Here is a 57,104-nt window from a genome sequence, read left to right as displayed (position 1 = left end):
AACGATGCCTTCCTGTTCGAGTTCCTCTGTAATGACTGTATTGAGGGCAACGGTGATATTGTAGCCTGATGCGGATGCAAAGCCTAGTTTTCCTTGTTTTTCAACGATCCATTCCTCGGGGTACAAATGGATCACTTCGTTGGAAATGACAATCTAACTGATTCACAGCGGCATGCTTGGGAGCTGCATCAGGCACATAGTGATCCATCGTGGCGTACAGCGAATAAAAAGCGTGGACGTTGTGAATCGTATCGATTACTTTGAATTTGGCTTCTGCTACGATTTGTTTGGAAAACCGTTTGCTGTTCCAAGGCGCACTGTTGGAGAGGAGGGCCCAGCGAAAGGCGTCAGCTCCATACTCGTCGATGATCTCCCAAGGATCGATGACATTGCCTTTGCTTTTAGACATTTTCTGGCCATTTTCGTCCAATTCGTGACCTGTTGAAATAACAGCCTTGTAGGGAGATTTTCCCGTAAAAAGGGTAGAAACAGTCAATAGACTAAAAAACCAACCGCGCGTTTGATCGATTCCTTCAGAGATTATGTCTGCAGGAAACTGATCCTCGAACTGTTGCTTGTCGCCAAAAGGGTAGTGGTACTGGGCAAAAGGCATCGAACCGCTGTCAAACCACACATCAATGATTTCAGGTGTTCTTTCCATCACGCCACCGCAGGAGCAACGTAATTTGACTTCGTCCACATACGGTTTGTGCAGCTCAAGGTTGCCAGAGAGTGGCACAATAGACCTTTCACGCAACTCCCGATGACATCCAGGTGCACACTCGACGCCGGTTGAACGTCATCTTCGTTTGTTCGGACAAAGTGAAATCGTATTTCAGGATGATCGTGATCAACCAAGCGACGAAGGCTGTGTAAGCCAATTTCCCAGCAATACGAGCTACTGAATTCACGTATCTCACGCTCCCATACAAGACTCGGATAAGAAGAATGATGCCCTCCTCATCGTTGTGTCATATATATTAACGATAGATGTAATAATAAGTAACAAGATGGAACGGGCAAACTTAGTTTGATTAATATTTTTCAATGGTGAACCGGAGGCTCTGATGATCCGATCCTTTCTCGATCAGATTTTTTTAAGGATTTAAAAACCAACCGATACGATAAGTCGATAAAACCGAATACTTCATTATCGGGAATGCTTCCATCCATCATCACAGTGTTCCAATGGCGTTTATTGAGATGATAACCAGGAATGACGGCGGTGTACTGAAGTCGCAGTATTTCAGCGAGTTCAGGCTCGGACTTCAAGCTGAGCTGTAGTGTGCCATTCTTCTCGTGAAGCAAAGCAAACATTTTTCCGCCTACTTTATAGACGTGAATGTCGTCGCCGAATGGAAAATCTTCTGTTGCTTCTCTTTGATTTAGGCAATAGGTGCGAATTTGTACCAGGTTCATGATTCTCCCCCTAATTGAGTACGACTCATGCAAATAGTCCCTTTCCCATAATATGGGGGAGGAAGCGCCCTTTTTCAACCCTAACCTTTGGAATTGTGAAAGAATTGAATCAGTGCCTAACGAGCTTGGAGGTCACCTGATACCATATTCCAGGAGACCTCCAATGTTTTATTCTTTTCTTCTGCATCAAAACGGCAACGCCAGAACGGGAGGGTTATCGCCTTCCGTGATATTCGATATTCATATCGATGGAACGGAGCTCATCCTTGGCTTTTTCCACCAAGTGTTGATAATCTCTCACCACTTCTGTGAGTGCGGTTACGGATTCCTGATAATCTGGCTCGTTGCAAATGCCATCTATTGCTCGATGCAAGTGAAACATCTTGTCTTCAGTTCTGCGGATAAAATCCAGCCATTCCATTCCGTTCATGTGTGCGCCCCCTTTCCAGTCATAGCCTTTACCTGTTCAGGGAAATTATGCGGATGGAAGAGGGGATTGGCACAATTGATTACGTGAATGTCGTCAGAAGATTAAGCTTGTTTCGTGCAATGCTTCGTGATAACATACCTCACATCACGGTTTGTTGTCCGGTTGGCACCTAGAAACTTCCGCATAGAGCTGGCAATGAATTCACCAGAGGTGCACGATGCAAATATTGACAAAGTTGAATAGGTTTTTAGAAAGAATCATGCCACTCCTGACACCAGGCAGTGTCGTCATTGGTGTGCTGTCTGCCGAAACCCTGCAAGCCTATGCGTTTCTCAGTGCATGGGTGTTTGCGTTTATGACGTTCTCAGGGAGTTTGGGGGCGAGCTTCCGTGACTTTGCCCGTGTCCTGGCTCGTCCGTTACCGCTGATTGTCAATTTGGTGATCCTGCACGCGTTGATGCCTGTGCTGGCTTGGGTGACGGCAAGCTTGTTCTTTCCGAATGAGCTGGATATCGTCACCGGGTTCATTCTGGCTGCCGTCATTCCGACAGGAGTATCGAGTCTTCTGTGGACATCCATCTATATGGGGAACATGGCCCTGACGTTGTCCATTATCCTAATTGATACCGTGTTATCACCATTGGTGGTGCCATTGGGCCTTTCACTCATTCTTGGAGCCGCTGTGCAAATGGAGCTCGGCGAGATGATGAAAGGGCTACTGCTGATGATCGTCCTTCCTTCACTTGCTGGCATTGCCCTGAACCAGCTTACAAAAGGACGTGTCAAAACGACACTGGCGCCTTGTCTAGCGCCGTTCTCAAAGCTGAGCATGGGAGTTATCGTCGCGATCAACAGCTCGGTTGTTGCGCCGTACATTTCCCAGATCGATGGCAGACTTATCGGGATGGCCGCTCTCGTGCTGTTTTTATCGGTGTTAAGCTATCTGACAGGGTGGGTGGTTGCCAGGATTTTCGGATGGAAGCGCGATGTCATTGTCACGCTTACGTTTAACAGCGGAATGCGCAACATCGGAGCGGGAACAGTTATCGCCATCGCTTATTTTCCTCCGCTTGTGGCATTGCCGGTCGTCCTAGCTACTTTGTTTCAGCAGTCCCTTGCCGCATTCTTTGGTCTTTTCTTGCGTATGGTTGAAAAGGAAGACAAGCATGTGCGTTCTGAAGAGCAACTTCCGGATGCCATAGGAAAATAAAAGGAATGTGTGTAGTTGTAATCGTTGATCATTCTTTTATGTAATATAATGTTACGTGATATGGGTGAATAAGCCAAAAAAGATTTGACAATTTAAGTGTTTATGTTAGTATATATTACATAGCATGCATTCTCTCCACTTCCTATTTTTTTGACCCAGAAATGGGTCCTTTTTTTTTTAGGTGGAAGAGTATGGCTTCCCATCCCGTTGAAATAGCTTGCTTACCATCGCATAGAGGCGAGCGGGCAGATTCGGAAAGACAAACTTGTATTCATCTGACCCGCTTTTGAGCAATGCTACAGGCTTCTCAATTTGGTATGGAATTTTCATCAGATCCAGAATGGTTTTGTACTCATCAACATTAGATTTCTCAACCGTATAGTAAAAGGATTTAGACTGCATTAGGACACCACGCTCCTTCAGTATGTAGTGTAGCATAAGCAGTGCTCAGCTCCTAACATTACATAACGATTATTATGTAACCTTTTCCATCGGGAGAATGGATGACCTACGCTTATCATGTTACAGATAGACAGAAGGGCTTGGCATGACAGAAAAAGACTGGCAAAATAGAGAACGGAAGAAATGCACGAAACCTTGAAATTCGGGGGCCCATATGAAAATAGCGCTGCACCAGATTGCTTATCAGATCGGGATTCATCCAACTGAAATGGCGAAGCTTGTCTATGAAGGGGAGATAACCGGAGAAGTTCCAGGAAATAATCCTCAGGCAAAAGATGCGTGGGTCGATCTGCATTCGCTGCGCAATTTTATTCAATGGAGAAATGATCAGGGACGGATGGAAGAAATGGCGTACGGGAAGGCTATTCGTCACATTGATAAGTGGTTGTCTCGTAAACAAAGTCTGTAGCTGAAAAAAGGGAGAGTATATCAATGAACATCATTTATTGCTTGGTTCCAAAAAGGTATTGGGAGCAGTGGGCTGGACGAGATCACTATCTTCCTCGGGATTATGAGCAGGAAGGATTTATTCACGCCACCAAGGGAGATGAGCTTTTGGAGGTCGTGGCAAACCGCGTGTACAAGGCATTTACTGACGAACTTCTGGTATTGGTTGTCGATGAGGCCAAAACGACTTCTCCAATCAAGTACGAGCAGGCAAAGGACGGCCTCTTGTATCCGCATATTTACGGACCTTTAAACCAGGATGCCATTATGGATATCAAAAAGATGGAACGCAACAGCGACCATTGGACACAGGGATCGTCCATCCGCTAGATCAAGGCTTACCAATTGTACAATTCAAGCAGCTCCAGCACCTCTTGACGCTTTGCAGGCGGCAATTGATCTAGACGACGCAGCAAAAGTCCTATCCGTTTTCGCTGCTCTTCCTCGATTTCGGGATGTTTATTTCCTTTAATCCATTGACGTTTTAATTTCACGGACTCCGTTTCTGCAATGATTTTCAACAGCTTTCGCTCTAATAAATCTAGGGATGCCATACGAGAAACCTTCTTTTCGAAAAGATACGTACCAACAACGCCATTATAGCACGAGCCATACATAAAGGAACTTGCAATGGCGCACAATGGTAGTGGTAAATGACCAAATCTTGACGATAAAGGAGTGTTAATCAAATGGCAAAACCAGATGACCGCTCGGACAACGCAGCAAAATTGCGCGAAATGGCACAAAATACAGAGGAGAGAATTCAGGAGTCCCAGGATTACCTCAGTGAACATGCTGATGAGATTTCAGCCAAGGAAAAGAGCGATATCGAGGCAAAAAATCAGCGCCGTGAAGAAAGCGTGGAAGCATTTCGAGCGGAAATCGAGGATGAATCCTAACCAATACAAGAAGCGAAGCGCCTGTTGCTCTGTATGCGACAGGCGTTTTTTTGGGAAAACTTGCCCTAATGCGGCTGATATGCGCATTTCACAACAGGAGTCGCTCCGAATTGACGAAAAAAGTGCAACAAAACATGATTTGTTCCAGGAAACATGGTAATCTGTTTAAGGAACAAATTCATATATAGAGGAGAAAGACCATGAAACGACCAGAAGATACACGCGTCGTTGTCGGCATGTCCGGCGGCGTTGACTCCTCCGTGACGGCTTACCTGCTGAAACAACAGGGATATGACGTCATCGGCATCTTTATGAAAAACTGGGATGATACCGATGAATTCGGCCATTGCACGGCGGAAGATGACTTTCAGGATGTCCGACGCGTCTGTGAACAAATCGATATTCCGTACTACACGGTTAACTTTGAAAAAGAGTACATGGATAAAGTATTCCAGTACTTTTTGGATGAATATAAACGGGGTCGTACGCCCAATCCAGATGTCATGTGCAACCGCGAGATCAAGTTCGGTGAGCTGCTTGCCAAGGTCATGGATCTGGGGGCCGATTATATCGCGACCGGCCACTATGCACAGGTAAAGCATATCGATGGCGAGTACAAGCTGTTGCGCGGCGTGGACAACAACAAGGATCAGACGTATTTTCTCAACGTTCTTGGTCAGGAGCAATTGTCCAAAACCATGTTTCCGATCGGGCATATGCCCAAGCCGCAAGTACGTGAAATTGCCGAGAAGGCAGGGCTGGCAACAGCGAAGAAGAAAGACAGTACGGGTATTTGCTTTATCGGGGAACGAAATTTCCGCGAATTTCTGCAAAACTACCTTCCTGCCAAAAAAGGAAACATTGAAACGGTCGATGGGCTTGTGATCGGGCATCACGATGGTTTGATGTATTACACGCTAGGTCAACGCCAAGGATTGGGCATTGGCGGAGGACATGGCACGAGTGGAGAGCCTTGGTTTGTCGTGGACAAGGATTTGGAACGTAATGTTCTGATTGTTGGTGAAGGCTCCAACCATCCTAGACTGTATTCAACCAGTCTGATGGCCACCGAAGTAAATTGGGTGAGCCATTCAAAACCACAGGAATCATTCCGTTGTACAGCCAAATTCCGCTACCGTCAACCGGATCAGGGTGTCACCGTGAACCTGTTAGGTGACAACCAGGTCGAAGTGGTTTTTGACCAGCCTCAAAAAGCGGTAACGCCTGGACAGGCAGTGGTTTTCTATGATGGTGAAGTGTGTTTGGGTGGTGGAACAATCGACAAAGTAACCTTGATGGGAAAAGAGAAATAGGTTGTAGGGGGATCTTTTTCATGGAAGCAACGAAAAAATCAAAGGTGATTATTCTCTCCTTCTTGATAGGTGCGATTTGTATGGGAGTCATCGCCTACATCGGCATGTCGTATGGCGGTCGCGCACACATGACCAATATTGAAGCGAAGATCCTCGAGCGCGGAGGGGCCCTGGTAGCTGGAAGTGTAATGGCTGTGCCGAAAGATGAGAGTCCCTTTGAAAAAAGCGGCAAGGGAAACACCATCTTTCGAATCAAATACACGAAGGACGGAAATGAGCATCTCGCTTGGTATCGTTCCAAAAATCAGTCCTCCATCATTTCCGAACCAGAGGAATGGATTTTTCCTGAATAGATAGAGGAAATCAATAGGGAGAGTGAATGCAAGTCATGACCCAGTTAACCGGACTTCGTGATCTCGCAGAATTGATTGTTCGTATTGAACCGCGTGCGAAGGAAGCTTCTCTCTCGATCCTGGCGCACGAGAACAAAGAAGAAATAACCAGCCTGCTGGTCGATGGACTCGGTATGAAAGTCCCTGTTCAGCACAGTTCAGGGGAGTACGCCAATCATCTGGCTGTTTTGCGCGCTGGTTCCAACAAATATACGTTTGCACAGGATTGGCGTGAGGTATATGTCAGTGAGATCAACTATTGCGCCTGTCGAATTCCACCAGGTGCTCACGGCTTACTGGTCCATCATATCGATTATCCGGGCGTCATTTACGACGTGTCTCAAATTCTCGCCAATCATCACATCAATATTTCCAAGCTGAATGTATCACGCGAGCAAAAGGGAAAAAATGCGCTCCTCGTCTCGGTAACCGATGAAGAAATTACCGCTTCTGTGGTGCGGGAAATCGAGCAATTACCTCAAATCACTAAGGTGATTTCGTTGCAATAAGAGATGTGCCGTCCGTTTTTCGGGCGGCTTTTCTTTCGAGAGATCTATCGATTGGGTATTTAGTAAGTGGGAAAACAGCTTGACTACCACGATATATTGATGTAATGTAAGTCATAACAACTACATATTGATGCGTATAGGTGTCTAACCGTCTATCGATGGTAGACTTAATAGGGAAGCTCGGTGAGAATCCGGCGCGGTCCCGCCACTGTAAACAGAGAGTTACGCTTTGAAATGGCCACTGATCCATGGATTGGGAAGGTAAAGCGTTACGATGATCTGTAAGCCAGGAGACCTGCCTTAACGTAAACACTATGGAACCTACGGGAGATAGGGAAGTGTTGGAACGCTCGGTCACCCGTGAGGTATTGTGTCCTAGGGAATGGATATGCGTATTCGACTTTCTTCGTCAGTCGGATACGCTTTTTTTATGGCTAAACCAGTGTTTTCAGGAAGGAAGAGATCATTGATACTCGCATTTGATTCCAAAACGGGCAATGTACGCCGATTTGTCAACAAACTGAATCTGGATATGCCCACTGTGCAAATTCAAGAGGATCTGTTGCTGGAAGAACCGTTTATCCTGGTCACCTACACGACGGGATTCGGACAGGTGCCCGATAAAGTACAAACGTTTCTCAAGCAGAATCACTCATGGATGCGGGGAGTAGCAGCCAGCGGCAATCGGAACTGGGGGACGAGCTTCGCCAAAAGTGCGGACACGATCTCTTCTGCCTATCACGTACCATTGTTAGCGAAATTCGAACTGTCCGGAACGATGCATGATCTGGAACTATTTAAAAGCGGGGTGGCATCCATTGCGACACATTGAACTCAATAACCAGCTGATGCAGCGCGGTGAGGATGGTTTTTACCTGTTGGATAAGGACCAGGAGGCAGTGCAGTTATTCATGGAAGAGGTGCAAGCCAAAACCATGACATTCTCAAGCATCCTGGAGCGGATGAACTATCTAATCGAACATGACTACTATGAAAACGTCTATGAAACCTACACGAAGGAGCAAGTCGAAGAAGTCATTCGGCTCGCGCATGATTTCAAATTCCAATTCGCTTCTTATATGGCCATCTCCAAATTTTACAAGGATTATGCCTTGAAAACGGACGACAAGAAATCCTATCTGGAGCAGTACCCGGACCGCGTAGCGATTGTGGCCCTCTCCCTGGCTCAAGGAGATTTTGATCTGGCCAAACGGCTGACCGTGTCGATGATGGACCAGCGTTTGCAGCCAGCGACGCCTACCTTTTTAAATGCCGGCAAAAGCCGCCGTGGTGAGATGGTCTCCTGTTTTCTCTTGGAGATGGATGATTCGCTGAACTCGATCAATTACATATTGGGCACCTGCATGCAGCTTTCCAAAATCGGTGGCGGAGTAGCAGTCAATCTTTCCAAGCTGCGCGGACGCGGGGAACCGATCAAAGGAGTAGAGGGCGCAGCTAAAGGCATTATGCCTGTGCTAAAGCTGTTGGAGGATGCTTTTTCTTACGCAGACCAGATGGGGCAGCGCAAGGGCTCTGGAGCAGCGTATTACAACATATTTGGCTGGGATATCAACGAGTTTCTGGATTGCAAAAAAATTAACGCCGATGAAAAATCACGAATCAAGACGCTGGCAATCGGGCTGATCGTACCGAACATCTTTTACAAGCTGGCAGAGGAAAACAAACCATTGACCGTCTTTGCTCCGTACTCCGTCTACAAGGAATACGGACAACATCTGGACGATCTCGATCTGGATGAGATGTATGAAGAGCTGTTAGCCAACGAGCGCGTGCAAAAGCAAACCTTGATGAGCGCACGGGAGATGCTGACCAAGATTGCCATGATCCAGTTGGAGTCGGGCTATCCCTACATCATGAACAAGACCAATGCGAACAAGGATCACGCATTAAAAGACCTGGGCTCCGTGAAAATGTCCAACCTTTGTACGGAAATCTTTCAATTGCAGGAGACCTCGACCATTGCAAACTATGGAGAGACAGACATCATCCGACGGGACATCAGCTGCAATTTGGCCTCTCTGAACATTGGCAATGTCATGGAACGCAAGATGATCCGGGAGTCAGTGCACGAAGGGATCGAAGCGATCACATCCGTAAGCGACATGACCCGAGTGGAAAACGCTCCGGGTGTACAAAAAGCCAATCGGGAGCTTCATTCTGTCGGGCTGGGAGCCATGAATCTGAACGGTTTTTTGGCCAGAAACAAGATCGCATATGAAAGCGAAGAAGCCAAGGATTTTGTCCGCACCTTTTTTATGATGATGAACTATTATTCTCTGGAAAAGAGCATGGAGATTGCCAGGAAAAAGGGAACTACCTTCCTCGGATTTGAGCATTCTGAGTATGCAAAGGGTACGTATTTTGAAAAGTACCTCAATATCGACTACCATCCGCGTACAGAGAAAGGTAAGCAGCTCTTTGCCGATATGTACTTGCCGTCGACGGAAGATTGGGCAAAGCTCAAAACGAACGTGCAGACATATGGCTTGTACCATGCCTACCGACTCGCAATCGCACCTACGCAAAGCATCTCGTATATCCAAAACGCCACTTCCAGCGTGATGCCGATCGTGGAGCATATCGAGACGCGTACGTATGCTAATTCGACGACCTACTACCCGATGCCGTATCTTTCGCAGGAGAATTATTTCTATTACAAGTCGGCGTATATGATTGATCCATTCAAGGTCATTGACCTGATCGCGGAAATTCAGGAGCACGTGGATCAAGGCATTTCGACCATCCTGCACGTAAACAGTAACATTTCGACCAGAGAGCTGGCTCGCTACTATATCTACGCAGCGAAAAAAGGATTGAAATCACTCTATTACACGCGAACCAAGCACTTGACTGTAGAAGAGTGCATCAGCTGCGCGGTCTAAATCAAGCAAAAAAGAGGGAAGCCGGATGAAAGCTGTCAATTGGAACAGGCCCGATGACGATTTTACAATGACCTTTTGGAACCAGAACATCATGCAGTTCTGGACCGATGATGAAATCCCGCTGTCTGACGATAAAATGTCCTGGATTGAGCTTTCTCAAGCAGAGCGGGAAACCTATAAAAAAGTGCTGGGTGGACTCACTTTGCTCGATACCGTTCAGGGCGGAATTGGCATGCCCAAAATTATGGAGCATGTGGACGGCTTGCAGCGAAAAGCCGTATTGGGCTTCATGGGGATGATGGAGCAGATTCACGCCAAATCCTATAGCAGTATTTTCACGACACTCGCTGCCACAGAAGAAATCGATAACATTTTTAAATGGGTGGAAAGCAACTCGCATCTGCAGACCAAGGCTTCGATTATTTCTCACTACTATCAAAACATCGAGACGCCAAAAGACCTGTATTTGGCGATGGTCGCTTCTGTTTTCCTGGAAAGCTACCTGTTTTACAGCGGCTTTTTCTATCCTTTGTTCCTCGCTGGTCAGGGAAAAATGACGAGCAGTGGCGAAATTATCGATCTGATCGTCCGTGACGAGAGCATCCACGGCCTTTATGTAGGCGTACTCGCTCAAGAAGTGTATCAGCAGCTAAGCGACTCGGAGCAGGTGGCGGTCAGGGAAGAACTGTTTTCCTTGCTGGACAAGCTGCATCAAAACGAAGTGGCGTATACGGAATCCTTATATACGGCAATCGGTCTGAGTGAGGACGTTCTCGCTTACGTGCGCTACAATGCAAACAAAGCCTTGATGAATCTGGGGCTCGATCCGCTTTTTCCTGAGGAAGAAGTAAACCCAATCGTACTGAATGGGATCAGAACGCATACCAAGCAGCATGATTTCTTCTCTAAAAAAGGCAACGGCTACGTCCGTACGATTCATGTCGAGCCGCTGACAGACGACGATTTTCGTTTTGATTTCTAAAGAGTCGATTGCCTTGGATGAAGCAGGAAAGCCGAGAATCGAGTATGGTTTGAATACCGGAATCAATTTGCAAAAAAGCTGCAAGTCGGTGAAAATGTGATTGGAAAGCTGTTGACGGGAATGGTAGAAAATCTGAATATGTTCTTTATCGAGACAGAAAAGGGCCTCGTTCCCTATTTCGAATCCGATTTTCTATCACCAGAAGAGCTGCAACAAAGAGGTGAGCAATCTCTTGCTTCGTTGCGCTCCGAATATGTGCGCTGTGCGGTTCATGCGATGGCGGAACAAATTCGAGCAAATGGTAACGATGTGACCGTCACCGAGTAGAGTCACCTTTCTCAAACCTCGTTTGTACTCACCATGAATGCTGCAAACAAAACCCTGCGCATAGCAGTAGATCAGGATGGTCAAGTCGAGGAACAGGTAGAAGGAGTGACAGGACGTTCTTGTGTTGATTTTACAGCAAATGTGGAAAGCAAGCTGACGACAAACAATGCGATGCAACGGGTTTGGACGCATGAATACGATGCGATGGTTGAAGACCAGCAAATCCAAATCCTGCGACTCGGGTAAAAATTCGTCGGGTAAAGGGACAGGAGCGATTTGCTTGGAAGAGCTGAACATGACAGAAGTGGAGCGACGATGTGCTGGAAAGCAAACCTTCGCCCTCTTTGTCTATACCCCGATGTGCGGGACGTGCAAGCTGGCAGAAAGGATGCTGGAGGTGACCCATGAGGCCCTACCAACAGCTCCGCTCTACAAGATTAATTTGAATACCGCGGCACCTTTGGCAGAGAAATGGCAAATTACCAGCGTGCCTGCCCTCATTATTTTCAACAGAGGTGAAATCCAGGAAACGCATTACGCGATGCAATCGGTTGGCTTTCTCTTTGAAGTGCTGCAACCTTTGATCTAGACAAACACCTATTTCCTTCGTGATGAATACAAGAAAGAGAGAAAGAAAGCGAAGGAGGAGGCGTATGCAGATTCATGTAGTCGAGCAAGGCCAGACAGTGCGGAGCATCGCTGAGACATACGGGTCGACGGCAGATGAAATCGTGAAAGCGAATGAACTGCCTGACCCGAACAACCTTGTCGTCGGACAGGCGCTGGTGATACCCATTGTCGGCAGTTTTTACTGGGTTAAACCCGGGGATACCCTGTACACCATCGGTCAACGCTATCAGATCAGTGCTGCCGAGCTAGCTCGTGTGAACGGAATTTCACAGTATCGGCCACTTAACGTAGGTCAGCGCCTGTATATTCCCCCTCGGCCCAGACGAGCAGCGGATTTTGTTGCTTACGCAGAGCCCAGGCGTACCGTCAGCCCTGCCCTGGAAGAGGATGTCCGCAAGGCTGCCCCTCATTTGACGTACTTGGCTCCCTTTAGTTTTCGCATTAATCGGGATGGCACCTTGACGCGGCCGGCGCTCAACAATTTTGCCGCAATCAGCAAAGAAAACCAGGTTGTCATGATGCTGGTTGTGACCAATTTGGAGGGCGGTCAATTCAGTACGGAATTGGGTAGCCTCGTCTTGAATGATATGGAGATTCAAAATAAGCTGCTGGACAATATCATTGCCACCGCACAAGAATTAGGATTTAGGGACATTCATTTTGATATGGAGGCACTTCCTGCTGAAGACCGGAATGCCTATGCGCAGTTCCTAAGGCGTGCGAAGGCACGGGCAAATGAAATCGGACTAATGATTTCGGTTGCTGTCGCGCCCAAAACACGGGCTGATCAACCTGGGAAGTGGTATTCCGCGCATGACTATCGCCAAATTGGAGCCATCGCTGACTTCGTCGTGATCATGACCTATGAGTGGGGGTATAGTGGCGGTCCTCCAATGGCTGTATCGCCGATTGGACCTGTTCGTAGAGTATTGGAGTATGCGATCACTGAAATGCCTGCAGATAAAATTATGATGGGACAAAATTTGTACGGCTATGACTGGACTCTGCCGTATGAACCCGGTACGACAGCAAAAGCATTAAGCGCACAAGCGGCCGTCGCACTCGCAGCCGAGCAAAAAGTTGCGATTCAATACGATTATCAGTCTCAGGCTCCATTTTTCGAGTACACAGACGATCAAGGGCGACGTCATCAGGTCTGGTTTGAGGATGCACGCTCCATTCAGGCGAAGTTTAACCTAGTTAAACAATTAGGACTGCGTGGAGTCAGCTACTGGAAGCTTGGCTTGCCATTTCCGCAAAATTGGCTGTTGATTGAATCCAACTTTCGCGTTCGAAAGAGAGCGTGACTACAGGGCGTACAATCCCAAAGGTTTGTACGCCTTTTTTTCATGGAAGTAATCGTGGTATGATGCTAAAAAGACAGCCATTTTGGCCGTCCAAAAGACAGCCATTTTGGCCGTCCAAAAGACAGCCATTTTGGCCGTCCAATGACTGCCTTTCATGGCAGCGAAATAGGAGGAACGCAGGCATGGGAGAATGCAGATTGAATCACAGTGTTGAGGATGTACAGAACAAATTGGCGGAGCAAGCCCCTTTCTTACCTGGGGATCGTGCAGCACAGCTTTCCGCATTGCTGGAGACTGACTTGTCCCAGGAACAGCTGAACGAACTGTTTCATTTGTTGAAAAAATACGACCTCGCATCAGCGGAAGAGCGCTTAAACCGTGATGAGCAAATGGCCTCTTTTCTGGGGTAAAGCTGAGATGACAATGGTTCAGTCGATTTTTTTACGACCGCTAAAGCCATCATGCAGCCCATGATAGTGATGGACAGTGGTTTCACCCTCACGCCAGCACAGCAGGACTTCTTCACCGTTCATAATGGCGGGGAAATCCACGAGACCAACATCGATATCCTTTACCTGAATCCCCTGGGTAGCTAGCTGCTTGATGCGCATTTGCGCTTCTATCTCCATGAACTCCAATCGGCATTCCAGCGTAAAGAGTTCATCACTTTCTTGCGATGCATGTATCTTTTTGGCTGTTTCACGTTCTTGATAGGTTTTATAGAACTGACGCTTCAGATCTTTCAAAAAGGAGATTTCATCCTTTACATACGGCAAACATTGATTCGCCTCTTCAAGTGTAAAATACTTTTTTGTCAACATATCCGCCCCCCTCCCTTGTATTATAAGCATAATCGTTGGAGGGAGAAAATGGCTGGAGCACATATTGTTTTTTTGCGACCAGCGGCAAGGAGTCAAGATGAAAGATAGGTTGTATTACCAAGACGTCTATCAGCAATCGTTCACCGCATCCATCACCCAAAGAGGCTCAGAAGCGGATGGCACACCTTACGTGGTGCTTAGCCAAACGGCGTTCTATCCTACAGGTGGCGGACAGCCGGGGGATCATGGAACACTTGGGCATATCCAAGTACTGGATGTAGAGGAGACAGAGGGTGAAATCCACCATCGACTCTCCGAACAGTTGCCTGAAGAATGGGATCAAGTCCAAGGGCAAATCGATTGGAATAGACGCTTTGACCATATGCAGCAGCATGCGGGCCAACATATTTTATCCGCAGCCTTTATCGAAGTAGCTCAGGCAGAGACACTGGCTTTTCATATGGGAACCGAGCGCGTCACGATCGATGTGCGACTGGACGCGCTGCACGAAGAGTTGTGGCAGCAGGTCGAACGACGTGCCAATGAGATCATCCTGGAAAATCGCCCGATTATCGCCCGTTTTGTCGATGAGGAAGAATTGGCGAAATTGCCCCTGCACAAACAGCCAACCGTTACGGAGAATATACGCTTGGTGATCATACCCGAGTTCGATTACAATCCTTGCGGCGGGACCCATCCTTCACGTACGGGCGAAGTAGGGCTGATCAAAATCCTGGGTTGGGAACGGCATCGCGGCAACATTCGATTGGAATTTTTGTGTGGCTGGCGCGCTATGCGGGATTACACCCAGAAGCAGCGAAGATTGAACGAAGCTGCTCGTTTGCTAGGCACCAACGAAGCTGATTTGGTGACACAGGTAGACCGTCTGCTGTCCGAACGCGATTCGTTGAAACAAACCCTGTTGGAAAAAGAACGACTGCTGCTTGAAGAGGAAGTTCGTCAAGCGATTGTGCATGCTGTTCCATTGGGTCACTATCGCTTGATTCAAAAAGTATTTGCCGATCGTACGATCCAGCAGCTCCAACAGTTTGCTCATCAAGTAAATGCTCAGGCAGCTGATGTTCTAACGCTCCTGGCGGCTACTGGTGAAAAACAGCAGCTTGTTTTTGCTCGGGGCCAGGATGTGCCCGTTGCCATGAACGAGTTGATGAAGGAAACATTGCCTCTCATAACAGGAAAAGGCGGAGGCAGTCCGGCGATCGCACAGGGTGGCGGCCAGTCGAACCTTCCCGCCGAAGAAGTGCTTGCTCATGCGAGGCAGAAGCTGGAGAGCATATTGAGCGGTGAATAAGCAAAAATAGGAGGTTAAACGATGAATTGGAATCCTGGCGATATTGTTCGCGTTCCTTACAAAACAGGAGAGTATATTGCGGAAGTTCTGGAAAATCAAGACAACAAGCTGTTGGTGAAGGTCTTGGCCGTGACGAAGTTCCCAACACAGGGCGATTTGCACACATCCTATGAAGTGGATGTGCCTTTATTTCATCAACGTCCAGCGCTTTCTCATCTGGAGAAGTTCTATGTGGCTGGCCCATCCGTCATTCGCTATAATGCTGCAATCCCGGATTACAAGGAATCGGTGCGTATTGCACTGGAGAGAGAGATGGAAAAGCTGAAAAAAATGTCCGCGTGGGCAGAGCGCTGTCTGGTCGAACTGGAAGTCATACACAAGGAAACCTTTACAAATTCAAAATAGCGTGATACTGTATAGGCGAAAGTGAAAGTACACAATCACATAGTTCTTTACCAAGCGGGGGCCGAGCATCGTTGGCTGAGATTGTAACGAGTGTGTTACTGACCGTTGAACCTGACCTGGGTCATGCCAGCGGAGGAAGAGGTAGACGAAATCGTTGTTGCGGTACGTGTTGCGCAAGCTTTAGGTAGCTTGTTCGTCACGCATCGCACATGGAATCGAACCCAACCATCCGAGTGGCGGATGGTTTTTTTATTGCCATTCGTCCGGATGTTTTGGTATACAGCTTCTTCTGTTTGGCTGGAGGATAGTCCAGTAGACGGGAGAAGTTTTTTTGTTTGAGAGAAAAAGGGACAAAAGGGGGGAGAGATTCATGCGGATTACCTTAAATGGCAAGCAGGTTGAATTGACGGAAGAGGTGCAAACCATTCGCGGCTTGCTTGCTTCCTATCAGCTCCTGGAAAAAATCGTGGTGGTCGAACAGAATGGCGAAATACTCGATCGCACGAAGTATGAAGAAAAAACGATCGCAGATGGTGATCGGATTGAGATTGTTCACTTTGTTGGGGGAGGATGACACATCATGGATACATGGAAAATTGGCACATACGAATTTCGTTCCCGTTTGCTCTTGGGAACCGGTAAATTTGCAGATTTGGATATACAAGGTAAGGCAGTAGAGGTTTCGGGGGCAGAGATTTTGACTTTTGCCGTACGCAGACTGAATCTGGAGAATCCGCACGAGCCTCATTTTTTGGAAAAGCTGGACTTGAAGCGTTTTACCTTGCTGCCAAACACAGCGGGAGCTTATACCGCAGAGGAAGCGGTCAGAATCGCTCGACTCGCAAAAGCCTCCGGACTGTGCGACATGATCAAGGTTGAAGTGATCGGCGACCCCAAAACCTTGCTGCCTGATCCGATCGGAACCCTGGAGGCTTCACGCATCCTCGTGGAGGAAGGCTTTACCGTGCTGACCTATACGAATGACGATCCGATTCTCGCGAGAAGGCTGCAGGAGGTCGGCGTGCACGCTGTGATGCCTGGAGCATCACCGATTGGCTCTGGCCAAGGAATCGTGAACGAAAACAACCTGCGTTTTATTATCGAAGATGCAAAAGTACCGATCATCGTGGATGCAGGGATCGGTTCGCCAGCTGATTGTGCAAAAGCGATGGAGCTGGGCGCGGACGGCGTGCTGCTCAACACGGCAGTAGCGTTGGCAGACGATCCGGTACTGATGGCAGAAGCGATGAAGCTTGGCGTAGAAGCAGGTCGCAAAGGATTTATAGCAGGGCGCATCCCGAAAAAGAGATATGCATCCGCGAGCAGTCCGACAGAAGGGATGATTGAGTAGCGTGGATCGTGTACGTGAAGCGGTCGCAGCCATAGCCAGTCGACAACAGGAAATGTTTGACTTGCTGGAAATTTTGGTCTCTCAACCGACAGTAAGTCCCCCGGCACGCAACAGCGATGAGGTTCAGGGAATATTGGCTGACGAATTGACGCAGCTGGGCTTTGAAGTCGACAGATGGACCGTTTTTCCTGGTGATGACAACATCGTGGGGAGACTTACGGGTACGGACTCGAAGCAGGCGAACAGTCTGATCATCAATGGACATATTGACGTCGCTGAGGTAGGCGATGATGCAGGCTGGACCTACCCGCCATTTTCTTTGACAAAAGGCAGTGACGGGCGGCTGTATGGACGTGGTGTCGCGGATATGAAAGGCGGTATGGCTGCCAGTCTGTTCGCGGTCAAAATGCTGCGCGAGCATGGTGTTCCTTTGAAAGGCGATTTGATTTTTCAATCCGTGATTGGAGAAGAGGCAGGAGAAGCCGGGACGCTGTCTGCTATCGAGCGTGGCTACACCGCCGATTATGCAGTCGTCGTCGATACCAGCAATCTGCACATGCAAGGACAAGGCGGCGTGATCACAGGCTGGATCACGGTGGAAAGCCCTGTCACCCTACACGATGGGATGAGGGCGAGAACCATTCATGCCGGAGGTCGCGTGCACGGTGCATCAGCGATTGAAAAGATGACAAAGATTATCGCCTCCCTGCAAGATTTGGAACGGCATTGGGCTGTGATGAAATCGTATCCGGGCTTTCCTGCCGGCAGCACCACAATCAATCCGGCCGTGATCGAAGGCGGACGTCACGCAGCATTTATTGCAGATCGTTGTGCCCTTTGGATCACGGTGCACTTCTATCCGAATGAATCGTATAAAGAGGTCGTAAAAGAAATCGAAGACCATGTGAATCGAGCGGCAGCAGCCGATTTGTGGCTGCGAGAAAACCCACCTGTGTTTCGCTGGGGAGGTCGTTCGATGATCGAGGAGCGCGGAGAGATCTTTCCTTCCCTGGAATTAGATGTGAATCACCCGGCTCTGAGCGTCCTGAAGTCCGCCTATGAGCAGCAGCTGCAACAAACACCTGTCGTGGACATGTCGCCTTCCGTGACAGATGCCGGATGGTTTGCCCATGCGGGGATTCCGGCTGTGCTGTTCGGACCTGGGGAGCTGGCTCACGCACATGCCGTAGATGAATCGATCGATCCGGAACAGCTCGTACAATTTGCACAGATACTGGCAACCTTTATCGCAACCTGGTGCAACCAGGCAAAACAAGTGGAGGAGTGACTGCGTCGTGAAGCCTTTTTCACAAAGACTTTGGGAAAGCGTGGCGCCGATCTGGGAGCGCACACATCAACATCCTTTTGTAACAGGATTGGGCGACGGGACCTTGCCCGTTGAATCGTTTAAGTTCTACATGAAACAAGATTACGTGTACTTGATTGAATACGCCAAAATGTTCGCACTAGGCAGCACAAAAGCTTACGACCTGGAGACGAGTGCCCGATTCGCGGGATTGCAGGAAGCGACACTGAATGGTGAAATGGCCTTGCATCGTCAATACGCAGAACGCTTTGGCATCTCCAGGGAAGAATTGGAGGCAACCGAGCCTTCCTTTGTGATGCTTGCCTATACCAGCTACATGCTCAAAGTCGCGCATCAAGGCTCATTGGCAGAGCTGGTGAGTGCACTGTTGCCTTGCACCTGGAGCTATTGGGAAATCGGAAAGCTTTTGGCCAAGGTAGACGGCGCGATGGATCATCCTTTGTACGGTGACTGGGTACGCATGTACAGCTCTGACGAATTCGGTCAGCTGGCTATCTGGCTGATCGAAGTAATTGATCAATTGGCAGAGGGGAAAAACGAGCAGGAGCTCGCACGTTTGGAAGAGCATTTTCTGATCACCTCCAAAATGGAGCTTCTGTTCTGGGATATGGCGTACCGGCAGGAAATGTGGCCGTGAGCGAGCAAATCGCTTTTTCTCAAGTGAGCTTTTCTTACGGAACAAAGCCTATACTCGACTCGTTTGACTTTTTCGTGGAAAAAGGGGAGTTTGTCAGTCTGATCGGGCCCAGCGGAATTGGCAAAAGTACCTTGTTTCAGCTGGCAGCAGGACTCCTTCAGCCCGGGTCGGGAGAAATTCGCATAGGCAAAGAAGCTGTAGAAAAGCGCCTTGGTAAGATCGGCTATATGCCACAACGAGATTTGCTGATGCCGTGGAGAACGGTCGTAGAGAATGCGGCATTACCCCTGGAAATCCAGGGAATGGCAAAGCGGGATGCTCAGCAAAAGGTTCGTGATGAACTTCCTCGCTACGGTTTGCAGGACTGGGCGGACGCGTATCCAGGTGAGCTGTCAGGGGGGATGAGACAACGTGTTTCCTTCTTGCGAGCGCTTCTTTTCGGGTCTAAGATCATGCTCCTGGATGAACCGTTTAGCGCCTTGGACGGGATTACACGACTGGAGATGCAGGAGTGGCTGCTTCAGATGTGGCAGGAAACCGGAAGCACCATGATTATGATCACCCATGATATCGATGAAGCGATCTTGATGGCCAATCGTGTCATTCTCCTGTCTGGTGTACCGATCACTCAGCCTTTTGAGCTTTCCGTACCGATCGAATATCCCCGGACCACTGCCTCTCGCAATCTCGCGGAATTCTTGACTGTGCGCGAACAGATCTGGCAGCTGCTTCGTCAGGCGGTGCGGGATCAGGGTCAGCTTCAGGGGAATGGAGGGAAAGCGTATGGATAAAGGGAGTCGCGGCCTATGGTTTGGCGTCTCGCTAGGCTTGTTTCTGCTCGTGTGGGAAGCGGGCTGCCGATTGCTTGCTATCCCTCCCTTCATTCTGCCTCCACCCAGTGCGGTCATCCTGTCATTATGGGATTTGCGAGAGGCTTTACTGGGGCTTCACTTGTGGGCGACGTTGCAGGAGGTGCTGATCGGGCTTTCCATCTCCATCTTTTTCGGCAGTTTGCTCGCCTTTGCGATGAATCGGAGTCAGGTGGTCGAGCGAATCGTCTATCCGTACATTGTCATCTCACAGACGATCCCGATCATTGCTTTGTCGCCCGTGTTCATTCTGTGGTTTGGCTATGATTTGTCGGGAAAAATTGCCGTCACAGTCCTGTTCACCTTTTTTCCGATTGTCGTCACGACCTATGATGGACTGCGTGCTACGGACAAGGAGATGATCAGTCTTTTGCAGACGATGGGGGCGAACTCCTGGCAGATCTTCACCAAGCTGCAATTGCCCGCAAGTCTTCCCGCATTTTTCAGTGGCTTAAAGGTAGCAGCGACGTACAGTGTATCCGGTGCAACCATCGGGGAGTGGTTAGGAGCAAGTGAAGGACTCGGCTATTTTGGACGCCGGGCATCAGGGAATTTTCAAGCTCCCGCCTTGTTCGCTTCCGTTCTGTTGCTTTCTTTGCTCGGGATGCTGCTTTTTTGGCTGGTTGGGAGAATGGAGCATCATTTTGCACCACAGTCGCGAATATTGCGAAAGAGAGAAAGAAGAAAATAAATGAGTGGGGGAAACCATCATGCGTACGAAAAAAACTTGGATGACCATTTTTTTGGCATTCAGCATGGTTACTGGACTGGCTGCATGCAGCACGAGTACTATATCAAAACCAGAGACAAACGGATCTGCCGAAGGGAACACACAAGCGACCGAATTGACGGTAGCATTGGACTGGTATCCGAATGCAGTCCATTCCTTTCTGTATGCGGCACAAGAGCAAGGATACTTCAAGGATGAAAATCTGAACGTCCATTTGCAAATGCCTTCGGACAGCAACGATCCACTGAAAATGGTGGCGGCAGGTCAAGTAGACTTGGCAATCAGCTATCAAACACAGCTTGTTGCAGCACGTGCGGAGGGTATCCCCGTTCTGTCGGTAGCAGCACTAGTCAGACATCCGCTGAACGCCATCATGACGAGAAAGGATAGCGGACTGGATTCTCCAGAGAAACTGGCAGGTAAGGCGATTGGCTATCCATCGATTCCGTTCAATGAGTCCATCGTTCGTACGGCAGTCAAGCATGCAGGAGGAGATGATTCAGGACTCTCCTTTGTCGATATCGGCTTTGATATTGTCCCAGCGTTAACGGGTAAAAAAGTGGATGCAGTCGTCGGCGGTTACATCAATCATGAGCAATTGATTCTGGAGAAGAACGGGATCGAGCTCCATGTGTTTCCTCCTACAGAATTTGGCGTTCCGGACTACTACGAGCTGGTATTGACGACCAGTGATGACCAATATGAGCAAAAGAAAGCTGTTATTGAAGCCTTCATGCGTGCCGCTGCAAAAGGTCAGCAGTATGTAAAAGACAATCCGAAGGCGGCTCTTGATCTCTTGTTGGCGAAGCAAGCGCAAGAGTTTCCTCTCGAAGAAGACATCGAGACCAAGAGTCTGGAGACGCTCTTGCCTTTGATGGATGCGGAGGACAAGCCTTTTGGCTATCAAACAGAGGAGTCCTGGCAAACGCTGATTGACTGGATGAAAGAGAAGAGCTTGATCACCGGGGAAGTCAAGGCAGATCAAGTGATGCGAAATCTATCGAATTAAAATTAAACGATCGTTTAAATTCTCGCCAGGCAACTTCTTGTCACAAAATCGGGTTCCTTTTCCATGAAAACGGTTTATAATAGAAGATGAATGCTTGTACGAGGAGAAAATGTCCATGAACGACAATCAAAAAGGTAGCGACAACAAATGGGTCATGTGGGGATTTGTCGGAAGTGTACTCGTTTGTGCGATAGCGATGTTTATCTTTATCTACGTCATGAGAAGCTAGTATGGTTGAAATTACGGAGAAAAACCGCTGTGAAAACAGTGGTTTTTTCTCATTTTCTAGCTCAGGCATAACAAGCACGAGAGGGGGAAAAGGTTTGTTTTTGAGCATCGATTATTTAAAAACAGGCAATGAACGGCAAAGTCGTGCACATGAGGCTATACTCGAATCACGTATTTTCAGCGAACTTGCATCTTTTACGCCTGTGTTGTGCGGGACAATCCCGATCGAAGTGGATATCGAAGAATCCGACCTGGACATCATTATGGAGGTGCATGATGCAACAGCTTTGCCTGCTTTTGCCCAGATCCTTCAGTTAAAAGGTGACCCTCATGAAGAACTGCTGCGGTTGGGAGAGAGAATGGGAATTATCTGATGGGGGCTGGTAAGTGCGCTCGTAGACGGATCATGTTGTAGATTGAGAAGTGTCTCAAAACCAAAGAAAATTCGGAAACGAGTTAGAAGCATGCTATTATTTGCACCTACATACGGACGGGTTCACTCGTTCAAACCATACATAAAAGATGTAATTAATGGTAAAATAAAGAAGGTTTGGTATGTTCAATGCTCTCTAACGGAATTCGCGGTTCGCTAAGCTGGGTTTTATTTGGCAGTCCTTTTTAAGAAGATTACAGAACGAGAGAGGAGGAGTAAGATGGAAATAATATCAAATGTTTCAAATACTAATGTCATAGATATAGTAATGATCATTTTAGGATGGCTTATTATTGTTTTTTTAGCCTATAGAATGTATCGAAAACAAATTGTAAAACCGAAAGTATGGACGATTCCACTCATGATAATTGTCGGTCTTTTTTCCCTTTCAATGAATTGGAAAATGCTTGAAACGATTGTTAAGGTGCCAATTTTACCTCTTGGTGTATGGATCTTGTATTTTGTTTTTAAAGGCAAAAATGAAAAATGGCAGACTTATCGATCTTATGCATGGTTAGGTTTTGTGGCGAATTTTATTTTCTTTGCTTCAACTTTACTAACAATACCACTTCATCATGTGATATATCCTAAAGACAAATTATCCGTCTATATCTCAAATGTTGAGAATGCTTCCATTATAAATATTCACCCATCAGCTAAAGACCGATCACTCAGTAAAGTTAGCCTTATCAAGCAACTCGATACGATGAGACAGGAAGCAATTTATAGCGATCAATGGTACAACGAAACTCTTATGAATACTGAATCGAATAAAAGAAATGAACGGTTTCCATATCTACTCATTGGAACTTCATCAAAATGGGGTAGTGGTCTTCATACATTGGTCTATATTGAAGACGATGGAAAAGGCATATTATTATCGACACCGAAAAGGGAACTTTATTTTCGCTCCCAAGATTCGATAATGGATGGGGGAGAATAAAAATGACGAAGAAAAAGATATGGTTTCTTGGACTTTTGATCATAATGCTATCCATCATCGTATACTGGTTCTATTTTTCGACGCCTACCTCTTTTCCAACAAATGAACAATTGGTTGAAGAGCTGAATAGAATCTTTCCAAAGGCGACCGCAAGTATCATTCAAGATACAATTTCTATTGACGAGCGCCACGTACTAGTTCCTTTTATATCGAAAAAAGATGACTACGGTCTTAGCTATTGGGTATGGAAAAATCGTAAATGGCAGGTTGCCTCGATTGATACAAAGGGGGAACCCATGCTATGGAAGCTTAACGGTAACGATCCTTCTTCGTTTTATTTCGTGTGGAATATTGACCCAAAAGATAAATTAAGTTCTATTCATTTTTATTTCATTCGAAGAAGAGGATATCGTATCGCAGAAGGGATAGAGCGCTACTATCCAAGAGTACAAATGGAGAAGAGGATCTCCTTTCAAGAGAAATCTTATGGATCGATGCAACTGCCCGACGATTGGATAACATTCATGAATGCATATCTAGAAGTAGAATCAGCAACACAATCTCCCGAACGTAATTTGTTTTTTGGTTGGATTCCATATGATCTGACGAATCAACAAATTTTTCCTGAGCGTTCTGTAAACGGATCCGGGTATTCAGAGGGTAACGTTGACGTGGAGTATGTGATGATACTAAATAAGGGAGAGATCGAGATTCCATGAGAGCAATGATGAATAACAAGGAGCAGTTTACCTAAAGCGTCTGCTTTTTTTAGAACTTTATAAAAGGCATATTGTAAAAAACTATTTCTAAAATAATGGAAATTTCCTGAAAAACAAATGACCATAACCATGAACCCAAAAGAGTTCATCAATCGCCGTCAAAGTCTCGCGGAAAAAATGCCTGATCACAGCGCACTTGTACTATTTTCAGGAGTTGTCAAGACACGCAGTCATGACGATAAATATCCATTTTCACCGAACCGCAACTTTTATTATCTTACCGGCATTGCGCGCAGCAACCTCATTCTCATGATTACGAAACGCGCTGGGACCGTGACCGAAACGTTATTTCTTCAGCGCCCGAATGAACTTGAAGCGAAATGGACTGGAGCCGTCTTATCGGAGCAGGAGGCAAAAGAGCAGTCTGGTATCGAACACTTCGACTATCTCGATGAGTGGCTGGAGTCATTCGGGACCTTTATGAGGCGCTGCGAAGGCAAGGGATTGCTCTATCTTGACTTGTATCGTTACCTGTGGAACGATGAGCGGACGCCTGCGGAGACTTTTGCCGAAGATGCTCAGATGAAATACCGAACTCTGCAGATTCACGATGCTGGCCCATGGCTAAAAGAACTGCGTATGGTGAAGAGTGCAGCAGAGATCGAAGAAATCAGACGTGCGATTGCGATCACGGATGAAGCGATCCGGCGCATGTGGTCACACGCACGTCCTGGCATCATGGAATATGAGCTAGAGGCGCACTATGATTTCACATTGAAATCGCACGGTGTACGCGAGCTTCCTTATTTACCCATTATTGCTAGCGGAATCAATGCTACTGTCTTGCACTATGAAGCGAATAATCAACGTGCGGAAGATGGTGACTTGGTCCTGCTTGACCTTGGTGCAGCATCAAATTACTATTCTGCTGATATTTCGCGAACGTTTCCGGTGAATGGTCGCTTTACAGAACGTCAGAAAGAGATTTATCAACTGGTACTCGAAGCAGAAATCAAGACCATCGAAGCAGTGAAGCCTGGTGTCACACTGCAAGATTTAAATGAGGTCACGAAACAAGTTTTCACAGACGGCCTGCTCCGTCTCGGTCTCATCCAAGAGAGCAGTGAACTGTCCAAATACTACTATCATTCCGTGTCTCATCATCTTGGACTGGATACGCACGATATCTCGGATTACACAACTGCCATTCAACCCGGTATGGTGATCACGATTGAACCTGGTCTGTACATAGAGGAAGAAGCGATTGGCATTCGGATTGAAGATAATGTGTTAGTTACAGCAGAAGGCTACGAGGTGCTCTCATCGCAGATCCCGAAGGAAATCGAAGCTGTGGAATGGTTGATCGGAAAAAAGGAATAGTGTACGGAAATAGCAGAAAGCCCTTCACTTTTTAAAAATGAGTGAGGGGCTTGTTCGATGACTCAGCAAAAGGCTTTTATTAGTAGACCGTGGATTTTCGCTTTCTGACCTGTGGTTTTGGCGCAATCGCCTTGAAGCTTAGGAAAATAAAAAAAGAACCTGGATATTCTGGAGCGATATCGAATGAGTTCTTTCGTGCTCAGTTTTCAGGAAATGGAAAAAACGCAGCTTTTACTCGTTGGCGGAAAAGGGTTACATTTAGGGGAATTATCAAAATTGGAAGGGATACAAGTACCAGAAGGATTTTGTGTTACAACAGAGGGATATCAAAGAGCCATCGAACAAAACGAGACCTATCACGCTTTGTTGGATCAACTCACCATGCTAAAAGTACAAGATCGAGATCAAATTGCTGAAATCAGCAGGAAGATTCGGCAGACCCTTATGGAAATAGAAATTCCACACGAGGTGAAGAAAGCAGTAACTCACTATCACTTGCAGTTTGGTAAGGAACATGCTTACGCAGTTCGTTCCAGTGCGACTGCTGAAGATTTACCACATGCCTCTTTTGCAGGTCAACAAGACACCTATTTAAATATCATCGGGAAAGAAGCAATTATGCAGCATATCAGCAAATGTTGGGCTTCCCTATTTACGGATCGCGCGGTCATCTACCGGATGCATAATGGATTTGACCACAGTCAAGTGACTATTTCCGTCATCATTCAAAGGATGGTTTTCCCACAGGCTTCAGGGATTTTATTTACTGCCGATCCGATTACTTCAAACCGAAAGCTGTTGTCAATCGATGCCGGATTTGGACTTGGAGAAGCATTGGTCTCTGGTTTGGTCTCTGCCGATTGTTATCAAGTAAAGGACGGGAAAATCGTCGAAAAGAGGATAGCGACCAAAAAATTGGCGATCTACGGTCGAAAAGAAGGCGGAACGAGGACCGAGACGATCGATGCCGATCAGCAAAAGACTCAAACACTTACTGACCAACAAATTTTACAACTGGCAGGCATCGGACAATCCGATCCGCTCATAAAAGACGCACTTGAGACCATAATTAGGCGAGGCGATTTTATAAAATCGTTGCCAAACGACAAAAGTGAACAGAGTCCCGGTAAAAGCAATAAAGATAAGTCGTCAGCGGGTTTTCAAGATCAAATCGAAAACGATCCGACTATCGTTTCTGATTTGATTAAGAGTACTCAAATATCGATAGAAGAGTTGAAACAAAACATCCAATCGAAATCAGGATCAGATTTATTTGATTTTATACGAGAAGACATCCAGCAATTAAAGAAAATTTTATTTGACCCCAAAAGTTTGCGCATAATTATGGCTGCTATGAATGCTTCATCATGGATCAATGAAAACATGAACAAGTGGTTAGGTGAAAAAAACGCAGCAGATACGCTCTCACAATCTGTCCCTAACAATATTACGTCGGAAATGGGTCTGGCCCTCTTGGATGTCGCTGATGTGATCCGTCCTTATCCAGAAGTCATGGATTATTTACAACATGTAAAAGATGATAACTTTTTGGATGAACTGGTTACGTTTGATGGTGGACAGGAAACGCGAGCTGCTTTCCAGGATTATCTCAGCAAATTCGGAATGCGTTGTACCGGAGAAATTGATCTGACGAGAACTCGTTGGAGCGAAAAACCTATTACACTGGTTCCAATGATTCTGAGCAATATTAAAAACCTCGAGCCTCAAGCTAGCATTCGGAAATTTGAGCATGGGCGACAGGAGGCTTTGAAAAAAGAACAAGCGTTATTAGATCGATTGAAGCAATTGCCGGATGGTGAACAAAAAGCCGAAGAAACAAAACGAATGATTGACCTTATCCGGAATTTCAGCGGGTTTAGGGAATATCCAAAATATGGAATGATCAATCGCTACTTCATTTATAAGCTGGCTTTACTGAAAGAAGCTGAAAAACTCGTACAACTGGGTGTGATACAAGAGAAAGAAGATATCTACTATCTCACCTTTGAAGAACTTCACGATGTCGTACGCGCCAATAAACTAGATGACCAAATCGTCAGCAAACGAAAAAACGAATACAAATTATTTGAAAAGCTAACTCCTCCACGTGTGATCACGTCTGATGGTGAAATCATTGTTGGTAAATACAAACGCGAAAATCTCCCAGCGGAAGCTATTGTCGGTCTACCTGTTTCCTCCGGAGTTATAGAGGGACGTGCACGTGTCATCTTAAACATGGAAGATGCTGCTCTAGAAGAGGGAGATATATTAGTCACTCCCTTTACTGACCCTAGCTGGACGCCGTTGTTTGTATCCATTAAAGGCCTAGTTACCGAAGTGGGTGGACTGATGACCCATGGAGCAGTTATCGCACGTGAATATGGCCTGCCAGCAGTTGTTGGGGTGGAAAATGCCACCAAAAGGATCAGAGACGGGCAACGAATTCGCGTACATGGAACAGAAGGGTATATCGAAATATTGTAATGGCTGATTACGCCCAGTAATTGAAACAGCGGCAATTCTAAGACTTATTTCAGGTCTTAGCTCGCCGCTGTTTGTTATTCTATGGAATCAAGCTATTTCGATTCATACAAATAAAATTAATGTTCCGCTTCTTCGTATCCCTGTCTACCTGCATAATAAGATTCGCCCGGGTCGAGGTCATAAAAATGGCACTGAACGTCCGGAATGCCGAGAGCAGCGAGCCCTCTAGTGTCCATCAGGGCTTCTTGCCGGTCACTTCCGGCTCCTTCGACGCGATAGAAACGTACATTCATAGCACCATACAAAATCTCACCGTCATTCAATGCAGACAGGAACGACTGAGGCTCGACCAGCTTAGCGAACCATATAGTTTAAATGGAAGAAATGCAGCATCTGATCTTGAGCGGGTTCATTTGCTTCCCAGACAGCAAGCTTTGCTGAATTTGCCTCGTCTTGATCCGGTTGCCCAACCTTCCCAGTGTATTGCTCCATTTTCTGATACAGCAAAGCTCGGTCTAGTTTAGGTTCATCTCTGTATTTCAGCTCAACGGCATAGACCCGTGCAAAGCCAAAGTCTTTCTCACTCTCAAGCAAGTTTTCCATCGATGATCTGATCTCCTCTCCATCGTTGCCGTTATTCGCAGTGCCAAGCTCCAGGCGTAAACAACGGACAAAGAATCAGTTGCCAATATACCCCAGAAGACTGATTCAACGAAACAGGTTTTACCATTTTAGTGGAGAGTCAGGGGTTCCTTTACCATCTACCGAATAAAAGCGAGGAGAGATAGGCTTGAAATATATGAAAGCTCGTGGTCTTGAGGATAACAAGTTGTCTTCCGTACACTCAGCTTCGCCACTCCAACATCACTCATGGGCGGGAGTGCAAACTGCCTATTTTCTGCGCGATTTGATCCAGCGTCAATCCATTCAACTCTGCGAAGCCGATCCCCTGAAGCGCGATCGTTCGTCCACCATGCAAGGGATAGACGCCTTGCCAGATTCCGGTAATACTATACATGTCAGTCCCTTTCACCGCTCGTAAAAACAACAAATAGTTTCCTTCTCCAAGCGGGCCGGGATAGGTCATATTGATCGGATCCTCTGCGTCAGGCAATGGCTCCACGCCAGTGCTTAAGAGCTTGACGGATCGAGCTGATGTTCCCTTGAATGATCTTTTGATTTGAAACTTTTGCACGTAGTTGACGACCTTCCCTTGCCTCACTACTTTCCGGGTGGGGACTGACTGGTAGGCGCTGTCGATCCAACCATACGCGATCAGATCGCAACGTTTGATCAGATCCGATACGTTTTTAGCTGGAGATCGGTCTACTTGCAAGGTGGATAGATCCGGCTCGGCTGAAGCAGGGCTTGAAAACGTACAGAGCATGGCAAGGATTAGAAACAGGCGAAGATACACGAAGATTCCCTCCAATGAATGGCATTTTCCCATTTAGTATGATCAATAAGGGGTTCGTTAGTCGCAAGTCAAATTGTTTGTATTGTGGTACTATTTAGAAAAATAAAGCTCGTACAAAGGTTCGTATGATCTGATAAAAGAAACCGACACGTACGACAATAGGTAGAGGAGGAGTATGAATTTGAGCTTCAAACGTGTCTGTACATGGCTGCTGATGCTGGTTATGGTGTTATCTGTTTGGACTGTTCCTGCCCACGCACAATCAGGAACAATAGCAGCGCATTCATCTTTGCAGGCAAATATGGAAAAGTACTTGTCTGGTCTGAAACTAGATGAGAACAGTATGGGGCTGCATGCAGGAATTGCCATCTATGATATGACGGATCAGACATACCTCTATCAGCATCAAGCCAATCGAAGCTTTATTCCTGCCTCTACACTGAAGCTGTTCACCACCATTACAGCATTGGATCGATTGGGACCATCCTACCAGTGGAAGACAGAAGTCCATGTCCTTGGCTCGATGTCGGCTGATGGCGCCGTCAACGGCAATCTGGTGCTAAAAGGCTATGGTGATCCCACGCTAACCGTCGATGACTTAAAGGGTATTGCAGTAGCCTTGAAACAAAAAGGCATTAAAAAGGTGAATGGCAATTTGTTCGTCGACGAGAGCTATTTCGACAGTCAGCGCCTTGGAATGGGTTGGATGTGGGATGATGAGCCTTATGGCTACAGCGCGCAGTTAAGCGGATTAGCAGTAGAAAAAAATAGCGTGGAGCTTACCATCGCACCAGGTCCGGCAGGTGCAGCTGTGGTGAACATGCAACCTGCTACCACCATGCTCAAAATCAACAATCAAATCACGACCGTTGCAAACAGTACTGAACGTAACATTACAATTGATCGTCCTAGGGGCAAGAACGAAATGATATTGACAGGAACGATCGGAGCACAGGCAAAGCCGTACCTACAAGATGTCACGATGGAAGATCCAGCCCTTTTTGTCGGGGAGCTGTGGAAAAAAGAGCTGACTGCGCAAGGAATCGCGGTACAAGCACAATCGTCCGTGAAGAAGACTGTCGTCAGCAAAAGCTCTCTTCTTCATACTCATTTATCAAAGCCACTTTCCGAGATGATCGTGGAATTGAACAAGGATAGCGACAATTTTTACGCGGACATGCTGCTGAAAACACTGGGAGCCACTCAGAAAGGGCAGGGCAGCTTTTCGGCAGGCAGTGAAGTCGTGAGCGATATGCTTCAACGAGCAGGTGTACCTGAAGGCTACAGAGTAGTGGATGGTTCAGGCCTTTCCCGTTTCAACTGGATTACCGCAGAGCAGATGGTGACGCTGCTTGACTTTGTCCAGAAGCAATCGTATCGAGACGTATTGGAAGCATCACTCCCAATTGCGGGAGTAGATGGTACCTTGGCTAGTCGGATGAAAGGGACCATTGCAGAGAAGAAGGCGATCGCAAAAACCGGTTCGATGGGCGGTGTCAATGCATTATCCGGCTACGTCACGGCCCAAAATGGACATAAGCTCGCGTATTCCATCATGACGAACGGTGTTTACAAATCCAAGTATGCCAGAGATTTGCAAGATTTTGTGGTCGTTCTTGCCACTACGTATCCCGAGCTTGGTGCACCGGAGGGGTACATTCCGGAAGCTCCGAAAACGTACTTGCTTTCTAACCAGCTCGACCCGATTCTAGATCAGAAAGAATGGGAAAACCTCACGATAGGCTTGGTCGTAAAAGCCTTGGATGAGCCGAGCGAGTCCGCCGTATGGTACGAAAGGGATGCTGATACTCTTTTGACACCAGCAGCAAACGTCAAGCTGTTGACCGGTGCTGCTGCGCTTCAACAGCTGGGTACGGAGCATGTATTCAAGACGGAGCTTTACACAGATGTTGCACAGTCGGGCGATGGCACGATCAACGGCAATCTTTTCGTCAAAGGGTACGGTGACCCGACCATTCATACGGAGGATGCGTTAAAGGTCCAGGAAGGGGTATCCATCGAACAGATCGTGGAATATCTGAAAGAACAACAGATTCAGCAGATTACAGGCAACCTGATTCTTGATGAAAGTGTGTTTGATCAACAGCGTCTCGGCTTGGGGTGGACTTGGGACGATGAGAATGAAGCTTTCAATCCGAGAATTGGAGCATTGTCCTTGAATCGTGGTTTGGTGACACTTGCTTACAAGCCAGGTGAACAGATTGGGGATCAGGTGAGCGTAGCGATTTATCCTAATACTTCCTTTATAGAAATAAAGAACGAAGCGAAGACGGTAGAGGCAGGTTCGACGGCCGCAATCGCCATTGAACGAGATCGTGCCACCAATCAATTTACAATTACCGGCACACTTCCGCTCGAGCACGAAGGAGGAGCCAAGCAGGTTCCTGTGGAAGACCCGGCGCTTTATTTTGGTACGGTGCTGAAGGAAAAAATGGAGAGCGAGGGCATTCGTTTTTCAGCAAGCAGTCAGATCATGATAGGGACTGTCCCGGTAACGGCGGTAAAATGGACCGAATTTACTTCCTTGTCGCTACAAGAAATCGTGGATTACATGAGTAAAAACAGTGATAACAACTATGCAGAAATGGTCTTAAAGAGCATAGGGGCAGCCAAGAAAGGTACAGGAAGTGCGGATTCGGGGATTCAAGCTGTGCTGGAGACGGTTCAAACACTGGGCAGCAAGACTAACTTTGATATGGTAGACGGATCTGGATTGACGAGATACAATCTGATTTCACCTCGGCACTTCGTCTCTGTGCTGGAGGGCTTGAACAAACAACCATTTGGACCTGTTATAGAAGAGTCCATGTCGCTTGCAGGGGAAGATGGCACCCTGGAACATCGTTTCCTGGATACAGATGCAGAAGGAAATCTGCGTGGTGTAACCGGCGCGCTTACCGATGTGAGCAGTTTGTCCGGGTACGTTCGCACGCAAAATGGGGAGAAGCTCGCATTCTCCCTCATCATCAATGGCTATACGCCACCCGGCATGGATTTGAATGAGCTTGAGGAGCAGATCGTATCGATTCTCGCCGCTCACGAATAAACAACGTAAAGAATAGAGCATGTCTGATTGGAGGAGGCCCTGGGTGGCCTCGTTTTTCACGAAAATGGACGTTACTACATGCGGTCATGACCGTTTTGTTGATAATCAGATCGCGAACGACTCATTGACTTTCTGGTTCATGGACATCCAAAGGCTCATAGACTAGGAACATCTGGATTGGGAAAGGGGTGCATCGCCTATGCAAAGACAGATGTGCAAAGGCAAAATACACCGAGCAACCGTCACGCAGGCGGAATTGGACTACGTAGGCAGTATTACGATTGATGCCCTGCTGATGAAAGCAGCTGACATTCTTCCGTACGAAATCGTACAGGTAACCAGTTTGCGTAATGCAACACGTTGGAAGACCTATGCCCTGCCAGCAGATGAAGGAACGGGAAGAATTTGCTTGAATGGTCCTCCTGCTCATCTCTTTGCGCCAGGTGATTTGGTGATTATCCTCAGCATGGGCATGTATGAGGATGAGGATGCCAAGAAGCTGGTGCCTCGTGTCGTGTTCGTAGATGGACAGAACCGGATTACGAAAGTGGAGGAGCACCATTTGATTACGAATGGAGAGATGTCCCCATAAAAGCGCCAAACGTTGGTAAATGGAGTAAACATCAGAAATTGAGTAAAGATGAGTTTCTGCAAAGCTACTTACCTCCGACAACTCCTTTTTCCCCAGACAGCTTGTGGGAGTATGCCGAAAACTACAAGAGTGTCATCCTGAAACCATCTGGGGGTGGTGGAGGAGCAGGAATTATGAAGCTCACGAGTATTGGCGATGAACAATATTTGGTTCACGCTGGTCCATCAAAGCGAGTCGTGCATGGAAAAGAGGAAACCGTCGCCTATATCCGTTCCCTTTTTCGACCGAAAACCTATCTGCTCCAACCTCATCTTTCACTTGGGAGGATCAGCGGCAGGCCGTTTGACATCAGAGTGATGGTGCAGCGTCAAAAAAGCACAGAGCCCTGGATCATTACAGGATGGTTGGCGAAGCTGGCGGGACCTGGCTATGTGGTTACCAACGTGGCGCGCAGTCGGGGAAAAGTACTGCCGCTGCGCAAAGCCATCGCAGAGTCAAAGATTGCCTGTTCACCTCATTTACTTCAAGAGCTAAGACAGGTATCATTTGCAATAGCCAGACGTTTAGGCAGGGCGTATCCGAATCTCAGGGAAGTAGGATTGGATTTGGGACTCGATCAACAAGGGAAAATTTGGTTTATTGAAGCCAACTTTCGGCCTGCGATCTCTTTATTTCAAAAATTGCCCGATAAAAGCTTTTACCGCAGAATAAAAGCCTTGCGTTCGCAGCCGACGCGTTGAGGACAGAACCACCTGGGCAGCCCCTTTGACAGGTGGTTCTTGCGATGAAGGCAAGATGGACAAGAAAGGATGACAGTCGTGAACACATCTCCTGTAACAGAGGGAGAGCGCATCCATCAGCTGGACGTGATCCGTGGTTTTGCCCTTTTCGGCATCGTGCTGGTGAATATGCCGACATTTCTCCACCCGGTATTGTTCCTTCCCGCTGAAGGACTGCCTGTACAGCACACAGTCTTGGACGAATGGGTCAGGCTTTTCTTCAACATGTTTGTCCAGACAAAGTTTTATACGATCTTTTCCTTTCTGTTTGGAGCGGGATTCTATTTATTCATGCATCGGGCAGAGCAAAAGCAATTACCGATGAAAAGAATGTACGGCAGGCGTATTCTCGTTCTCTTCACAGTGGGGATACTGCATTTTGTCTTCCTATGGTATGGTGATATCTTGCATACATATGCATTGGCGGGTTTCATTCTCTTGTTGTTCTACCGCAAGCAGCAGCGCACGGTACTTAGATGGGCATGGTTTCTTCTGATCATCTATCAGTTGATGATGCTCTTGATTCTACTCGTTCCCGCAGACCCCAGTTTGGAGAATCAGGCCGGGAAAGCAGCATTGGTCATGCAGGCGATACAAGTGTATCAGGATGGAACGTGGTCTGAGTGGATGCAATTTCGCATGACACACGAATTTCCCATCGTTTTGGCGAATGAACCTTTTGCAGTCATCACGGTGCTTCCCCTTTTTCTATTTGGCTTCACTGCGGCTAGACAGGGAATCATTCAGCGAACGATGGATCATCTTTCAGCCATCAAACGGGTTTGGTGGACGTCTCTGGTCATGAGTATTCCACTTGTGGGGATGATTCCACTCTTGCAGGCCGGGTGGATCGTCCTGCCAGCAGCGAAAAGTACATCCATTACTGTCTTTGTAGGGTGGAGTGGACTTACGCTTTGCGCTTTTTACATCAGCTCGCTCCTGCTATTGTGTTCCCGTGAGCAATGGCGAAAACGTTTTTCATCCTTGGCTTTCGTAGGAAGAATGGCTTTTACCAACTATCTGCTTCAAACCGTGGTGTTTGTCTTCATCTCACGTGTCTTTGCTGTGTATGGAACCGTCAGTCTGGTGACGGGGACGTTCATTTGCCTGATTCTTTTTGCAGGGCAGGTTGCGTTCAGTCGCTGGTGGCTTTCCCGCTATTACTATGGTCCACTTGAGTGGGTATGGCGCTGTCTCACGTATGCGAATCGAGTACCACTCCGAAAAGAAAAGAAGCTTCAACCTCTGTCATGATGCGTCCGAGCCTATCGGGCGCTTTTTTTGTACTATCGGAAAGTGTTGAGTGCGCTAAAGCGCTAAAAAGATTAGCGGAAGATAGTATAAGTGCAACTAAGGCTCCGCCAAAAGCTTGGCGTAGCCAAGTTTTCTAATGAGCGGACCCTCGGCTGAGAGGTTATTACCTTCAGATAAAACGGCTAGCAGATGGGCAAGATTTCCTTATCAGAAAAAAGTGCTCCTCGCCCCCAGACACCGCTGGAAACCAGTCTGGCAAAAAACGAGGAAATGCTGCGTCAAATTTACTCTTGTTGTCTCGATTGGCCACTTCTCCATCTGGCATCGCAGAAACGAAAGTGAAGAACTAGGGCAATTCTGATATTCCAGGTCTGTGATTTCTCTCATGGACCTGGTTGTTTTTGGTAAAAACTTGCATGTGACAACGCATTAAGGGTAGTATGAAAAGATGCAGTTTCAATTCGATTGTAAAGGTTGAGATTATTTGGAAGGTGCGGAATAGATGAGAAAAGAACGAATCGCAGAGCTGGAGCTGGTTCGGTCCTTTGCTTTTCTGGCCGTGGTGTATCAGCACGTCATTGGTATTTACATCCGCGTTCCGGGAATCGACGAGCAGACGGCTGTAGTGTACGGGATGCTGTTTCATTTATTGAAATTTGCTGTACCCGCTTTTGTTTTTATTACGGGACTTGTCCTGTTTTACAACTATTACGAGAATATCTCTTACCTCGGATTCATGCGCAAAAGAATGATGGAGATCCTCGTTCCGTATCTCCTATGGTCAGGCATCTACCTATCCTTGCAGCCTGGATTTCCACCAGAGGGCAGCAGCGTACTATGGAGTCTGGCAAAAAATCTGGGTACGGGAACAGCGTCTTACCATCTCTGGTTTGTCGTCATGATCTTCCAGTTCTATCTCCTGTATCCGTTCTGGCAGCAAGTCTTTCGCTTCTTGCGCCGCCATGCCGACAGCATGCAGAAGCTGGCTTGGGTAATCGGACTTTTGGGGATGGTATACGGTTTGTTGATGTGGTTTTCAGCCCGCTATATTCCAGCGAACTCGTTCTGGTTTAACCAAGTATGGCTGGACACCTATTTGATCAAATACAGGGACCGCAATGCCTTCTACTATTTTTACTACTTCTTGTTCGGAGGTCTTGCTGCTGTCGCTTTACCTGTATTTCGAGCGAAAATCAAGCAGTACTGGATTTGGATATGTACGTCGTTTTTGATCATGTACGCGTTTATCGGCTATGAGTTGTTCCGTGATTCAGGCAACGGCCTGATCAACTTGAATGTCGCAACTTCGCTAAAACCATCCATGTTTTTGTATACAGTGGCGCAATTGCTCGCGATATACGGCATCGCGCTTTCACTGATGAAGTATCCGCGGATCTGTTCCTGGCTGACCAAAATCGGGCAGTACTCGTACGGTGCATACCTGATTCACGCCTTAGTCTTGACTTATGTCATGCAATTTTTGCGCTCCATCTCGTTGTTTCATGAGGGACTTCTTGGCAGCCTGGTTGCTTTGGGACTATGCGCTGTGTTCTCCTTTGGCATCGCATTTGCATTGAGCAAGCTGCCATTTGGCTGGCTCCTCGTCGGTTCTGCTAAAAAGAAAAAACCGAAAACAGTAGCGTCTGAAGAAACCAGGCACCATCAAAAGGCGATGTAAACCAAGTAAAAAAGCGTTTTGGCAACGAAGCAAGCATGCTTGTAGCCAGAACGCTTTTTTGGTGTTTATAGAACGGAAAGGTGCCGAAGACTATTTTTTCTGCTCCAAGTCCTTAACGCCCTTATAGACCAACTCGAACAAATCGTCGAGATCCGCTTCTTCAATGCAGGAAAAGGCGATGCGCAGGTCAGTCTGCCCAAGAGCAATCGTTCCCACACCGTATTCTTCCAGCAAATGCGTGCGCAAGCTTTCCGCATCAACAGTAGACAGCTTCAGGCACATAAAGTAGCCGGAGTTAAAGGGGTAGTAGCTCCATGCATCGTTGTATTTCCCGCTATCGAGGATCGCTTTTACACGGTTTGCACGGCCTTTCATTATTTCGAACTTCTCCATCTTCTGCTGATGGAACTCAGGAGAAGTAAGGGCCTTCAGCACAAAGGTTTGAGAAGGATGTGGTCCGCTGGAGATTGTCGCACGGATAATTCCCACTGTTTTTTGCTCCAATGCACTGAGCAGTTCGTTCGATTCCCCGCCGTACGTGATAAAGCCTACGCGGAAGCCCCATACATATTCTTCTTTGGTAGCGCCATCCACTTTGACAGGGAGGATGCGTGGATGCAGGTCACACAGGCTGGAAAACAGGGACTCGTGCATGGAATCCTCAAAAAACAAGCCAAAATAGGCGTCATCCGTAACGGCAACGATGTTGATGCCTTCGTCTGCACCGGCTTTAAGTGCTTCCAGAATTTGCTTGCCTTCCTCGGCCCCTGGTGTATAGCCTGTCGGGTTGTTCGGGAAGTTCAGGACGACGATGGCTTTCCCTTTTCCTTTTTGGGCCAAAATGGCATCGCGCAATCCTTCAGCATTGAACTTCATGTTTTCATTATACAGAGGGTAGTAAACCATTTGCGCACCGCGCCGGATGGAGAAGGTGAGCTCGTAGTTTTCCCAGTTCTTGTCTGGGATGATCACACTGTCCCCTACATCCGCGAACAGGTCAGCAACGACGCTCAGTCCATGCGTAAGTGCATTGGTCACAATCGGAGTTCCATACGTCTTATTCGCGAGACTAGGCTGCTCCTCGAGTATTTTTTTGCGCCAAGCTGCACGAAGCTCTGGCTTGCCTGCAGGAGGAGCATACTCATAGATGTCCTTGGGGTTATATGCGGACAATGTATCCTGAATGACTTTGAGATGCATCGGTTGACCGTCTTCCAGAGCGATCCCGATCGTTGCATTGTATTTTTTGGCTTTCGCCTTTGCTTCAGCTGATTGACTGAGGATTCCTTCTTTTGGGAAGTAAATGAGCTTCCCAACATGAGAAAGCATGTGGAATACATGCGGATTTTCACGCTGAATGGTTTGGTTCAGATGCGATGCCAGTGAATGCATGGTAGCCTCCCTCTTCATGTACGACAGTTGGTTTACCAATAAAGATAGCGTATCTACATGCATTTGTCATCTAGAAGGGGATGATTTCACCTTACTTTTTGCACAAAGTACTTTTCTCGATACATGTGTCTTGAACAGATCCGATTCCATCATTTAAAAAGGATGCGTACACAAAGTGCACACATACTAAAGCCGTAAGACGAGTAAAAACGGGGAGGTTGTACCGGATGAGTAAACAGTCAGACATCAATACCGAGTTGAAAGAAGTATCCGCTTACCCAACAAAACAAAAAATGAACCAAAAAGAGGTTGAGCTGTTGGAGCAGGGAAGCGACGGCTGTTGCTGCAGCACTTCGAATACAAGTGAGCAGGGGCAGCATCAACAAGGTTGATGAAACAGCGTTTATTTCTTCCGATACAATGGAAAAGCCGTGCTTCTTCTCACGAGAAGCACGGCTGCCTGTTTAATTATCCAATAAAGGATTGAACCCAGTATCCATTTACATAGCCAACACCAATTTTAGTGAAAGAACCATTCATAATATTTTGGCGATGACCTTCACTGTTCATCCATTGGGTCATGACTTCTTGTGGAGATTGTTGACCCATTGCAATGTTTTCTCCTGCTGTCATGTAGGAGATTCCGAATTGCTTCATCATGTCAAATGGAGAACCGTAGGTAGGGCTATTGTGATCGAAATAGTTGTTTTGTGCCATATCCGCTGCTTTTGCAGTCGCTACTTTCGAGAGAGCAGCATCGAATTGCAGTGGAGCAAGACCAGCTTTTGCACGCTCTTGGTTGACCAGATCGGCAACTTCTTTGGTAAATGCAGCAGCTTGATCATTTTGTTGTCCTTGTTGCGCAGGTGCAGCTACAGGCTGTTGAGCTTGATTATTTGCTGGCACTTGTGGTTGAACAGGTGCTTGCTGGACAGGCTGCTGTACGGGAGCTTTGGGTTGTGGTGCAGCGGGCTGCTGTTGTTGAAAACCAGCATATGGTTGATTGGATCCATACCATTGTGTCATCTGCGGGATCCATTGCTTGAAGTTGGATTGAAGCAGACAAGGTGCTTGGTTATTTGTTGGTGTTGGGGATTTTGCAGCTGCAGAAGCTGTATCTACAAAGCCAGTAAGGCTGATTCCGAATCCAAGTGCCAGTGCGATGGTAATAGTACCGAAGTTCTTCATTATTCACATCGTCTCCTTTTTTTTGCCTACGAGGTTAGTTGTCGGATTTGGGTTGAGGATACAACCCATCGCAAAAAGCGATTCACCCCAAGCGAATGAGCTTCGCAAGATCGTCCCCCGCACTTCCAGCCATCTGGAAGTCTCGGCTTGTTGTTTTGTTTGGCATGAACAACTTTAACAAAGATACGAGTGAAAATGATAGCTGTAATATTTGGAAGTTCACTGGAAGCAAGGCAACTTGGTTACTCTCATTAATCGTTTTGTTTTTCTCTCCAAGCTGTCAGTCCACCCAACAGGGCAACCGCTTGAAATCCTTTTTCACGGAGCAGTGCCGCAGCCTTTTGTGCTTTATTCCCCGATGTGCAAAGGGTAACAATCTGCTTGTCTTTCCATAGATGGGCTGTCTTGGGGTCCAGTGGCTCGTCAGATTCCTTCATCATCATATATGGGATATTGTGCGTCTCATACAGATCGGATTGGAGACTTCCTGATTGAAATTTTTCCACGTCACGAACATCCAGGAGTACGAGATTCATTTTGTTGTCCATCATTTCTTGTAAGGTTTGGCAATTCACAGTCTGTTTGTTCATCTATATCCCTCCTGTCCACCATTGTACCAAAACGTGATTCACCTAGTCGAAGAGAGGCAGATGTTGATTTTGTTGGACAGACATGGTAGAATAATCATGCTACTTGAAATCCGATACGTAATACCATGAAGGGATCTCTACAGTGGATTACGTTTTTGATATCTGATTCACACTGGCGCGGTCATCGGAGCCGCAAGGATGGAAGAGAGGTAGGGCTTTCGTTGTTTTTGGTTTCAAAAGTGTAACATGCAAGTTCGGTTTATTCTCACGGTAACCACATATTTTTGAAGTAGGTATGAATTCACATATCATGCAAGGATACTACTTTACAAGAAATGGTATTTTTACATGATATGTGAGCTTTATTTGCTTCGGTAAATATGACTAGCATATTCAAATTGACTTTTGGAGGTTTTCTTCATGCAAACGAACGGAACAGTAAAATGGTTTAATGCAGAAAAAGGTTTCGGATTCATTCAAGTAGAAGGCGGAGACGATGTATTCGTTCACTTCAGCGCAATCCAAGGTGATGGCTTCAAAACTTTGGACGAAGGCCAACGCGTTCAATTCAACATCGTTCAAGGCAACCGTGGTCCTCAAGCTGAGAACGTAGTAAAACTGTAAGTCTCCTACCGAAAAACTGTCCGTTCGCGGGCAGTTTTTTTTCATGAAAACAGAAAAAAGAATTATGGTCTAAACCATAATTCTTTTTTCTTGTTATGGTGTTTTTAGAAGATGCAGTTCTCGATCTCGACGGTAGTGAATTCACTGTTGAGGACAGAGTATCCATCCAGGATACCGCCGCCAACAGCTGTACGGCCATAAGTGTTGATCAGGACGTTTTCATCGTTGCCAGCTACGGTCAAGCGAACTTCATAGTGGTTGGAAGCGGGGATAGTGGCATTGAAGGCTGTGCGGGTATTACCCAGGAGGAATTGTGTAACGTCCAAAGCAGTGGATACAGGGTTTGTTTGGGTTACAGCTGTACCCCAGTTCAAAACTTGTACGCGGACTTCTACTTCATCCAGGTTGAGGTTGACAAGCTCGACATGGACGTTCAGTGCGACTGCTTGGTTGTTTTGGAGAATACCTGTCGTTCTTACCAAACTTCTTCTGCGTCTTCTGCCTTCACGATTTTCTCTGCGTTCTTCAAAACCATCTTGTTCAAAATCTGACATTCATGCTCACTCCATTCTTGTTATGACTAGTGGGACAATATACTGTATTGCGTCTTGTCTTCTTCGGTAACGGCTAACATAAGGGAACGATAAACCATTTCTGCGAGATTGGAGTGGAAATTGATGAATTATGCCGAATTTTATAAGCAAATGTCATATAGGGCGCGTTTTGAATGGGGGTACGAAGGGATAAAGACACATGGACAAGTATCGGATATTCTAGTCATTATTGATGTTCTTTCCTTCACTACATGCGTGGATGTGGTTCTTGGTCAGGGGGGAATCGTCTATCCTTATCGAACAAAGGGCGACAGTGCCCTAGCATTTGCCTGTAAGCAAGATGCCATACTGGCAGGAAAAAGAGGAGAGCCCATCTCCTTGTCACCAGCATCCCTCCACTCGATGGGGGAGCCGAATTGTTTTACCATCTCCGAATGGATCTACCTGCTCTGTGCTGGCGAAAGATTGCGGCGCTATTGTGCTAGCAGGCTGTTTACGCAACGCGAAGGCTATAGCCCGATTTATTCAGCAGCATAAAGGGAGCGTCTCCGTGATCGCTTGCGGGGAGCGGTGGCCCGACGGCAGCCTGCGGCCTGCGCTGGAGGATTTGGTAGCTGCAGGTGCCATATTGAGTGAATTGTCGAATTATGATCTTTCGCCAGAAGCTAAAGCTGCTGTAGCGACCTTTTCAGCTAGTCAATACAAGCTGGAGAGCTTATTGGAACATTCTGTTTCAGGGCAAGAGTTAATCGTGAGGGGTTACCCGGATGATGTACATCTAGCTGCAATGCTGAACGTTAGCCAGAACCTCCCCCTTCTCAATCACCATATGCTTTTGAAAACGCGATTGCTTACGGATGATAGGTCCACCGGCAAACTGCATAAAGTCTCCTGCTTCTGGTAAAAATTCTCTAGACACCATTATTCAGGAAAAGGCAGGGGAAGCAGATGAAGGACGTGACATCCAACGGGTCAGATGAAAGGAACAGTGGAGGAGAGGGCAACGATACGCTAACCAATCGGCAGGGTCATCCCATCACGGATAATCAGAATGTCCGGACGGTTGGCAGACGTGGTCCGACAGTCTTGGAAAATTATGATTTTCTTGAAAAGATCACGCATTTCGATCGAGAAAGAGTACCTGAGCGAGTCGTTCACGGAAGAGGAGCGGGTGCGCACGGGTATTTTGAAGCATACGGGAAAGCTGGAGATGAGCCGGTATCCAAGTATACGAGAGCGAAGCTGTTTCAGGAGCCTGGAAAACGAACGCCTGTTTTTGTGCGTTTTTCTACTGTTATTCATGGAACACACTCTCCTGAAACCTTGCGGGATCCCAGGGGCTTCGCAACCAAATTTTACACGGAAGACGGGAACTGGGATCTGGTAGGGAACAACCTGAAGGTTTTTTTCATACGGGATGCGATGAAATTCCCCGATCTGATCCATGCTTTCAAGCCTGACCCCGTGACCAATATTCAGGATGTGGAGCGGATTTTTGACTTCATCTCCAATACACCTGAATCCACCCACATGATCACGTTTCTTTTTTCTCCTTGGGGCATTCCGGCCAACTACAGACAAATGCAAGGCTCCGGCGTCAACACGTATAAATGGGTAAATCATGCAGGCGAATCGGTGTTGGTCAAATATCACTGGCAGCCTTTGGCACAAGGCATAAAGAATCTGACCCAAAAAGAAGCTGAAGAAATCCAGGGGAAGAACTTCAACCATGCTACACAGGATCTGTATGAAGCCATCGAACGGGGAGATTATCCGGAATGGGAGTTATGTGTACAGATTATGAGTGATGACGAACACCCTGAGCTGGATTTTGACCCTCTCGATGATACGAAGATTTGGCCGGAGGATCAGTTTCCCTTTTTGCCGGTCGGAAAAATGGTATTGAACAAAAATCCAGAAAACTATTTTGCCGAGGTTGAGCAGGCTGCTTTTGGTACTGGCGTTCTCGTAGACGGGCTCGATTTTTCGGACGACAAAATGCTGCAGGGCAGAACCTTCTCCTATTCAGATACACAGCGTTATCGCGTCGGAGCAAATTATCTCCAATTGCCCATCAATGCTCCGAAAAAGCATGTTGCCACGAATCAGGAAGGGGGTCAAATGCTGTATCGGGTTGACCGCAATCAGCCGCACATCAACTACGAGCCTTCTACACTTGGGGGACTGCATGAGGCTCACCAAGAGGCACAGGATCATCAACCATATGTGGAAGGAAACATCGTCCGGCAAAAAATAGATCGCACCAACGATTTCAAACAGGCCGGAGAGCGTTACAGACAGATGGAGGATTGGGAGAAAGACGATCTGATATCCAATCTCGTCAATGCACTCAGTAAATGTGATCCTCGGATTCAAGAGAAGATGTTCGATTATTTCACGCAAAGCGATGAAGATTACGGACGACGTGTTAGAGAGGGCGTGGAGAAAGCTGGGACGTCCCACACGAATGAGATCGGCGGTCCGATGGGTGCTGCACATGCTGGGGAAGCCGTGCGAGAAGCGGAGCAAAAAGGGCATGAGGCTGAACCGTACTAATGGCATAAGCGTGCATCCAAGAGCGGGAGGGAAACCTTTTCGCTCTTTTTTGTTTGATCTACAGAGGGTGTTATCGTCTTGAATAGCCGGAAACAATTTGGAAAACGAAGCGTCTTACTTATTGGGAAATAAAACCAGATTAAAGGAGCATGATTCATGAACAGAGGAAGGTTCTGGATGATCTTTTTGGGGTTGCTGACTCTCGCAGTGATCGTGTTGGGGATCAGACTGATCGATCCGGCAAAGGTTCAGGAGGTCGTGCAGGAGCAGGAATCCGGTTCTGATCTGAGCAGCACTAGAATCACAGCAATCTCGACAGATCGAATCACGGATGCAGCAGGGTACGGGTGGAAGCCCGGTATTTCCTATGCGTTTAGCGCGGATGGTGGCGTCTGGAAATGGGGATATGATAACCCATTGTTAGACCATCCAAAAAGAATCGAGACTTCTTTTACAATCCGTCAAATTTCAGGAGATTTCGTTCTTTCAGATGACGGGCACGTATGGCGATCCGATCAGGAGAAGAATTGGCACAAGGAGAAGGCTTTAAGCGATGTGATCGCTATCCAACAAATTGAAATGCACGGGACTTTATTTGCATTAAAGCGGGACGGCACGGTATGGAAGGTGGAAAGAGAGGGGCCAGTTCCGACACAGATGACACAGTTTAGGAAAATCAACGTGATTCATGGAACGAGCTTTTCACTCTACCTTATTGACGAGGAGGGGCGTCTTTCCTATCTGAATGGAAAAATGGGCGTATGGGATACAGAGGCTGCCAAGGACATCTCCATTCCTGGAAAAGTAGAGCTGGTAAGTGCGAATGCAGATGACCTGGCATTGATTCAAACGGTAAACGATGAGGTGTTTACCTTCTTCCCGGATGATCACCGCGTCGTTCGTACGCCATCTGCTGATGGAGCCAAGCGACTGGCTGTTGGGGATAAGGGTCTTTTTCTCTTCGTCCGACCAGACGGTACCATCTGGGGATGGGGCTCGAATGAGAGTGGCTTGTTAGGTTCCAATCATCCCGAGCAAGTGGAGTCCCCTGTTCAGGTTCCGGGGCTAATGGATATAGTGGATCTGCAGCTGGGTAATCATCACGCACTTGCACTCGACAAGAACGGCCAAGTGTTTTCCTGGGGAAATAATATGACAGGACAGCTTGGACGCCTCCCTGTCATGTTCAAGGAATGGAAAGAGATCGGGCAGTTGGACGGAATAGAACAGGTGATAACGGAGCTGGATCGCCCGTACTTTCTCAAAAGTGACGGATCACTATGGGAGATTGAAGACGATTACTCTATGGTAGAAAAGAAAGGCATGTCCGCCATACGAACCCTTACTTCCGTGTATCGAGTGCCAATTACCCTGAGTGAAGAAGGAAAGATCTGTATCTGGACAGACGGCTTTACCAGCTTCCAGGACCTGGAATTGCCATTTCACGTGAAGAAAATACTTGGCGGAGAGGGACGCCTGTTTGTCCAAACCACCGAGGACCAATTGGCAGTTGTACAGTTGGAGCCGATCTATGATCATCCCGAAAAGCCCGAATGGATCCGTGAGATGGGAATCAGCAATATACACGTACTGGAAGAGGAGAGTGACCGGGTATTACAGTTCAAGAGCTTTCATGTGAATCATTATGCCTTTCTCGCGTTGACACAAGACGGTCGAGTGTTTTACCTTCCCTTGCAGAATAAACTGCCGACAGCCTTCACAGAAGTCAAAGGATTGCCCGCTATTCAGGAGCTATCTGCAGCGTATTACGTTGGAGCCACTTTAGATCCTGCTTCCGTCCTTGCATTGGATCTGCAGGGGGTCGTTCACGAAATCCTGATGGAATCACTGGATGGAGAAGGATCAAACGACAGAGTCATACAATCAAAACTCCTATTGTCACAGGAGGAGAACATGGCCTCAGTCAGTGGCCGGCTTCGCATCACCAAAGAGGGTCACATTTTTGAAAAGGACTGGAGTCCAGAACCCAAAACAATTCCCCAACCTGTTCGCTTGCTATCCTCGACCTATCACTACTGGATTGAAGGTCCCGGCTCCCACTATCACGTGCTTGTAACCGAGGACGACAGAATTGCGCTCATCGGATACAATCCGTTCGGCAAGCAATCCAATCATCCTGGTAAGGTTAAGTTCGAGTGAAAATAGAGGGAAATTTTCAGAAAGCCTGGTCATGTTCAACACGTCGTTGATCCATGTGCCGGGTTTTCTTTTGACATCATTTTGACGCAAACCAGAGGATATAGAAGAATTATGCCAAAATTATGAAGGATTATGTCGAACTACGTTGAATTATATCGACAAAAGAGATGCTACCTTCATGCTAAATTTGACCTCCGAGCTCCAATTGCAGATGCGTATGATTAATTTAACCGACGAAGACATGCGTTTAATCTCCTTGTTCAGGCCGGTAGTTGCATCGCGCATTGAACAGATTACAGCTTCCTTCTATGAGTCTATCTTACAGGTTGGCAAGCTTAATGAGATTATTACTAAGCACACGACAGTGGATCGTCTGCGCCAGACGTTGTCCAACCATCTGGTAGAGATGTTTTCTGGTCAAATTGACGATGCCTTTATCCAAAAACGGATGAAAATTGCCCTCGTCCATCAAAAAATTGGCCTGCCTCCGAAATGGTATATGGGCTCTTTTCAAAATTTGCAGAATACGTTGTTGCGCATTGCAAACGAGATGAGAAATGAGCTTCCGGAGCATGAAGAAATCATTCAGGCGATCACCAAGCTACTGAGCTTTGAACAACAGCTTGTTCTGGAAGCTTATGATGAAAAAAATCGTATGGTTGAGTTGGAGGCCAAAGCAATTATCGAGCATCAGGCGATGCATGATGAATTGACCGGGTTGCCAAACCGCCGTATGTTTCACAAAGCGCTTCAGGAAACAATTTCGCGCCGTGGTCATGAAAAAGCACGATTCGCTGTCATGATGCTGGATATTGATCGATTCAAAATGATAAACGATTCTTTGGGCCATACTTATGGAGACCAATTCTTGCAGGAAATGAGCAGGAGAATATTGGAATGCACAGATGGCTACCAGGTCATGGTAGCTCGGATGGGCGGAGATGAATTTACACTGATATGCGAGGAATGCCCAGACAGTGGATCGATCACCCAGCTCGCGGAGAGCTTGGTAAAGGCGATTGAGGTCCCTTATCACCTTCAGCACAATGATTACTACGTCTCTGCAAGTATCGGCATTGCGCTGTATCCGGAACACGGCGAGAATGAGGAACAGCTGCTGAAAAATGCAGACAAAGCCATGTACGAGGTAAAAAAGAATGGCAAAAACGGTTTCTGCTATTTTTCAAATGAGCTGGATGAAAATTTGCTTGTGAAAATCGAGCTTGAAAGAGATTTGCGAAAGGCCGTCCAGCGCAATGAATTAGAATTGTACTACCAACCTCAGATTCGTACAGGAAACAATGAGATGGTCGGCGTCGAAGCGCTGGTCAGATGGAATCATCCAACAAAGGGCACTTTGTCTCCAGGCATTTTTATACCGATCGCGGAAGAGACCGGGCTGATCCATGAGATCGGCACTTGGACGCTGCGTGAAGCGTGCGGTCAAATGCGTAAATGGCATCTGGCTGGGGGACCTCTGATACCTGTTTCGGTCAATCTCTCTTCACATCAGTTCCATCAACCGAATTTGATTGAGTATATTCGCGGTATTTTAGAAGAGACGGGACTTGATCCGGAGTATCTGGAGCTGGAGATCACCGAGAGCATGATGATGGACGCTACCGTATCAACAGAAATCCTGCAGCAATTAAATGAGTTCGGCGTCAAAATCAGCTTGGACGATTTCGGAACTGGTTATAGCTCACTTAGCTACCTCAAACAGTTTCCGATTCACAGGCTTAAAATTGATCGATCCTTCATCACAGATATTACGGATAATACAAGTGATCAGGCAATTGTAGCGACCATTATCTCAATGGCTAAGCATTTGAACATGGATGTGATCGCCGATGGTATTGAAACAAAGGATCAATTAGAGTTTTTGACCCAAAATGCCTGCCAGGAAATTCAAGGCTATTATTTTAGCAAACCGCTACCAGCACTGCAGGTGGAGGAAAGCTTTTTCATTCCACAACGAATCAAATAATGAATTGATCTGGAAAAACCAGGAAATTGAAGTGGTTTTAAACAAAGTTTGAACATGGATCTATCGGGAGATCTTAACTAAAAATTTGAATTAAATTTATTGTAGGATAGATTTCTCGCTTTAACTTTTCTATAATATTGATATCGGGGTATTTCGTACTTGATGATCTCGCCACTCAATAGAAAAATGAGTAGAAAATCCTATTGTGAATGTCAGCAAGGATGGGTTCATCTCTCCAACTGTATTGCTTGTCTCACTGGGCCAATTGTTTGCAAGATTGCACTGGAGTAGATGGGGGTTATCGAGTCGATTTGACCCTAACAAAATCAAGATAAGCAGGCATTGTGGACCCAGGGTTTGCTGTGGATAGGAGTTGTGCAATGCTTCAAAACATACTTGATTGGCTGCACGATATGGGTCCTCTAGGGATGTTTATCCATTCGTTCGCAGATGCGATTATTTTTCCCGTTCCTGCATTTGTACTGCAAGTATCCTTAAGTATTTTGGATCCATCCTCAGCACTGTGGCTGGCTACCATCGGATACATTGCTTGTATTTTGGGAACGCCGTTTGGCTATCTGATCGGAAAATTGGCAGGAGACAAGATATTAAATAAAATCCTTAAGAAGTCGTGGATCGACTCCGCTACCCACATGTTTCAGAAAAATGGAGAAATGGCCATTCTCATTGGTTCATTTACGCCGATTCCGTTTAAGGTATTTACGATCTTGTCCGGTTTCTTACATTTTCCACTGTGGCGCCTTATCGCCTACGCAGCAATTGGTAGAGCGGTTAAGTTTTACGTAGTGGGTGTACTGTTTTATTTGTATGGTCGGGCAGCAGAAGGAATGGCCAAAGACGTATCGCTTTATGTGGGCTTGTGTGCAATCCCTCTAATCGCTGCGTTCATTTATTACAAACGTAAAAAATCGAAAAAAGAAGAAGCGGATCGCAGCAATGGCTGAGTCCAACAAAACAATCAACCAACAAAACATGCAGGTTCGAGTGTATGATGAAGCGTCATTTCCAACGAGGAAATGGCGCTTCTTTATTTTACTTTTCTTACGTGTGACATTATGGAAGAAAAAAATATTGGCTACCCGAAAATATGTTGCCTAGAGTAAAAATGAGAAGAAACAGGCTTTCATATTATCTTTAAGGCTTTTATAACATGATCGCCTTACACTTTTTTTGGAGAAAAAACCTTGACAAATGATGTGATGGTCATTAATTTTGTATATAACAACAAAAGTTGCTTTAAGGAAACATTTTTGTAAACGAGCATATTTGTTAAAGATATGCAAAAGAGATTGGGAACAGGAGGAGAGTCGTGTGAGTAACCGACGAGTGACAGGGTTGTGGAAAAATGGGGGGGCAGGTGTTTTGGCGTTGTCCTTGTTTTTAGCGGGATGTGGTGCGGCGTCAGAAAATGCAACATCAGACTCAAATGAACGGAATGATACGATACGGGTTGTTACCACCATCGCGCAAATAGCGGAGCCGATCTCAGTCATCGGTGGAGACAAGGTGGAAGTGGAAAGCTTGATGGGACCAGGGGTTGACCCGCACTTGTACAATGCCACGCAGGGCGACATAAAAAAACTGGAGAGCGGAGATATCATCTTCTATAACGGCATCCACCTCGAAGGGAATATGGTAGAAATCTTCAAGCAAATCGGAAAGAAGAAACCGGTCACAGCTATTGCCGAATCCATTCCCCAGGATAAATTGTTGAAGGATGAAACGGGCCAGCTAGATCCGCATGTGTGGTTTGATATCGATCTTTGGAAAATCGCGTTGGGTTCAGCAACAGAGGAATTGAAAAAAGCTGCCCCGCAGCATGCCAATCTATTTGAGGCAAATAAAACGAAGTATTTCGCGGAGCTGGATACACTCAAGCAAGAGTCGCTGGAAAAGTTGAGACAGATTCCGCAAGAAAAACGTGTACTTGTCACTGCGCACGATGCTTTTGGTTACTTCGGAAGAATTCAGGAAATGAAGGTGGTTGGGCTGCAAGGATTGAGTACGGAGGATGAGATAGGGATTTCCGACATTCAGACGACGATCAATCTGCTTCTCGAACACCAGATTCCGGCAGTCTTTGTGGAAAGCAGTATCAATCAAAATTCCATCAAGGCCGTAATCGAGGGAGCGGCAAGCGCTGGTTTAGACATAAAACTTGGAGGAGAGCTATTCTCAGACGCCATGGGAGATGCAGGAACCCCAGAGGGAACCTACCTGGGTATGTACCGCCACAACGTCGAGACGATCTACCAAGCATTGAAGCCATAACATGGATTCAGAATGAGCGTTTGCAACACAAATACCCGCGTATTGGAGCAAAGGCGAGCAGGAAAGGACGAGGATCATGACAGTTCTAGCGGTACATGGATTATCTGCCTCTTATCGTAAAAATAAAGTATTGCATGATGTGACCTTCAACGTAGAGCCCGGTTCACTAACCAGCATCGTGGGGCCAAATGGGGCCGGAAAATCAACCTTGCTGAAAGTCATGCTCGAGCTGCATCCAAAGCTGTCAGGAACCGTTTCCTTCTTCGGATCCACGCACAGCAAGATGAAGAAGCGAATCGGCTATGTTCCACAACGCGGCTCTGTCGATTGGGATTTTCCAACAAATGCTCTGGATGTCGTGACGATGGGGTTATACGGTCAGGTGGGCTGGCTCAAATGGCCGAACCGAAGCCACAAAGAAAAGGCTCTTGCATCACTGGAACAGATGGGAATGGCCGATTTTGCAGAGCGACAAATCAGTCAGCTATCTGGAGGTCAGCAGCAGCGAGTATTCCTGGCTCGTGCCTTGGTGCAGGATGCCGACCTGTATTTCATGGATGAACCGCTCGCAGGTGTGGATGCCGCTACAGAACGTGCAATCATGACGACATTGAAGGAATTGAAAGAGAAAGGCAAGACGGTCATGGTTGTTCATCATGATTTGCAAACCGTTGAAGATTACTTTGATCATGTCCTGCTGCTGAATCGCACGGTAGTGGCACATGGCAGGACACAAGATGTGTTTACGAAGGACAATGTGTATCGAGCTTATGGTGGGACGCTTCGCTGGATGAGGGAGGCATAATGATGAGCATGCTCTTTTCCGCAAATGCACAGTGGGTACTGCTAAGCACACTGATTCTGGGGATGGCATCTGGTATGATCGGATGTCTTGCCTATTGGAAGCGGCAGAGCCTGATGAGTGATGCATTGTCACATGCAGCGCTGCCTGGAGTTGTCATTGGTTTTGCCCTGATCGGTTCAAAAAACCTGCCCGTGATGATTGCAGGTGCAGCAGTGAGCGCGCTGCTCGGAGCCCTGCTGATCCAATGGATTCGAACCTCGAGCCGCATCAAGGAAGACACGGCAATGGGCATGATTCTCTCCGTATTCTTTGGACTCGGCATCATGCTGCTGACGATTGTGAACCGGACAGCAGGAGGAAATCAAAGTGGTCTGGACAGCTTTATTTTCGGTCAGGCCGCTTCGATGGTCCGTAAAGACGTGACAATCATGCTTTTCTTGGCTGCGGTGGTCATTTTGGTAGTATGTATAGCGTTTAAAGAATGGAAGCTATTCTTGTTTGATCCCGAATTTGCCCGAGGCTTGGGATTAAACAACCGTTTGATGAACAGCGTGTACCTGGCAGTCCTCGTTCTTGTCATCGTAATAGGAATTCAGGCTGTGGGTGTGATTCTGATGGCTGCCCTGTTGATTATTCCTTCCGTTAGCGCAAGGTATTGGACCCATTCATTCAAATGGATGGTCATTCTATCCGCGATCTTTGGAGGAGGAGCAGGAATGACAGGTACTCTGATCAGTACGATGGGGGTAGGCTGGCCAACAGGTCCCTTTATTGTCATAGCCTCATCTGCTTTGTTCGTGATTTCGATCGTGTTTGGCTCGGAAAAAGGGCTTTTAGTCAAGGCTCTGCAGTTAAGGGCGCAAAAAAGACAGCATGTCTATGCAGCTATGGAGCGCAGCAGTGCAGAAAGAGGAGGGGAGATGGGGTGAGTTATACAGGCTGGATACTATTAACCGCCTCTCTGGTTGGACTGTCTTGCGGACTTGTGGGAGTTTTTCTGATCTTGCGCCGCATGGCCATGATGGCTGACGCGATTAGTCATACTGTACTATTGGGAATTGTGACGGCTTTTCTCATCACGAGAGAGCTAAGTGGAGGGCATATGCTGATCGGGGCCATTATAGCAGGCTTACTAACAGCAGTCTTGGTACAGTGGTTCCATGCACGTGGTGTCCAGCAAGAGGCTGCCATCGGAGTTGTATTTACCACTCTGTTCGCCATCGGTGTCATTCTGATCGCTACGCAGGTAGGTAATGCACACCTCGATGTCAAGCATGCGCTGATGGGAGAGATCACCTTTGTCCCGTGGAATGTGATTGAACTACCTGGGATCGGGGAAATACCAGAGGCCACATTCATTCTACTTTTGGTGCTGAGTGTCGTGTTGATTGTGATCTTGGCGTTTTACAAGGAGTGGAAAATTACATCCTTTGATCCCGGATTGGCCGCAAGTATCGGGATCCCGGTTGTATTCATGCATTATCTCTTCATGTCGCTGGTTTCGGTTACCACCGTTGCCGCATTTGATGCTGTGGGGGCTATTATGGTAGTCGCCATGCTGATTACGCCGGCTGCATCCGCCTACCTATGGACAGATCGGCTGTCTGTCATGCTGGTGCTAAGCAGCTCTTTTGGTGTAGTTTCCGCAGTGGTCGGCTATTACATTGCGGTTTGGCTAGATACGTCCATATCTGGATCGATGGCGTTTGCAACGGGTATCGTCTTTTTGATCAGCTTCCTGTGCTCTCCCAAGCATGGCCTATTGGCGAGGTATGTAAAACCCGTAACCATGTCCGATTCTTAAAAAGATTGGAAAAAACCATCTTCCTTCAGAAGCATTTTACTGAGGGAGTGATGGTTTTTCGTGTTTTTACCTGTGTATAGTGTTCTCCTGTAAAGTTGGTAACAGATGCTATTCCTACTCGCCGGATGGTGATTCCAACTATCAGATGGGCATTGAAAAGAAATACGGGGCGTGGAGAGTGGCGGCGTGAACTTTATCGACGCTTCTTCTAGTACTTACTGAGCAGCAATCGCTGAATTAAAGGGGAGGTTGGTGCGAATGTTGTAAAGTCCGTTAAGGAGACTCTCACTTCAAAAAAATGAAGTATATAAAGAAAATCCCATAATCAGACATCGTAGGGCGATTATACGTTTCTATTCAGAAAGCAACCACGTGTTTTTAAGGTTTGCCACTGGTGAAGCCTTAACCGATTGTTACTTGCAATGTGTTGCTGATTGCGCCGAGTTTGAGATTCCGACTATGGTGGTGCACCTGCCTAGCGATTCCAAACCCTATAATGCACGGGGACTGGATAGAATCAAAAGAATCACTGAAAAAGCTGAACAGCTTGGTGTCAATGTTGCACTGGAGAATTTACGGAACCTTGCTAATTTGGCATATGTGCTGGAGCAAGTGGATTCCCTGCGTATCGGATTCTGTTATGACTGCGGGCATCACTACCGCTACTATCCAAACGATGATTTATTATCCAAGTTCGGTTCCAGGGTGATGGCACTACATTTACATGATAATAACGGGAGCTATGCCCAACACGGGTTACCGTTTGACGGCACGATTGATTGGTCTACAACTATGAAAAAAATTGCGGAAACGAATTATTCAGGAGCGACTGCAATAGAAGCCATGAATTGGGATTATGAGAAATTATCGGCTAAAGTGTTTTTACATAAGCGTCTGAACGAGCAAAAAGGCTGGAAGCATTACGCTAACGGTTCGATAACACAATAAGCAGCGGAGAGTCTAAAACTTATTTACTCGGAACATATAAATGGAGGTTTTTTGAAATACTAAGAGAGATGCGCAAATCGTCGGGTAAAAACTGGCATCTTGACACGCAACCTTTTGGTGTCGTATTCTTTTTATGCAACCAAATGGTTTCGTAATGGAGGATAATTCGTTAATGACACATGACATGCAGGGCACACTGCCACCCATTAAACGTACGATGGTTTTCCAAGCGCCTATTCAAAAAGTGTGGGAAGCTGTTGCTACTTCTGAAGGCATTGCCGCCTGGTTCATGCCCAATGATTTTTTGCCTGTAGAAGGGCATGAGTTTCATCTGAATGCTGGACAGTTTGGCATGTCTCCCTGTAAAGTAACGGAGGTAGACCCGCCTAATCGCGTATCGTTCAATTGGGGAAAAGATTGGACGATTACTTTTGAGTTGAAGGAACAAGGAGACCAAACCGAATTCACACTGACGCACGATGGCTGGTCTGCAGATAAAGTTACCGAATTTGGTGCGCCTCATGCTCCGATTCGGGACAACATGAATCAAGGCTGGGAAAAGCTTGTCCAGACGCTTGGCAAGTACGTGGAGGCCTAAAATGGTCGCTCCCTCACCCAAGGTTGATGTCTTCCAGGCAATCGCTGATCCAACTCGCCGCAGTTTGCTCAGATTGCTGGTAGATCAGGAGATGGCCGTCACGAGCATCAGCGGTCACTTTCCCATGAGTCGTACAGCAGTATCCAAGCATTTACGGATTCTAGCAGAGGCAGGGTTGGTGCATGAGCGGAAGGTGGGCCGTGAAACTCGATATCGATTGCAGCCAGATCCTCTTCAGGAAATAAAGCAGTGGCTTTCTTTTTACGAGCGCTTTTGGGATAACAAGCTTTCTGCTCTTGCGCATTATGTTGAGAATCCGGTTTCGGATAAGTCCCAACCTTTTGTACCCAAACTTGTGGATTCAGATGAGGAAAAATAATCGTATAACCTGTAACAAAAGCAAGCGCCATTCGTAGAAGGAATGGGGCTTGTTTTTGGCGATGGAGGAGTATTCGGGACGATTCTCGAAATGATACCCATTGCATTTTGGACCTCACAAGGAGCTTGAACATGCGCTTGATTGAAATCGTCGAACAGTTATTCGCCCAATACGGTTACTTGGTACTCTTGTTAGGTCTGCCGCTGGATTTTATCGCGCTGCCGATCCCGCCCGGTAATAGTACATTGACCTATACGGGTTATCTGTCCTACAAAGGGTTGCTTCATGGCGGCATAGCTGTTGTTCTTGCCTATTTCGGTGCAATTCTCGGTTTTACGATCACGTATCTGATCGGATTTCAATTGGGACAACCTTTGATTGAACGGTATGGTAAGTGGATCTTTTTGAAGCCCGCACATGTGGAAAAGACACGTCGTTACTATGAAAAGTATGGAGAACAGGTGCTGTTTGTCGGCTTTTTCTTACCTGGAATTCGACAATTTATTGGCTACTTCATGGGAATTATTCGGGTGCCATTTCGCAGAGTGATGTTGTACGCGTACACTGGTTTGGCGATATGGGTAGCGGCCTTTTTTACCATTGGTTATTATTTCGGTGAACAATGGCAATACATATTTATGTTGGTAGAACGATATTTGAAGTATATCGCGATCGGTTTGGCTTGTATTCTGGTGATTTTTATCATCGCCAAGCTTCGCAGCTATTTTCAAAAGCAGAGCATGTAATCCTGTTTTATGAAGATAGCAATAGAGAAGAAATCTATAGTGAAACAAACCTTTGGCGAGATGCCGGAAAACCCTGAATATCCAATGCCGGAGGAAGCAAAAAATCGTATCGGACATGCGATGATCAGAATCGGTGAATCGGATCTCATGTTTTCGGATACATTTCCAGGACAACCTGTACAAAAGGGAAATCAGGTCACGATCTGTATCGGCTCCAGTGACGTAGAACAATCAAAGCAAATTTTTGAAGCCCTGCAACAAGGCGGAAAAGTGAACATGCCATTGCAAGAAACGTTTTTTAGTCCCGCATTTGGGGATGTAACAGACAAATTCGGAGTTACCTTCCAAATCTACACGGAAGGCCAACACCAGTAAGAGATGGATACCTAGAACGTCATTCTTGTGCAGAATGGCGTTTTTTCTTTTGGTTAGCATGTTTTCCACCTATAATGGGAGCATATGGAATAATGCTTGAGATATGAAAACAGGGATAAGGGAGAGATCTGGGTGGGAAGTGTATTTGAGAGCATATCAGCGGAGCATGAAGCCTTTATGAATGAACAGCATATGTTTTTTGTAGGGACTGCTGCACCAGACGGGCATGTAAATCTGTCTCCAAAAGGATATGATGTGTTTCGTATCCTCTCTCCACATCGAGTAGCGTACCTGGATTTGACTGGAAGCGGAAATGAGACGAGTGCACATCTTTGCAAAAGTAGCCGAATTACTTTCATGTTTGTGTCATTCCAGAAAAAGCCACTGATTTTGCGACTGTACGGCAAGGGCAAAGTGATTTTGCCTGATTCTCCCGATTGGGAGGAATATGCTCCACATTTTGAACTCATTCCTGGAGCGAGACAAATCATCGCTGCCGATATTGAATCAGTCAAGACTTCCTGCGGATTTAGCATTCCTTATTACACCTATGAAGGCGAAAGAAGTACCTTGGTCAAATGGGCTCAAGACAAGGGAACAGATGGCTTGGAAAAATACTGGAAGCAGAAAAATGCAGTGAGCATGGATGGGATCACGACACCACTCGGAAAAAGACTGTGTGATCCAGAATAGCTGGGAAGAACAAATAAACCAGGAAATGATCCTTACAGATCTCCTGGTTTTTTGTTTTCGACCATGCCCGACTGATCTCTTTTGATAATATCGCTCACCACATCTGCGATTGTCACATTCTCCAATGCTTTTTCCAGAGCCAGCTGGGCAGAAGCAAACAGCGGCTCGATGGCTTGCTGAATATTTTTACCTACCAGACAGGCGGGATTGGGCTGTTCGTGTACGCCAAACAGTTCATTTTCTTGTACCACATTCACCGCTTTATAGACATCAAGCAGTGAAATCTCCTTGATGTCACGGGCAAGGCAAGCGCCTGCGATACCGGGGCGAACATGGACCAACCCAGCGTTTTTGAGATAGCCTGTAATTTTTCTGATGACGACGGGATTGGTGTTCACGCTGCTCGCAATCCACTCGGAGGTATTGACCTGGTCTTTGTTGATTTCAAGTAGAGAAAGTATATGGATTCCTACAGCAAATCGACTGCTGATGGACATTGAGTTAACCTTCTTTCTGCCGGGATTTCCTGTTCATTATATCGGATAAACTACTTTTGACAAATAGTGAACCCTTCAGTTGACAAAGCAGCGACCTGTAACTTATATTATTACATGTAATCAATATAGTTACAAATAAGAAGTGGTTCACATAAGGAGCCATTCCTGTAATGAATAAATTTGGGGTTTGAATAAAAAAAGCACCTTCTGTAAACTGGGAAACGTTCCGCCCAAAGAACAATTACCCGTAC

At 46.8% G+C, this 57,104-nt stretch carries 64 protein-coding genes, 1 pseudogene and 3 riboswitches (1 of these 68 running past the window's edge); of the genes and pseudogenes, 51 read left to right on the top strand and 14 right to left on the bottom strand.

The window, feature by feature from the left end:
• The 4 genes and pseudogenes from JZI27_RS15600 to JZI27_RS15585 all read right to left on the bottom strand — a co-directional run.
• Positions 1-790: pseudogene (locus JZI27_RS15600) on the bottom strand (class I tRNA ligase family protein) (its annotated part extends 227 nt beyond the left edge of the window); the annotation flags it as partial.
• Entirely contained in the window at positions 750-911 is a 162-nt protein-coding gene (locus tag JZI27_RS15595) for a hypothetical protein (protein ID WP_183184791.1), read from the bottom strand. The gene JZI27_RS15595 and the pseudogene JZI27_RS15600, both read right to left, overlap by 41 nt.
• Before the next feature lie 133 nt (positions 912-1,044).
• Positions 1,045-1,419: an MmcQ/YjbR family DNA-binding protein gene (locus JZI27_RS15590; RefSeq protein ID WP_280208169.1), complete on the bottom strand. Its 375-nt coding sequence runs from the start codon at positions 1,417-1,419 to the stop codon at positions 1,045-1,047.
• Between the two features lie 214 nt (positions 1,420-1,633).
• Positions 1,634-1,849, bottom strand: a complete 216-nt coding sequence (locus JZI27_RS15585) for a hypothetical protein (RefSeq protein WP_280208168.1) — start codon at positions 1,847-1,849, stop codon at positions 1,634-1,636.
• A 217-nt stretch (positions 1,850-2,066) separates the two neighbouring features.
• On the opposite strand from JZI27_RS15585, the gene JZI27_RS15580 reads away from it, so the two are divergent.
• On the top strand, positions 2,067-3,059 hold the full coding sequence (locus JZI27_RS15580; protein WP_280208167.1) for a bile acid:sodium symporter family protein: 993 nt from the start codon (positions 2,067-2,069) through the stop codon (positions 3,057-3,059).
• 177 nt (positions 3,060-3,236) lie between these two features.
• Here JZI27_RS15580 and JZI27_RS15575 read toward each other — a convergent pair whose 3' ends face one another.
• Positions 3,237-3,461: a hypothetical protein gene (locus JZI27_RS15575; protein WP_280208165.1), complete on the bottom strand. Its 225-nt coding sequence runs from the start codon at positions 3,459-3,461 to the stop codon at positions 3,237-3,239.
• A gap of 214 nt (positions 3,462-3,675) precedes the next feature.
• Between JZI27_RS15575 and JZI27_RS15570 the strand changes: the two genes are divergently transcribed.
• Together JZI27_RS15570 and JZI27_RS15565 are read left to right on the top strand one after the other, a co-directional pair.
• Positions 3,676-3,930: a hypothetical protein gene (locus JZI27_RS15570; RefSeq protein WP_280208163.1), complete on the top strand. Its 255-nt coding sequence runs from the start codon at positions 3,676-3,678 to the stop codon at positions 3,928-3,930.
• 17 nt (positions 3,931-3,947) lie between these two features.
• Positions 3,948-4,298 (top strand): DUF952 domain-containing protein, encoded by a 351-nt coding sequence (locus JZI27_RS15565; protein ID WP_122907459.1) that lies wholly within the window; start codon positions 3,948-3,950, stop codon positions 4,296-4,298.
• A gap of 8 nt (positions 4,299-4,306) precedes the next feature.
• On the opposite strand, the gene JZI27_RS15560 is transcribed toward JZI27_RS15565, so the two are convergent.
• Entirely contained in the window at positions 4,307-4,522 is a 216-nt protein-coding gene (locus tag JZI27_RS15560) for a hypothetical protein (RefSeq protein ID WP_280208160.1), read from the bottom strand.
• A gap of 135 nt (positions 4,523-4,657) precedes the next feature.
• Here JZI27_RS15560 and tlp point away from each other — a divergent pair, with 135 nt between their 5' ends.
• The 12 genes from tlp (at position 4,658) to JZI27_RS15500 (ending at position 13,640) form a co-directional block, all read left to right on the top strand.
• The gene (gene tlp, locus JZI27_RS15555) at positions 4,658-4,867 is read left to right on the top strand and encodes a small acid-soluble spore protein Tlp (RefSeq protein WP_122907457.1); all 210 of its coding nucleotides are present in this window, start codon (positions 4,658-4,660) and stop codon (positions 4,865-4,867) included.
• 200 nt (positions 4,868-5,067) lie between these two features.
• Complete coding sequence (gene mnmA, locus JZI27_RS15550; protein ID WP_122907456.1) at positions 5,068-6,180, top strand: tRNA 2-thiouridine(34) synthase MnmA; 1,113 nt, start codon at positions 5,068-5,070, stop codon at positions 6,178-6,180.
• 20 nt (positions 6,181-6,200) lie between these two features.
• Positions 6,201-6,533, top strand: a complete 333-nt coding sequence (locus tag JZI27_RS15545; protein ID WP_122907455.1) for a hypothetical protein — start codon at positions 6,201-6,203, stop codon at positions 6,531-6,533.
• A gap of 35 nt (positions 6,534-6,568) precedes the next feature.
• Positions 6,569-7,081 carry an ACT domain-containing protein gene (locus JZI27_RS15540; protein ID WP_280208158.1) on the top strand — a complete coding sequence of 171 codons (513 nt, stop codon included), beginning with the start codon at positions 6,569-6,571 and terminating at the stop codon, positions 7,079-7,081.
• Positions 7,082-7,202: 121 nt separating this feature from the next.
• A riboswitch (cobalamin riboswitch) is annotated at positions 7,203-7,398 on the top strand.
• A 149-nt stretch (positions 7,399-7,547) separates the two neighbouring features.
• Positions 7,548-7,913 carry a class Ib ribonucleoside-diphosphate reductase assembly flavoprotein NrdI gene (gene nrdI / locus JZI27_RS15535; protein ID WP_122907454.1) on the top strand — a complete coding sequence of 122 codons (366 nt, stop codon included), beginning with the start codon at positions 7,548-7,550 and terminating at the stop codon, positions 7,911-7,913.
• Complete coding sequence (gene nrdE / locus JZI27_RS15530) at positions 7,900-9,984, top strand: class 1b ribonucleoside-diphosphate reductase subunit alpha (protein ID WP_280208157.1); 2,085 nt, start codon at positions 7,900-7,902, stop codon at positions 9,982-9,984. The genes nrdI and nrdE overlap by 14 nt, the downstream gene beginning before the upstream one ends.
• 25 nt (positions 9,985-10,009) lie before the next feature.
• Positions 10,010-10,966 carry a class 1b ribonucleoside-diphosphate reductase subunit beta gene (gene nrdF, locus JZI27_RS15525; protein ID WP_122907452.1) on the top strand — a complete coding sequence of 319 codons (957 nt, stop codon included), beginning with the start codon at positions 10,010-10,012 and terminating at the stop codon, positions 10,964-10,966.
• Between the two features lie 96 nt (positions 10,967-11,062).
• The gene (locus tag JZI27_RS15520; RefSeq protein ID WP_057134127.1) at positions 11,063-11,293 is read left to right on the top strand and encodes a hypothetical protein; all 231 of its coding nucleotides are present in this window, start codon (positions 11,063-11,065) and stop codon (positions 11,291-11,293) included.
• A 33-nt stretch (positions 11,294-11,326) separates the two neighbouring features.
• Positions 11,327-11,539, top strand: coding sequence for a DUF2997 domain-containing protein (locus JZI27_RS15515; protein ID WP_122907451.1), 213 nt, complete (start codon positions 11,327-11,329; stop codon positions 11,537-11,539).
• A 34-nt stretch (positions 11,540-11,573) separates the two neighbouring features.
• Entirely contained in the window at positions 11,574-11,882 is a 309-nt protein-coding gene (locus tag JZI27_RS15510; protein ID WP_122907450.1) for a thioredoxin family protein, read from the top strand.
• A 64-nt stretch (positions 11,883-11,946) separates the two neighbouring features.
• Positions 11,947-13,230: a glycoside hydrolase family 18 protein gene (locus tag JZI27_RS15505; protein ID WP_122907449.1), complete on the top strand. Its 1,284-nt coding sequence runs from the start codon at positions 11,947-11,949 to the stop codon at positions 13,228-13,230.
• A gap of 182 nt (positions 13,231-13,412) precedes the next feature.
• On the top strand, positions 13,413-13,640 hold the full coding sequence (locus tag JZI27_RS15500; RefSeq protein ID WP_122907448.1) for a 50S ribosomal protein L7ae: 228 nt from the start codon (positions 13,413-13,415) through the stop codon (positions 13,638-13,640).
• Positions 13,641-13,658: 18 nt separating this feature from the next.
• Here the strand turns inward: JZI27_RS15500 and JZI27_RS15495 are convergent, their stop codons facing one another.
• Positions 13,659-14,051: a DUF2203 domain-containing protein gene (locus tag JZI27_RS15495; protein WP_245996476.1), complete on the bottom strand. Its 393-nt coding sequence runs from the start codon at positions 14,049-14,051 to the stop codon at positions 13,659-13,661.
• Between the two features lie 97 nt (positions 14,052-14,148).
• Between JZI27_RS15495 and JZI27_RS15490 the strand changes: the two genes are divergently transcribed.
• The 14 genes from JZI27_RS15490 to JZI27_RS15425 all read left to right on the top strand — a co-directional run bounded on the left by JZI27_RS15490 (position 14,149) and on the right by JZI27_RS15425 (position 27,878).
• Positions 14,149-15,363, top strand: a complete 1,215-nt coding sequence (locus tag JZI27_RS15490; RefSeq protein WP_122907447.1) for an alanyl-tRNA editing protein — start codon at positions 14,149-14,151, stop codon at positions 15,361-15,363.
• A 21-nt stretch (positions 15,364-15,384) separates the two neighbouring features.
• Complete coding sequence (gene kapB / locus JZI27_RS15485; protein ID WP_122907446.1) at positions 15,385-15,768, top strand: kinase-associated lipoprotein KapB; 384 nt, start codon at positions 15,385-15,387, stop codon at positions 15,766-15,768.
• A gap of 44 nt (positions 15,769-15,812) precedes the next feature.
• Positions 15,813-15,923: riboswitch (TPP riboswitch) on the top strand.
• Positions 15,924-16,138: 215 nt separating this feature from the next.
• Positions 16,139-16,342: a sulfur carrier protein ThiS gene (thiS, locus tag JZI27_RS15480; RefSeq protein WP_122907445.1), complete on the top strand. Its 204-nt coding sequence runs from the start codon at positions 16,139-16,141 to the stop codon at positions 16,340-16,342.
• Between the two features lie 6 nt (positions 16,343-16,348).
• Entirely contained in the window at positions 16,349-17,119 is a 771-nt protein-coding gene (locus JZI27_RS15475; protein WP_122907444.1) for a thiazole synthase, read from the top strand.
• Positions 17,112-18,407, top strand: coding sequence for an acetylornithine deacetylase (locus JZI27_RS15470; RefSeq protein ID WP_280208150.1), 1,296 nt, complete (start codon positions 17,112-17,114; stop codon positions 18,405-18,407). The genes JZI27_RS15475 and JZI27_RS15470 overlap by 8 nt, the downstream gene beginning before the upstream one ends.
• A 7-nt stretch (positions 18,408-18,414) precedes the next feature.
• On the top strand, positions 18,415-19,083 hold the full coding sequence (tenA, locus tag JZI27_RS15465) for a thiaminase II (protein WP_122907442.1): 669 nt from the start codon (positions 18,415-18,417) through the stop codon (positions 19,081-19,083).
• Entirely contained in the window at positions 19,080-19,874 is a 795-nt protein-coding gene (locus tag JZI27_RS15460; protein WP_280208148.1) for an ABC transporter ATP-binding protein, read from the top strand. Before tenA ends, JZI27_RS15460 begins: the two co-directional genes overlap by 4 nt.
• Positions 19,867-20,643 (top strand): ABC transporter permease, encoded by a 777-nt coding sequence (locus JZI27_RS15455; RefSeq protein WP_122907440.1) that lies wholly within the window; start codon positions 19,867-19,869, stop codon positions 20,641-20,643. The genes JZI27_RS15460 and JZI27_RS15455 overlap by 8 nt, the downstream gene beginning before the upstream one ends.
• Before the next feature lie 19 nt (positions 20,644-20,662).
• Positions 20,663-21,691: an ABC transporter substrate-binding protein gene (locus JZI27_RS15450; RefSeq protein ID WP_122907439.1), complete on the top strand. Its 1,029-nt coding sequence runs from the start codon at positions 20,663-20,665 to the stop codon at positions 21,689-21,691.
• A 323-nt stretch (positions 21,692-22,014) separates the two neighbouring features.
• On the top strand, positions 22,015-22,293 hold the full coding sequence (locus tag JZI27_RS15445; RefSeq protein WP_122907468.1) for a DUF4269 domain-containing protein: 279 nt from the start codon (positions 22,015-22,017) through the stop codon (positions 22,291-22,293).
• A gap of 279 nt (positions 22,294-22,572) precedes the next feature.
• Positions 22,573-23,295, top strand: a complete 723-nt coding sequence (locus JZI27_RS15440; RefSeq protein ID WP_280208142.1) for a hypothetical protein — start codon at positions 22,573-22,575, stop codon at positions 23,293-23,295.
• A 2-nt stretch (positions 23,296-23,297) separates the two neighbouring features.
• Positions 23,298-24,014, top strand: a complete 717-nt coding sequence (locus tag JZI27_RS15435; RefSeq protein ID WP_280208140.1) for a hypothetical protein — start codon at positions 23,298-23,300, stop codon at positions 24,012-24,014.
• A 129-nt stretch (positions 24,015-24,143) separates the two neighbouring features.
• Entirely contained in the window at positions 24,144-25,394 is a 1,251-nt protein-coding gene (locus JZI27_RS15430; RefSeq protein ID WP_481752817.1) for an aminopeptidase P family protein, read from the top strand.
• A 183-nt stretch (positions 25,395-25,577) separates the two neighbouring features.
• On the top strand, positions 25,578-27,878 hold the full coding sequence (locus tag JZI27_RS15425; protein ID WP_280208137.1) for a phosphoenolpyruvate synthase: 2,301 nt from the start codon (positions 25,578-25,580) through the stop codon (positions 27,876-27,878).
• Positions 27,879-28,232: 354 nt separating this feature from the next.
• Here the strand turns inward: JZI27_RS15425 and JZI27_RS15420 are convergent, their stop codons facing one another.
• Together JZI27_RS15420 and JZI27_RS15415 are read right to left on the bottom strand one after the other, a co-directional pair.
• The gene (locus tag JZI27_RS15420; protein ID WP_251244654.1) at positions 28,233-28,481 is read right to left on the bottom strand and encodes a hypothetical protein; all 249 of its coding nucleotides are present in this window, start codon (positions 28,479-28,481) and stop codon (positions 28,233-28,235) included.
• A 265-nt stretch (positions 28,482-28,746) separates the two neighbouring features.
• Complete coding sequence (locus tag JZI27_RS15415; RefSeq protein WP_122907435.1) at positions 28,747-29,295, bottom strand: hypothetical protein; 549 nt, start codon at positions 29,293-29,295, stop codon at positions 28,747-28,749.
• A 175-nt stretch (positions 29,296-29,470) separates the two neighbouring features.
• Between JZI27_RS15415 and dacB the strand changes: the two genes are divergently transcribed.
• The 5 genes from dacB to JZI27_RS15390 all read left to right on the top strand — a co-directional run bounded on the left by dacB (position 29,471) and on the right by JZI27_RS15390 (position 36,665).
• Entirely contained in the window at positions 29,471-32,362 is a 2,892-nt protein-coding gene (gene dacB, locus JZI27_RS15410; protein ID WP_280208134.1) for a D-alanyl-D-alanine carboxypeptidase/D-alanyl-D-alanine endopeptidase, read from the top strand.
• Between the two features lie 199 nt (positions 32,363-32,561).
• On the top strand, positions 32,562-32,954 hold the full coding sequence (panD, locus tag JZI27_RS15405; protein WP_122907433.1) for an aspartate 1-decarboxylase: 393 nt from the start codon (positions 32,562-32,564) through the stop codon (positions 32,952-32,954).
• The gene (locus tag JZI27_RS15400) at positions 32,951-33,694 is read left to right on the top strand and encodes a YheC/YheD family protein (RefSeq protein ID WP_122907432.1); all 744 of its coding nucleotides are present in this window, start codon (positions 32,951-32,953) and stop codon (positions 33,692-33,694) included. Before panD ends, JZI27_RS15400 begins: the two co-directional genes overlap by 4 nt.
• Positions 33,695-33,772: 78 nt before the next feature.
• Entirely contained in the window at positions 33,773-34,987 is a 1,215-nt protein-coding gene (locus JZI27_RS15395; RefSeq protein WP_280208133.1) for a DUF418 domain-containing protein, read from the top strand.
• Between the two features lie 502 nt (positions 34,988-35,489).
• On the top strand, positions 35,490-36,665 hold the full coding sequence (locus JZI27_RS15390; RefSeq protein WP_280208131.1) for an acyltransferase: 1,176 nt from the start codon (positions 35,490-35,492) through the stop codon (positions 36,663-36,665).
• A 90-nt stretch (positions 36,666-36,755) separates the two neighbouring features.
• Here the strand turns inward: JZI27_RS15390 and JZI27_RS15385 are convergent, their stop codons facing one another.
• On the bottom strand, positions 36,756-38,057 hold the full coding sequence (locus JZI27_RS15385) for an aminotransferase class I/II-fold pyridoxal phosphate-dependent enzyme (RefSeq protein ID WP_251244650.1): 1,302 nt from the start codon (positions 38,055-38,057) through the stop codon (positions 36,756-36,758).
• Positions 38,058-38,284: 227 nt separating this feature from the next.
• Here JZI27_RS15385 and JZI27_RS15380 point away from each other — a divergent pair, with 227 nt between their 5' ends.
• Positions 38,285-38,449 (top strand): hypothetical protein, encoded by a 165-nt coding sequence (locus tag JZI27_RS15380; RefSeq protein WP_183184786.1) that lies wholly within the window; start codon positions 38,285-38,287, stop codon positions 38,447-38,449.
• A 76-nt stretch (positions 38,450-38,525) separates the two neighbouring features.
• On the opposite strand, the gene JZI27_RS15375 is transcribed toward JZI27_RS15380, so the two are convergent.
• Together JZI27_RS15375 and JZI27_RS15370 are read right to left on the bottom strand one after the other, a co-directional pair.
• Positions 38,526-39,245, bottom strand: a complete 720-nt coding sequence (locus JZI27_RS15375) for a CAP domain-containing protein (RefSeq protein WP_122907429.1) — start codon at positions 39,243-39,245, stop codon at positions 38,526-38,528.
• Positions 39,246-39,253: 8 nt separating this feature from the next.
• Positions 39,254-39,403: riboswitch (cyclic di-AMP (ydaO/yuaA leader) on the bottom strand.
• Between the two features lie 93 nt (positions 39,404-39,496).
• Positions 39,497-39,835 (bottom strand): rhodanese-like domain-containing protein, encoded by a 339-nt coding sequence (locus JZI27_RS15370; RefSeq protein ID WP_280208127.1) that lies wholly within the window; start codon positions 39,833-39,835, stop codon positions 39,497-39,499.
• Between the two features lie 420 nt (positions 39,836-40,255).
• Here JZI27_RS15370 and JZI27_RS15365 point away from each other — a divergent pair, with 420 nt between their 5' ends.
• On the top strand, positions 40,256-40,459 hold the full coding sequence (locus JZI27_RS15365; RefSeq protein ID WP_023556900.1) for a cold-shock protein: 204 nt from the start codon (positions 40,256-40,258) through the stop codon (positions 40,457-40,459).
• Positions 40,460-40,563: 104 nt separating this feature from the next.
• On the opposite strand, the gene JZI27_RS15360 is transcribed toward JZI27_RS15365, so the two are convergent.
• Positions 40,564-41,013: a hypothetical protein gene (locus tag JZI27_RS15360; RefSeq protein ID WP_280208119.1), complete on the bottom strand. Its 450-nt coding sequence runs from the start codon at positions 41,011-41,013 to the stop codon at positions 40,564-40,566.
• A gap of 340 nt (positions 41,014-41,353) precedes the next feature.
• Between JZI27_RS15360 and JZI27_RS15355 the strand changes: the two genes are divergently transcribed.
• The 15 genes from JZI27_RS15355 (at position 41,354) to JZI27_RS15285 (ending at position 56,356) form a co-directional block, all read left to right on the top strand.
• Entirely contained in the window at positions 41,354-41,917 is a 564-nt protein-coding gene (locus tag JZI27_RS15355; RefSeq protein WP_280208194.1) for a 2-phosphosulfolactate phosphatase, read from the top strand.
• A gap of 44 nt (positions 41,918-41,961) precedes the next feature.
• A complete protein-coding gene (locus tag JZI27_RS15350) occupies positions 41,962-43,569 on the top strand; it encodes a catalase (protein WP_280208117.1) in 1,608 nt (535 codons plus the stop codon).
• A 156-nt stretch (positions 43,570-43,725) separates the two neighbouring features.
• Positions 43,726-45,729, top strand: coding sequence for an RCC1 domain-containing protein (locus JZI27_RS15345; RefSeq protein ID WP_280208115.1), 2,004 nt, complete (start codon positions 43,726-43,728; stop codon positions 45,727-45,729).
• A 178-nt stretch (positions 45,730-45,907) separates the two neighbouring features.
• Positions 45,908-47,716 (top strand): putative bifunctional diguanylate cyclase/phosphodiesterase, encoded by a 1,809-nt coding sequence (locus tag JZI27_RS15340; protein WP_280208113.1) that lies wholly within the window; start codon positions 45,908-45,910, stop codon positions 47,714-47,716.
• Between the two features lie 380 nt (positions 47,717-48,096).
• Positions 48,097-48,681: a YqaA family protein gene (locus JZI27_RS15335; protein ID WP_280208112.1), complete on the top strand. Its 585-nt coding sequence runs from the start codon at positions 48,097-48,099 to the stop codon at positions 48,679-48,681.
• 367 nt (positions 48,682-49,048) lie between these two features.
• Complete coding sequence (locus JZI27_RS15330; protein WP_280208110.1) at positions 49,049-50,008, top strand: metal ABC transporter solute-binding protein, Zn/Mn family; 960 nt, start codon at positions 49,049-49,051, stop codon at positions 50,006-50,008.
• Positions 50,009-50,084: 76 nt separating this feature from the next.
• The gene (locus JZI27_RS15325) at positions 50,085-50,813 is read left to right on the top strand and encodes a metal ABC transporter ATP-binding protein (RefSeq protein WP_280208109.1); all 729 of its coding nucleotides are present in this window, start codon (positions 50,085-50,087) and stop codon (positions 50,811-50,813) included.
• The gene (locus JZI27_RS15320) at positions 50,813-51,742 is read left to right on the top strand and encodes a metal ABC transporter permease (protein ID WP_280208108.1); all 930 of its coding nucleotides are present in this window, start codon (positions 50,813-50,815) and stop codon (positions 51,740-51,742) included. Before JZI27_RS15325 ends, JZI27_RS15320 begins: the two co-directional genes overlap by 1 nt.
• On the top strand, positions 51,739-52,617 hold the full coding sequence (locus tag JZI27_RS15315) for a metal ABC transporter permease (RefSeq protein WP_251245209.1): 879 nt from the start codon (positions 51,739-51,741) through the stop codon (positions 52,615-52,617). The genes JZI27_RS15320 and JZI27_RS15315 overlap by 4 nt, the downstream gene beginning before the upstream one ends.
• Before the next feature lie 372 nt (positions 52,618-52,989).
• Entirely contained in the window at positions 52,990-53,565 is a 576-nt protein-coding gene (locus JZI27_RS15310) for a sugar phosphate isomerase/epimerase family protein (protein ID WP_280208106.1), read from the top strand.
• Between the two features lie 172 nt (positions 53,566-53,737).
• Entirely contained in the window at positions 53,738-54,163 is a 426-nt protein-coding gene (locus JZI27_RS15305; protein ID WP_122907416.1) for an SRPBCC family protein, read from the top strand.
• Between the two features lies 1 nt (position 54,164).
• Positions 54,165-54,542 (top strand): ArsR/SmtB family transcription factor, encoded by a 378-nt coding sequence (locus JZI27_RS15300; RefSeq protein ID WP_280208103.1) that lies wholly within the window; start codon positions 54,165-54,167, stop codon positions 54,540-54,542.
• Positions 54,543-54,673: 131 nt separating this feature from the next.
• Complete coding sequence (locus JZI27_RS15295) at positions 54,674-55,288, top strand: DedA family protein (RefSeq protein ID WP_183184784.1); 615 nt, start codon at positions 54,674-54,676, stop codon at positions 55,286-55,288.
• A 9-nt stretch (positions 55,289-55,297) separates the two neighbouring features.
• Positions 55,298-55,663 (top strand): VOC family protein, encoded by a 366-nt coding sequence (locus tag JZI27_RS15290; protein ID WP_183184782.1) that lies wholly within the window; start codon positions 55,298-55,300, stop codon positions 55,661-55,663.
• A gap of 132 nt (positions 55,664-55,795) precedes the next feature.
• Complete coding sequence (locus JZI27_RS15285) at positions 55,796-56,356, top strand: pyridoxamine 5'-phosphate oxidase family protein (RefSeq protein WP_251245206.1); 561 nt, start codon at positions 55,796-55,798, stop codon at positions 56,354-56,356.
• 32 nt (positions 56,357-56,388) lie between these two features.
• Here the strand turns inward: JZI27_RS15285 and JZI27_RS15280 are convergent, their stop codons facing one another.
• Positions 56,389-56,853, bottom strand: a complete 465-nt coding sequence (locus JZI27_RS15280; protein ID WP_122907413.1) for an Rrf2 family transcriptional regulator — start codon at positions 56,851-56,853, stop codon at positions 56,389-56,391.
• Between the last annotated feature and the right edge of the window lie 251 nt (positions 56,854-57,104).

This window comes from Brevibacillus sp. AY1 (assembly GCF_029870785.1).
GTDB lineage: Bacteria > Bacillota > Bacilli > Brevibacillales > Brevibacillaceae > Brevibacillus > Brevibacillus invocatus.
This window is presented reverse-complemented; position numbering and strand designations above follow the sequence as displayed.

Bases quoted from the DNA above. Each gene is read 5' to 3' on its own strand.
- JZI27_RS15590 (WP_280208169.1), bottom strand. From the start codon at position 1,419: ATGAACCTGGTACAAATTCGCACCTATTGCCTAAATCAAAGAGAAGCA.
- JZI27_RS15585 (WP_280208168.1), bottom strand. From the start codon at position 1,849: ATGAACGGAATGGAATGGCTGGATTTTATCCGCAGAACTGAAGACAAG.
- JZI27_RS15580 (WP_280208167.1), top strand. From the start codon at position 2,067: ATGCAAATATTGACAAAGTTGAATAGGTTTTTAGAAAGAATCATGCCA.
- JZI27_RS15575 (WP_280208165.1), bottom strand. From the start codon at position 3,461: ATGCAGTCTAAATCCTTTTACTATACGGTTGAGAAATCTAATGTTGAT.
- JZI27_RS15570 (WP_280208163.1), top strand. From the start codon at position 3,676: ATGAAAATAGCGCTGCACCAGATTGCTTATCAGATCGGGATTCATCCA.
- JZI27_RS15560 (WP_280208160.1), bottom strand. From the start codon at position 4,522: ATGGCATCCCTAGATTTATTAGAGCGAAAGCTGTTGAAAATCATTGCA.
- tlp (WP_122907457.1), top strand. From the start codon at position 4,658: ATGGCAAAACCAGATGACCGCTCGGACAACGCAGCAAAATTGCGCGAA.
- mnmA (WP_122907456.1), top strand. From the start codon at position 5,068: ATGAAACGACCAGAAGATACACGCGTCGTTGTCGGCATGTCCGGCGGC.
- JZI27_RS15545 (WP_122907455.1), top strand. From the start codon at position 6,201: ATGGAAGCAACGAAAAAATCAAAGGTGATTATTCTCTCCTTCTTGATA.
- JZI27_RS15540 (WP_280208158.1), top strand. From the start codon at position 6,569: ATGACCCAGTTAACCGGACTTCGTGATCTCGCAGAATTGATTGTTCGT.
- nrdF (WP_122907452.1), top strand. From the start codon at position 10,010: ATGAAAGCTGTCAATTGGAACAGGCCCGATGACGATTTTACAATGACC.
- JZI27_RS15515 (WP_122907451.1), top strand. From the start codon at position 11,327: ATGAATGCTGCAAACAAAACCCTGCGCATAGCAGTAGATCAGGATGGT.
- JZI27_RS15505 (WP_122907449.1), top strand. From the start codon at position 11,947: ATGCAGATTCATGTAGTCGAGCAAGGCCAGACAGTGCGGAGCATCGCT.
- JZI27_RS15500 (WP_122907448.1), top strand. From the start codon at position 13,413: ATGGGAGAATGCAGATTGAATCACAGTGTTGAGGATGTACAGAACAAA.
- JZI27_RS15495 (WP_245996476.1), bottom strand. From the start codon at position 14,051: ATGTTGACAAAAAAGTATTTTACACTTGAAGAGGCGAATCAATGTTTG.
- JZI27_RS15490 (WP_122907447.1), top strand. From the start codon at position 14,149: ATGAAAGATAGGTTGTATTACCAAGACGTCTATCAGCAATCGTTCACC.
- kapB (WP_122907446.1), top strand. From the start codon at position 15,385: ATGAATTGGAATCCTGGCGATATTGTTCGCGTTCCTTACAAAACAGGA.
- thiS (WP_122907445.1), top strand. From the start codon at position 16,139: ATGCGGATTACCTTAAATGGCAAGCAGGTTGAATTGACGGAAGAGGTG.
- JZI27_RS15475 (WP_122907444.1), top strand. From the start codon at position 16,349: ATGGATACATGGAAAATTGGCACATACGAATTTCGTTCCCGTTTGCTC.
- JZI27_RS15455 (WP_122907440.1), top strand. From the start codon at position 19,867: ATGGATAAAGGGAGTCGCGGCCTATGGTTTGGCGTCTCGCTAGGCTTG.
- JZI27_RS15450 (WP_122907439.1), top strand. From the start codon at position 20,663: ATGCGTACGAAAAAAACTTGGATGACCATTTTTTTGGCATTCAGCATG.
- JZI27_RS15440 (WP_280208142.1), top strand. From the start codon at position 22,573: ATGGAAATAATATCAAATGTTTCAAATACTAATGTCATAGATATAGTA.
- JZI27_RS15435 (WP_280208140.1), top strand. From the start codon at position 23,298: ATGACGAAGAAAAAGATATGGTTTCTTGGACTTTTGATCATAATGCTA.
- JZI27_RS15430 (WP_481752817.1), top strand. From the start codon at position 24,144: ATGAACCCAAAAGAGTTCATCAATCGCCGTCAAAGTCTCGCGGAAAAA.
- JZI27_RS15425 (WP_280208137.1), top strand. From the start codon at position 25,578: ATGAGTTCTTTCGTGCTCAGTTTTCAGGAAATGGAAAAAACGCAGCTT.
- JZI27_RS15420 (WP_251244654.1), bottom strand. From the start codon at position 28,481: ATGGAAAACTTGCTTGAGAGTGAGAAAGACTTTGGCTTTGCACGGGTC.
- dacB (WP_280208134.1), top strand. From the start codon at position 29,471: ATGAATTTGAGCTTCAAACGTGTCTGTACATGGCTGCTGATGCTGGTT.
- panD (WP_122907433.1), top strand. From the start codon at position 32,562: ATGCAAAGACAGATGTGCAAAGGCAAAATACACCGAGCAACCGTCACG.
- JZI27_RS15390 (WP_280208131.1), top strand. From the start codon at position 35,490: ATGAGAAAAGAACGAATCGCAGAGCTGGAGCTGGTTCGGTCCTTTGCT.
- JZI27_RS15385 (WP_251244650.1), bottom strand. From the start codon at position 38,057: ATGCATTCACTGGCATCGCATCTGAACCAAACCATTCAGCGTGAAAAT.
- JZI27_RS15380 (WP_183184786.1), top strand. From the start codon at position 38,285: ATGAGTAAACAGTCAGACATCAATACCGAGTTGAAAGAAGTATCCGCT.
- JZI27_RS15375 (WP_122907429.1), bottom strand. From the start codon at position 39,245: ATGAAGAACTTCGGTACTATTACCATCGCACTGGCACTTGGATTCGGA.
- JZI27_RS15370 (WP_280208127.1), bottom strand. From the start codon at position 39,835: ATGAACAAACAGACTGTGAATTGCCAAACCTTACAAGAAATGATGGAC.
- JZI27_RS15365 (WP_023556900.1), top strand. From the start codon at position 40,256: ATGCAAACGAACGGAACAGTAAAATGGTTTAATGCAGAAAAAGGTTTC.
- JZI27_RS15360 (WP_280208119.1), bottom strand. From the start codon at position 41,013: ATGTCAGATTTTGAACAAGATGGTTTTGAAGAACGCAGAGAAAATCGT.
- JZI27_RS15355 (WP_280208194.1), top strand. From the start codon at position 41,354: ATGCCATACTGGCAGGAAAAAGAGGAGAGCCCATCTCCTTGTCACCAG.
- JZI27_RS15350 (WP_280208117.1), top strand. From the start codon at position 41,962: ATGAAGGACGTGACATCCAACGGGTCAGATGAAAGGAACAGTGGAGGA.
- JZI27_RS15345 (WP_280208115.1), top strand. From the start codon at position 43,726: ATGAACAGAGGAAGGTTCTGGATGATCTTTTTGGGGTTGCTGACTCTC.
- JZI27_RS15340 (WP_280208113.1), top strand. From the start codon at position 45,908: ATGCTAAATTTGACCTCCGAGCTCCAATTGCAGATGCGTATGATTAAT.
- JZI27_RS15335 (WP_280208112.1), top strand. From the start codon at position 48,097: ATGCTTCAAAACATACTTGATTGGCTGCACGATATGGGTCCTCTAGGG.
- JZI27_RS15325 (WP_280208109.1), top strand. From the start codon at position 50,085: ATGACAGTTCTAGCGGTACATGGATTATCTGCCTCTTATCGTAAAAAT.
- JZI27_RS15320 (WP_280208108.1), top strand. From the start codon at position 50,813: ATGATGAGCATGCTCTTTTCCGCAAATGCACAGTGGGTACTGCTAAGC.
- JZI27_RS15305 (WP_122907416.1), top strand. From the start codon at position 53,738: ATGACACATGACATGCAGGGCACACTGCCACCCATTAAACGTACGATG.
- JZI27_RS15300 (WP_280208103.1), top strand. From the start codon at position 54,165: ATGGTCGCTCCCTCACCCAAGGTTGATGTCTTCCAGGCAATCGCTGAT.
- JZI27_RS15295 (WP_183184784.1), top strand. From the start codon at position 54,674: ATGCGCTTGATTGAAATCGTCGAACAGTTATTCGCCCAATACGGTTAC.
- JZI27_RS15290 (WP_183184782.1), top strand. From the start codon at position 55,298: ATGAAGATAGCAATAGAGAAGAAATCTATAGTGAAACAAACCTTTGGC.
- JZI27_RS15280 (WP_122907413.1), bottom strand. From the start codon at position 56,853: ATGTCCATCAGCAGTCGATTTGCTGTAGGAATCCATATACTTTCTCTA.